Raw genomic sequence first — 42,330 nt, forward strand, 5'->3', positions numbered from 1 at the left:
AACGCCTCTCCCACAGGCATGGCCACGTTGCAACAAATGTGGGAGCGGGCTTGCCCCGCGAAGCGCCGCGCGGGCGGCGCTCGATCTCACAGGCGGTGAAAATCCCCCGCCAGGCACCTTCAGGCCCCAACTCACTTCCTCAGCGGGTCATCCCAAAAATGCCGCTCGGCCTCTTGCTGGATATCCGCCCTGCTCAACCCCAGGTCGTGCAAGGTCGCATCACTGAGGCGGGCCAGCTCCTGGCGCTGTCGGTACAGTTGCAGCCAGCGCGCCGGGCGCTGCACGGCCGCATGCCACAGGTGGTTCAGGGAAAAGGCAGGTTGCTGGATGCTGCTGACATGACCTTTCATCGTGAAGCCCTCCGTGTTGGATGGCTTCAGTCTCGCGCCGGGCTTAAGATCAATCCAACGAATGTTTCTGATGCGATGCATCTCGGAGATTGATGCAATGTCCCAGTACCAGAGCCTCGATGCGGACGTACTGCGCACCTTCGTCGCCATCGCCGAGCAAGGCGGCTTCACCCGCGCCGGCGAAGTGGTCAACCGCACCCAGTCGGCGGTGAGCATGCAGATGAAACGCCTGGAGGAGGACATTCTGCAACGCCAGCTGTTCGAGCGTGACGGCCGCCAGGTAAGGCTCACCGCCGAGGGCCAGGTGTTGCTGGGCTATGCCCGGCGCATCCTCAAACTACATGGAGAGGTGTTCAACACCCTGCGCATGCCGCACATGGTCGGGCTGGTGCGCATCGGCACGCCGGACGACTACGCCATGCGCTTTTTGCCGACCATTCTGTCGAGCTTTGCCCAGGCCTACCCGCTGGTCCAGGTGGAGGTGCATTGTGATTCGTCCAAACAGCTGATGCTGCGCCAGGACCTGGACCTGACCATCGTCACCCGCGAGCCGGGCAACGAGATTGGCCAGCTGCTGCGCCAGGAACGCCTGGTGTGGGCCGCCGCCGAAGGCTTTTGCCCGCAAGAGCAGCGGCCAATGCCTGTGGCGTTGTTCAACACTGATTGTTTCTGCCGCGCCTGGACGTGCAATGCGCTTGAGGCGCAGGGCATCGATTACCGCATTGCGTATACCAGCCCAAGCCTGGCGGCGATCTTTGCCATTGTCACGGCGGGGTTGGCGGTGACTGCACAGTTGCAAAGCCTGATTGGCGGGAATATCCGCATATTGGGTGAACAGGATGGGCTGCCGCAGCTGCCGGTGGCCAGTGTGATGCTGGTGCGCAGTACCCAGAACCCTTCGCCGATTACTGACTGCATGGCCGACTATATCGTTGAAGGGTTCAAGTAAGCCGGGGGCGCTTCGCACCCCATCGCCGGCAAGCCAGCTCCCACAGGGTGATCACAGGCCCGAGCATTGTGGGGTACCTGTGGGAGCTGGCTTGCCGGCGATGGGCTGCAAAGCAGCCCCAAATTCTCAAAGTTCGAACCCCAGCATCACCGCACACACCACCAAAAACACGCAGAACATCGCCCGCAACACCTTCTCCGGCAACGCATGGGCCAGCTTCACTCCCCAGCTGATGCTAAGCAGCCCACCGACAGCCAACGGAATCCCCACCCCCCAGTCAACACTCTGGTGCACCCCATACGTCACCAAGGTCACCAAGGTACTCGGCGCCGCCAGCGCCAGCGACAACCCCTGCGCCACCACTTGTGTAGTGCCGAACACACTGGTCAGGATCGGTGTGGCCACCACCGCGCCGCCCACCCCGAACAAGCCGCCCATGGTGCCGGCAAAACTGCCCAGCACGCCCAGCCACGGCCAGGCATAACGCAGCTCGGCACTGGGCGGCGACACCTTCATGAACATCCGCGCCACGTTCCACACCGCCAGGGCCACCAGAAAGCCGACAAAACCCAAACGCATTGAATGCGCATCCAGCCCTACCGCCCAGATCGAACCCAACCAGGCGAACAGGAAGCTGCACGCCGACAGCGGTAGCGCATGGCGCAACTCGATACGGTTGCGCTGGTGATAACGCCACAACGCCAGCAGCACGTTCGGCACCACCATCACCAGCGCCGTGCCCTGCGCCAGTTGCTGGTCCAGACCAAACAACACGCCCAACGCCGGAATCGCAATCAGCCCGCCACCAATACCGAACAAGCCCCCCATGGTGCCCAGGGCAGCACCCAGCACGATATACAACAACCACTCGATCATCAGGGCCTCATCCGCCTGTTTGCTTAATGCGAGCATGCTAACGATTGCAGGCTGGCAGGGAAACGCACAGCAGCGCACAATGGCTATGCGTTTTTCGCAAAAGCAAGGCAACCATGAGCCCCGATACCCTTACCGACCAGCTGAGCCTGTTCCTCGATGTGCTGGAGACCGGCAGCTTTTCTGCCGCCGCCCGTCGCCACCCACTGACTCCGTCCGCCGTGGCCCGGCGCATCGACAACCTGGAAAACGCCGTCGGCAGCCGCCTGTTCACCCGCAGCACCCACGCGGTGCGCGCCACTCCAGCGGGCAATGCATTTGCCGAACGGGCCAGGCGCATCATCGAGGAACTGCGCCTGGCCCGGGCCGAGGCGGTATCGCTGAGCAACGCACCGGAAGGGCTGATTCGCATCGACGCCCCGGCCGCGTTCGGCCGTCGCCACCTGGCCCCGGCCATCGCCGACTTCCTGGTGGCCTACCCGGGGCTGGACGTACAGCTGCGCCTGATCGACAGTTTCGTCGACCTGCATGGCAGCCACCTGGGCGAAGTCGACCTGGTGCTGCGCGCCGGGCCCTTGGCCGACACCCGCCTGGTCGCCACACCGCTGGCCTACATGGTGCGCATTGCCTGTGCCAGCCCGGCCTACCTGGCCAGCCGCGGCATGCCCACTTGCCCCAGCGAACTGCCCGGGCACGACGGCCTGGACTGGGACGGCCTGGCACCGCCGTTCGCCTGGCGCTTCAACGTGGCCGGGCAAACCCGCCTGTACCGCCCCGCGCGCATGCGCATGGCCGCCAACAATGCCGAAACCCTGCTGTTCGGCGCCCTCGCCGGCTTAGGGGTTGCCCACCTGCCCACCTGGCTGATCAGCGAATACCTGTTGCGCGGCGAACTGGTACCGTTGTTTTGCGACGCCGGCCTGCCCGCAGCCGAGTCCAGCGGCATTTACGCGTTACGCCTGGAACATGAAACGAACTCTCGCAGCCGTTTGCTGCTCGAATTCCTCAAGAGCCGCTTCAGCCCGGTGCCACCCTGGGACCTGGCCTTGCGCAGTGAACTGCGCGAGTAGTGCGCGCACTAATGATCAGCGAGCCAGAATTATCCATTATTACCTTCAAGGACCTGCATGAACGCCGACACCCAAGCCTCCTGTGACGAGCTGCTGCTGGACAACCAGGTCTGTTTCGCCCTGCACTCCACCTCGTTGCTGATGACCAAGGTCTACAAGCCGCTGTTGCAAGCATTAGGCCTGACCTACCCGCAGTACCTGGCCATGCTCGTGCTGTGGGAGCGTGACGGCCTGACCGTGGGCGAAATCAGCCAGCACCTGCTCACCGACCCCGGCTCGCTGACCCCGCTGCTCAAGCGCCTGGAAAGCGAAGGCCTGTTGCAACGCAACCGCAGCCGCGAAGACGAACGCGTGGTTATGGTGCAGCTGACCGACAAAGGCCGTGCCCTGCAGCAGCAAGCCAAAGAGGTGCCACAGTGCATTCTCAAGGCCAGCGGGCGAAGCCTTGAGCAGTTGCAGCAACTGCAGGCGGAGCTGCTGAACCTGCGCGAGAACCTGCAAAAAAACCTCTGACAGCTAAGCTGTGCCATGGCCGTTCGGATGAGCGGCGAAGATTTATCTTGCGCACTAACTAATTGCGCGCTAATTTAAATCCCACACCAACCCGCGCCATCCCAAACAGGAAGCGCACAGCACATTAGCGAGGCTCCAGATGCAAAAGGTCACTCCGCTGTACATCGCAGAAGCTACCTCCACCGGTGGGCGCGACGGCAAATCCCGCTCCAGCGACGGCAAGCTGGACGTCAAGCTGAGCACCCCCAAGGAACTGGGTGGCGCTGGCGGTGACGGCACCAACCCTGAGCAGATGTTCGCCGCCGGTTACTCGGCCTGCTTCATCGGCGCACTTAAATTCGTAGCCGGGCAAGAGAAGAAAGCCCTGCCGGCAGATGCCTCGATCACCGCGAAGGTGGGCATCGGCCAGATCCCGGGCGGTTTCGGCCTGGATATCGACTTGCACATCAACCTGCCCGGCCTGGCCCAGGCCGATGCCGAAGCACTGGTGGAAAAAGCGCACAAGGTCTGCCCGTACTCCAACGCCACCCGCGGCAATGTGGATGTACGCCTGCACGTGACGGTGTAAATCACAGGCACAAAAAACCCGGCCAAGGCCGGGTTTTTGCGTTTCACAAGAAGGATTACTTCTTGGAGCGGCCTTTGAAGCTGTTGTCGCGAGTGTCGATGTCGATCCACTCGTCGATCTGGATGAAGTCGGCAACCTGGATCTCGGTACCGTTCTTCAGTTTGGCAGGCTTCATGACCTTGCCCGAGGTGTCGCCGCGAGCAGCGTTCTCGGTGTAGACAACCTGACGGCTGATGGTGGTCGGCAGTTCAACCGATACCAGGCGGCCTTCGAAGAACACGGCTTCGCAGATGTCTTCCATGCCTTCTTCGATGTACGGCAGAACGGCGTCGATGTCTTCGGCGTTCAGTTCGTACATGGTGTAGTCGGTGGTGTCCATGAAGGTGTACGAGTCACCGCTGATGAACGACAGGGTCGCTTCTTTGCGATCCAGGATCACGTCGTCCAGCTTGTCGTCCGCACCGTATACGGTTTCGGTCTTGTAGCCGGTCAGCAGGTTCTTCAGCTTGGTCTTCATGATCGCGCTGTTACGGCCCGACTTGGTGAACTCAGCTTTTTGAACCAGCCACGGATCGTTGTCGATGCGCAGGACGGTACCGGGTTTCAGTTCTTTACCAGTTTTCATTACGAAGTATCCGAATCTGGATGGATTTATAAAAATCGAGGCCGCGTATCATAGCGAATTTCGGCAAAAGTGTACTAGCGCTGTGGCAAGGTCCGGCTGAGCGGCCTGTCGCGCCGCCCAAAGCCGGGCATGCTGCTGCAGTTCCGGCCAATGCCGGCGGGCCGCCCGCCAGGCCGGCGCCATGTCGCGATTCATGTTCCAGGCCCGCCACAGCCCGAGCAGGGCGGCATCGGCGCCGTCCGACAGGCCGCGTCGATAATGTGCGAGAAACGCTTCGAGCTTTTCCCAGTGGGCGTTCTCGTCCTGCACATAGATGTGCCACAGCATCGGCTGCCCGGCCCACTGCGCACGCACGAACGAGTCTTCGCCACGCACCGCGTTGAAATCGCAACTCCACAACAACCGGTCGTAGTCGTCCTGGCTGACGAAAGGTAGTACCTGCACGGTCAGCGCCCCGCGCTTGCGCACGCTGCCCACTGGCAGCGGTGCCTCGCCAAGCCACTGGCTGAGCCCGGCAACGACGCGCCCCTGCGGCACCAGCAGGTGGCAAGGTTGCTCGCCCGTGGCCAGGGCATCAAGCCAACTACCCAGCTGCGGATTTTCGTAGGCGAACAGCGAAACCAGCAACGCCCCCGCTTCGGGGTTTACCCCAAGCTGCTGCAAGAAGGCCTGCCGGCCCCCCTGCTGGAACGCGTCACGCCGCGCCAGCAGCGAGCCTTCACGCAGCAGGCCACCAGTCTTTTCGGTAAAGCCGGGGAAGAAAAACACCTTGCGCAGGCCATCGGGCTGCGGCGAAGGCAAACCATGGCAGCCTTCTACCCAGTCCTCGGCACTGAGGTATTCGAGGTTCAGCCAGCGTGGCGGCGTGGCGCAGGCACGCATGGCTTCTACGTACGGTGCCGGCAACTGGCAGGCGAACGCGCCAATCACCACATCGGCCGGCGCTACCGGCAACCAGGCCGCCGGCCACTGGCGCACCTCCACGCCCTGCTGCCTCTGCTGCGCGAGGGTGGCATCAGCCTCTGGGCACAGCGGCGTGAATGCGTTGAGGTCATCCACCCACAGGCGCACCGCCAAGCCATGTTCGGCCACCAACTGCCGGGCCAGGCGCCAGGTCACGCCGATATCACCGTAGTTATCGACGACACTGCAGAAGATGTCCCAGGTGGCTTTCATGTGCCCCTCCTGTGCGGGTGCAAAAACCGCGAATTTTGCGCATAAATTGTCGCTGACAAAAGCACCCGCGGGGAAAAATGCCCAGGCGCATGCGACAATGCACCCTGACCGACCCTGCCAGGAGGCTGCCATGCCCCGCCACCGTGAACTGAAGATCACCCTCAAGCCGTTGCCGTTGATCCTGTGCGTTGCCTTTGGCCTGTGGCTGGGCGCGGTGGCCATTGTAGCGAGTGCCTGGCTGGCGCTGTTGTTGTGGCCGCAGCAGGTGCAGCCGCTGGCCCAGGCCCTGCCCCCCAGCGTCTATCAGCCAGCACCGGCGCAGGCAGCAGCCCCGGCCAGGGATGCCCAAGCCGAGATGTTCGACCGCTACAAGGACATCCTGCACAAGCAGGAACAGCAACAGGCCGCCGAAGCTGCCCAGGGCAACCCGCGCAACCTCAACAACCCCAAGTGCCAGTTCTGGCTGCAGCAGAACCGCACGGCGCCCACCGATAAAAGCCAGGCCAACGTGCTGGAGTTCTGTTACTGACCATGGACAAGCCCCACTTGCTGGCGCAGATCGTCGCCACCCTCGCGCATGACCTGGACGTGCTGACCCGCGCGGCGCAAACCGCCTACGAGGCCGCCACCGCCGAAGAGAACATTGCCGAGAACAAGTACGACACCCTGGGCCTGGAAGCCTCGTACCTGGCCACCGGCCAGGCCCGGCGCAGTGCAGAGATTCGCCAGGCGCTGCTGATCTACCAGCAACTGCTGCTGCGTGATTATGACCCGGCGCGTGGGGTGCAGGTGAGCAACCTGGTATGCCTGGAAGATCAGGACGGCGGCCAGCGCCTGCTGTTCCTCGGGCCGGAAGCGGCAGGGCTGAAGATTGGCGAGGGCGACGGGTTGGTGACCGTGATTACCCCGCGCTCGCCACTGGGGCAGCAACTGATGGGCAAGAAGATCGATGATGAGGTGAGCCTGGGCGCACAGGTATTGTTCATTGTTGATGTTGTCTGAACTGGCCTCTTCGCGGGCAAGCCCGCTCCCACAGGAGCAGCGCTAACCTTGTGTCTTGTGTAGTCCCTGTGGGAGCGGGCTTGCCCGCGAAGAGGCCAGTTCAGGCAATACGAATCTAAAGGGCCTGCAAGGCATCGAACCGCCCCGCCAACCCCTGCTCGGCAAACTGCTCCACCACAAAATCGATAAACGCCCGGGTCTTGCCCGGCATCAGCTTGTGCTCGGCAAAGTACAGGCTGATATGCCCATCATCCACATACCAGTCCGGCAAAACCCGCTGCAACCGCCCGCTTTGCAGGTACGGCACGGCAAACGGCAGGCTCACCAGTGCAATCCCCAAGCCTTGCCCGGCCACCACACACGCCGCATCGGAGTCGCTCATGGTCATCGCCTGGCGCAGCTGCAACGGCCGCTGCGCCTGCCAGCGGCTGGTCAAAGGCCACGAACGCACCCGCCCCGTCTGCGGTGAGCGGATCAAGATGCCGTCGTGGCGTTGCAGCACCTCTGGGTCGGCAATCGGCGCGTGCCGCTGTAGATAGCCTGGCGCCGCCACCAGTACCCGGTGCGCCGGGGTCAGCTTGCGCGCCACCACGCCAGGCGGCAGTTCAAAACCACCGCCAATCGCGGCGTCGAAGCCTTGGCCGATCAGGTCCACCTGGCGGTTGTCAAAATGCCAGTCCGGGGTAATGGCCGGGTAGCGGCGCAAGAATTCGCCCAGCAACGGCAACACGTACAACCGCCCGAACACCGTGCCCATGCTCACCCGCAACAAACCGGCCGGCTGCCCCTCGGCACTGGCCAGGTTGGCCACCGCGTACTGGATGGTGCGGAAACTGTCGCTGACTTCACCCAGAAAACGCTGCCCCGCCTCAGTCAAGGTCAGCTTGCGGGTACTACGCTGGAACAACCGCACGCCCAGGCGCGCCTCCAACTGGGCAACGTGCTTGCCTACGGCGGCCGGGGTGATGCTCAGGCGCCTGGCGGCCTCGGCAAAGCTGCCGACCTCGGCACTGCGGATGAAGCATTCCAACGCGTTGAACGATTCCATCGCCATGATCAACAACCAAAGGTTTACTCTGCAGATAGTGATTGCCATCTTATCAGCAGGTAATCAAGCGCCGATACTGCGCCCATCCAAGGCATTTCGGCCTGGCTTCCAGCAGGAGATCAGCATGTCCAAGCAACTTACACTCGAAGGCAAAGTAGCCCTGGTTCAGGGCGGTTCCCGCGGCATCGGTGCAGCCATCGTGCGGCGCCTGGCCCGCGAAGGTGCGCAGGTGGCCTTCACCTATGTCAGCTCCGCAGGCCCGGCAGAAGAACTGGCCCGGGAAATTACCGAAAACGGCGGCAAGGCCCTGGCCCTGCGGGCTGACAGTGCCGATGCAGCGGCCGTGCAACTGGCGGTGGACGACGCCGTCAAAGCCTTCGGCAGGCTGGATATCCTGGTCAACAACGCCGGGGTACTGGCGGTGGCACCGGTAACCGAGTTCGACCTGGCCGACTTCGACCGCATGCTGGCGGTGAACGTGCGCAGCGTGTTCGTTGCCAGCCAGGCCGCAGCGCGCTACATGGGCCAGGGCGGGCGCATCATCAACATTGGCAGCACCAACGCCGAGCGCATGCCGTTTGCCGGTGGCGCGCCCTATGCCATGAGCAAGTCGGCGCTGGTTGGCCTGACCCGCGGCATGGCGCGTGACCTGGGGCCGCAGGGCATCACTGTGAACAACGTGCAGCCGGGGCCGGTGGACACCGACATGAATCCGGCCAGCGGCGAGTTCGCCGAAAGCCTGATCCCGATGATGGCGATTGGGCGGTATGGCGAGGCGGATGAGATTGCCAGCTTTGTGGCTTACCTGGCGGGGCCTGAAGCCGGGTATATCACCGGGGCAAGCCTGACTGTGGATGGTGGGTTTGCTGCCTGATTGAAAGGTTGCATGTGCCGGCCTCTTCGCGGGCTTGCCCGCTCCCACAAGGACCGCATCCAGCTTGAGCGCACTGCGGTCCCTGTGGGAGCGGGCAAGCCCGCGAAGAGGCCGGTACAGGCTCAAACCTTTTCAGGTTCCAGGCTCTGCTCCATCACCTCCAGAAATGCCCGGGCAGCCGGCGTAGGGCTGGCTGACCACACGGCATACAGGTGCCGCACCGGCGCATCCACCAGCCGCGCCACCGCCACACCTCCGATGCCCTGCGCCACCCGCTCTGGCACAAGGCCCACCGCCATGCCCCGCTGCACGAACTTCTCCACCAACCGCACATGCCCGATTTCAAACTGCACCCGACGCTGCAACCCCGCCGCCTGAAACGCCTCATCCGTCTGTCGCCGGGCCCCGGTACCTTCGGGAAAGTCCACCAGCACTTCGTCCGCCAGGTCGGCCAACGCCAACTGCGTATGGCCAGCAAGCCGATGCTCAACCGGCAACAACGCCACCAGTTCCTCCCTGGCCAGCAAGCGATGCTGCACACCTTGCACTACCTCGCCCTGCCACAGGCCTATAAAGCCCACATCCAGACGCCGCTCGATCACATCGGCGATCAGCAATTCGCTCTTGGCCGTGATCCAGCGCACATCCACTTCCGGGAAACGACCGTGGAACACTGCCAGCAGGTCGACCAGGTCCAACGCCGTGAGCGAGCTGATTTCACCAATCGCCAGTCGCCCGCGCACCTGCCCGCAAGCCGCCGCCACGTCATCGGCAATGCGCCGGGCCGCTTCCACCGCCGGCCGGGCGCTGAGCACGAAAGCCTCGCCGGCAGGGGTCAGGCGAACCCGTCGCGAACTACGCTCGAACAGGCTGACGCCCAGCTGCGACTCCAGCCGCGCCACCTGATGGCTAAGCGCCGACTGCACCACATGGCAGCGCTCGGCCGCGCGGGTAAAACTACCGGTGTCTGCAACGGAAAGGGCGTATTCGAGCTGCTTCAGGTTCATGCATCTATCTGCTTTCTAGATGGACAAGTTGAAAACTATACATTGGTGTCATGCCAGACACTTCCTGATAATCCTCCCACTTACCACTGCCCGCCATGAGAACCGCATGAACGCCCCCACCCTCAGCCGCGCCCTGATCCTGCTGATGGCCACCGCCACCGGCCTGGCCGTGGCCAGCAACTACTATGCCCAACCGCTGCTGCACAGCATCGCTGAACAGTTCGACCTGAGTACCGCCAGCGCCGGCAGCATCGTCATCGCCGCACAACTCAGTTATGGCGCCGGCCTATTGCTGCTGGCGCCGCTGGGCGATCTGTTCGAGCAGCGCCGGCTGATCACCGTGATGACCGCCATTGCCACCCTGGGCCTGGTCATCAGTGCCTGCGCGCCGAGCCTGCCCTGGCTGATCCTCGGCACGGCGCTTACCGGGCTGTTCTCGGTTGTGGCGCAGATCCTCGTGCCCATGGCCGCGTCCCTCAGCGAGCCGCATTTGCGTGGCCGCGCGGTGGGTACGCTGATGAGCGGCCTGTTGCTGGGCATCCTGCTGGCACGTACTGCCGCGGGCTTCATGGCCGAGCTGGGCGGCTGGCGCGCCATTTATGTGCTGGCCGCCGTGCTGATGGCGATCACTGCCGTGGCGCTGTACCGCAGCCTGCCGCAACACCACAGCCATGCCGGGCTGAAGTACCCGGCACTGATCGGCTCGGTGTTCCGCCTGTTCCTTGAAGAACCGGTGCTGCGCCTGCGCTCGCTGCTCGGCCTGCTGGCATTCAGCCTGTTCGCCCTGTTCTGGACACCCCTGGCCTTCCTGCTGTCCAACGGCCCGTATCACTATTCAGATGCAGTCATCGGCCTGTTCGGCCTCGCCGGGGCGGCCGGCGCGCTGTCGGCCAACTGGGCCGGGCGCCTGGCCGACCGCGGCAAGGGCCCACTGGGCACCACCGTAGGCCTGGTGGTGCTGTTGCTGTCGTGGGTACCGCTTGGGTTTGCCCAGCAGTCGCTGCTTGCCCTGCTGCTGGGCGTGCTCATGCTCGACCTGGCGGTGCAGCTGGTGCACGTGAGCAACCAGAATGCAGTGATTGCCCTGCGGCCCGAGGCACGCACGCGGCTGAATGCCGGTTACATCACCTGCTACTTCATTGGCGGGGCGCTGGGCTCGTTGCTTGGCACGCAGTTGTTCCAGCACCAGGGCTGGATGGGCATCGTGGTGGCAGGGCTGGTGATTGGCGGGCTGGCGTTACTGGCCTGGGTGCTCGCCAACCGCAAGGTGGCTTGACCGGCGCCAGCGCGACATCGCACCACACTACCCTCCGTCGCATGGTCGTTGACTTGCCTGCCCGGTCAGCGCTCAGTAGGCGCTGGACAATGCCCTTTCCCTGACAGGATGACTTTATGACAAGACTCACGGTGCAATCCGGCGATTTCTTGCAAGGTGAAGGCGAGTATCGCAACGGATCGCTCACACTCAAGACCCCGCGCAGCCCCTCCCCGGGCGAGCGCATTTCGCTGGCACGTATCAGCGACCTCAGGCTGGCCAGCCTGGAATCCAGCCGCAGCCTGGGCACCGCCCTGGGCTGGGGCGTAGCGGGTGCACTGGTGGCTGGCCCGGTGGGGTTGCTGGCGGGGCTGTGGCTGGGTGGCAAGGAGGAAGAAGCCACCTTCCTCGCCACGTTCAAGGATGGGCGCAAGCTCATGGCCATTACCGACGGCAAGACCTGGTCGAAGATCGATGACAGTTGGCGGCAGCACAAGCGGCCCGCCAACCGGGACTGAATATCGCGGGGCCCGGATCGTTTTATGCTCAAGGCGGCTGTTAAAATGCCGCCTTTTTCATGGCCTGTGCCGGCCCCTTCGCGGGCTTGCCCGCTCCCACAGGAACAGCGCTGCCCTTGAGTGTGGCGCGGTCCCTGTGGGAGCGGGCAAGCCCGCGAAGAGGCCGCCACAGGTGTCGCGCCCCAGGAGCCCCACCGCATGCCTGCGCATCACCCCCGCCTGCCCCTGAGCCTGCTCAGCCTGGGCCTGGCCCTGCATTGCCCGAACCTGCTTGCCGAAGACAGTGTGCTACTGACCCCGTTGCAGGTGTCCGACACCTACACCCACGACGGCTACCAGGCCCGCCAGGCCGCAGTGGGCGGTTTCCAGCCCGCGCCCTTGCTCGACACCCCCGCCTCGGTCAGCGTGTTCAGCCAGCAACTGCTGGAAGACCGCCAGGTACGCAAGCTCAGCGAAGTGCTGCAAAGTGACGCTTCCGTCGGCGAAAGCTATGCCCCCATCGGCTACTACGAAAACTTCAATGTACGCGGCTTCGAACTGAATGCCGCCAGCAGCTACCGCATCAACGGCCAGACCATCGCCGGTGAGCAGAACGTGGCCCTGGAGAACAAGCAACAGGTGGAACTGCTCAAGGGCCTGTCCGGCTTGCAGAGCGGCGTGTCGGAGCCGGGCGGCCTGATCAACTACGTGACCAAGCGCGCCGAGGATGTGCGCAGCGTCACGGTGTCGACCAACGAACAAGGCGAACGCTACCTGGCCACCGACCTGGGCGGCTGGTTCGGCAGCGAGAAACAGTTCGGCCTGCGCGCCAACCTGGCCCATGAAGACATCCGTTCGTACGTCGACCACGCCGACGGCAAGCGCGACTTTGCCTCGCTGGCCTTCGACTGGCAGATCAGCCCGGACGCCACCCTGCAACTGGATGCCGAATACCAGCACCGCGAACAGCGTTCGGTACCGGGTTACCAGCTATTGGGCGGTACCGAAGTGCCTCACGACATCGACCCGGACGATCGCCTGGCCTACCAACACTGGGCCAAACCGGTGCAGAACGACTCGCTGAACCTGGGTGGGCGCTTTGAGTACCGCTTCAATGAGGCCTGGACCGGCACCTTGAGCGCGTCGCGCAGCAAGGTGGTGATCGACGACTACAGCGCGTTCGCCTGGGGTTCGAGCGAAGGCGCGTTCTTTGGCAGCAATGGCGACTACGACATCTACGACTTCCGCAGCCCCGACGACACCCGCCGCACCGATGAGGCACAGGCCATGCTCAACGGGCGTTTCGATGCGCTGGGCGTGGGGCATGAACTGACCGTGGGCACCAGTGCGCAGCGGCGCACGCTGGATCAGCGCCCGTACTACAACGAGTGGCTGGGTACCGGCAACATCTACACCGGCGCCCCTGCCTTCGACCCGTCCGACAAACCCGTGGGCGCCAGCGAACGCCGGCTGGACAGCCGTCAGTACGGCCTGTTCGTCAACGACCGCATCAGCTTCAACGAGCAATGGCAGACCGTGCTGGGCGCGCGCGCAGTGCGCCTGGATGAAAAGACCTGGGACGAAACCGGTGTTGCCGGGCGCCATACCCGTCAATACGAGTTGCTGCCCAATGCGGCGCTTATCTACAAGCCGCAGCCGGACACCACCGTTTACGCCAGCTACGCCAAGGGCCTGTCTGCCGGCGGCACGGCCCCCTGGTTTGCCAGCAACGCCGCCGAGATCCTTGCGCCTACCACCTCCCACCAGTTGGAGCTGGGCGTCAAGCACGACTGGCAAGGCCTGAGCCTGAGCGCTGCGCTGTTCCAGATCCGCCAGGCCTACCAATACGCCCGCCCGGACGGGGCCGGCAATTTTACCTACGTGCAGCAAGGCCAACAGAAGAACACCGGTCTTGAGTTGGGTGCCAGCGGCTGGGTGACTTCGAAGCTGCAAGTGCAAGCCAGTGCTGCGGCCATTCGGGCGCGGGTACAAAACAGCGGTACTGATGCTTATGAAGGCCACCAGGCAATCAACGTCCCCAGGTTCCGGGCGGCGCTACACGCAGAGTACACGCTTCCACTGCCGGGCTTGGCACTGCTGGGCGGTGCGCGCTACAGCGCCAGCAAGTATGCGAGCCAGGCCGGGAACGTGGAGGTTGGCGGGTATACCGTGTTCGATGTGGGGAGCCGGTACCGTACGCGCATTGGCGGGTATGACACGGTGCTGCGGCTGACCGTGGATAACGTGTTCGACAAGCGCTACTGGCGTGATGTGGGGGATTACCTGGGGGATAACTACCTGTTCCAGGGCGCACCACGTACCGCTCGGCTGTCGGCTTCGATCAGCTTCTAGGCGTATTGCGGACACCTGTGGGAGCGGGCTTGCCCGCGAAGAAAGCGACGCGGTGTATGGCACCGGCTCTGCCGGTGTTCGCGGGCAAGCCCGCTCCCACAGGGATCGCGGCAGCCTTTGGGCATTGCCCCAATGGCCCAAATGCAAAAAGCCCCCGGCTTTTCAGCGCGGGGGCTCTTCGCAGAATGTGGCGGTGAAGAAGGGATTTGAACCCTTGATACGATTTCTCGTATACACACTTTCCAGGCGTGCTCCTTCGACCACTCGGACACTTCACCGTTTCTCTTCAAGCCGTGCGGCCCGTCGAGGTGCGCTAATTTAGTGAAAGCGCTTTCCTTTGGCAAGCATTTTTTTCAGTTTTTTCATGTATTTGCATTTGAGCCCCGGTGAACGCTGACCGACCAGTCAGCCTTGCTGCTTTACCTGGCCTCTGGCGCTGGGTAACGTCGTCGCCACGCCAACAAAAGGACTCTGCCATGAGCGAGCTGATTACCTACCACGCCGAAGACGGCATCGTTACCCTGACCCTGAACAACGGCAAGGTCAACGCCATCTCGCCGGACGTCATCACTGCCTTCAACGCCGCGCTCGACCGCGCCACTGAAGAACGTGCCGTGGTGATCATCACCGGGCAGCCGGGCATTCTGTCTGGCGGTTATGACCTCAAGGTGATGACCAGCGGCCCGAAAGAGGCCATCGGCCTGGTCACGGCCGGCTCCACCCTCGCCCGCCGCCTGCTGTCGCACCCGTTCCCGGTCGTGGTCGCCTGCCCGGGCAATGCCGTGGCCAAGGGTGCGTTCCTGCTGCTGTCGGCCGATTACCGCATTGGCGTTGAAGGGCCGTACAAGGTGTGCCTGAACGAAGTGCAGATCGGCATGACCATGCACCACGCCGGCATCGAACTGGCCCGCGACCGCCTGCGTCGCTCGGCTTTCCACCGCTCGGTGATCAATGCCGAGGTGTTCGACCCGGTTGCGGCCGTGGATGCCGGGTTCCTCGACAAGGTGGTGCCGGCAGAGCAGTTGCACGAAGCGGCACTGGAGGCAGCGCGGGGGTTGAAGAAGCTGAACATGCTGGCGCACAAGAATACCAAGCTGAAGGTGCGTAAAGCCTTGCTGGAGGCGCTGGACAACGCGATCGAGCTGGACCAGCACCATATGGGCTGACCTTGCCGGCCTCTTCGCGGGTAAACCCGCTCCCACAGGTGCAGCGCGATCCCTGTGGGAGCGGGCGAGCCCGCGAAAAGGCCAGCACAGGCTCACACTGAGGTTTGCCCCAACCAGTGCACACCCGTACACTGCCCGGCGACTGTCTGGTGTGAGTCGTACCATGCTTTATTCGTTGCGCATGCTTCTGCTGGCGCTGCACTTCCTTGTAGTTGGCGCCGTGGGCCTGCTCATTGGCCTGTGCCGCCCCTTCAACCCCGACAACAGCCGCCTGTTCGCCCACCTCTACAGCCGGCCGGCCACCTGGCTGATGCGCATCAAGGTCAAGGCCGAGGTCGGGCCGCTGTGGGACCAGCCACCCGGTTGCGTGATCATTGCCAACCACCAGTCCAACTTCGACCTGTTCGTATTGGGCCAGGTGGTACCACAACGCACCGTGGCCATCGGCAAGAAAAGCCTGGGCTGGGTCCCGCTGTTCGGCCAGCTGTTCTGGCTGGGCGGCAACGTGCTGATCGACCGCAAAAACGCTTACCAGGCGCGCAAGGCGCTGCACAAGACCACCCAGGTGCTGCAAGACGACACCTCGATCTGGATTTTCCCTGAAGGCACGCGAAACCCTGGCGAACAGTTGCTGGCCTTCAAGAAAGGCGCGTTTCACATGGCCATCGAGGCCGGCGTGCCGATCGTGCCGGTGTGCGTCAGCCGCTATGCCAGACGCATGAGCCTGAACAGCTGGCGCCAGCGCACGGTTGTCGTACGCTCGCTGCCGCCGATTGCCACCGCCGGCATGACCCAACAGGACATTCCGGCGCTGATCGAGCAGTGCCGGGAGCAGATGCAGCAGTGCATCGACCGCATGGAACACGAGCTGGCCTGATGCGGGTTGCTCTTGGGCCGGGTACGGCCCAAGCTGTAACCCGTGTTCAACCGGAATAAGCGGGCAACCATGGGGCGAGTCGTGGCATCGGCGGTGTACAGCGCCGGCAGAAAGGTCACCAACATCAGTATCGACGAAGGCAGCGAGTGGGCGCGCAAGCCGGGGCACTTCGTGTGGATCGGCCTGGAGGAGCCCAACGCCGAGGAACTGGCCAACCTGCAGTGCCAGTTCAACCTGCACGAACTGGCCATCGAAGACGCCCTGGAAAAGCACAGCCGGCCAAAGCTGGAAACGTTCGGCGACGCGCTGTTCATCGTCACCTACTCGCCGGTGCGTCACGAGGGCAAGCTGGAGTTCATCGAAACCCATATCTTCGCTGGCAACGGCTACATCATCACCTGCCGCAACGGCCACTCCAAGTCCTACGCCCTGGTGCGCCAACGCTGCGAGGCGCGGCCATTGCTGCTGGAGCACGGTGAGGACTTCGTGCTGTACGCCCTGCTCGACTTCGTGACCGAAAACTACCAACCGGTCAGCGAGGCCATTCATGGCGAGATCGAGGAACTGGAGCAAAGCGTGCTCGGCGGCTCGCTCCAGGAAGACGACATCCGCCGCCTGCACAGCCTGCGCCGCGACATCCTGCGCCTGCGCCGCTATGTAGCGCCCATGGTGGAAGTGAGCGAAGAGCTGCAGCGCCTGAGCTTCCCGTTCATCGACAAGAACATGCGCCCGTATTTCAGGGATGTGCAGATCCACGTGACGCGGCAGATGGAAGACCTGGCCAGCATCCGCGACATCGCCAGCCAGACCATCGAGATTGGCATGCTGCTGGAGTCATCACGCCAGAGCATCGTGCAGCGCAAGTTCGCAGCCTGGGCGGCGATCCTGGCATTCCCCACGGCGATTGCCGGGGTTTACGGGATGAACTTCCAGAATATGCCGGAGCTGAGCTGGCATTACGGGTATTTTGCGGTGCTGGGGGTGATTGCGGCGGGGTGTGCGGGGTTGTATGCCAGCTTCAAGAAGTCGGGCTGGCTTTAAGGGCCTCTTCGCGGGCACGCCCGCTCCCACAGTGGAGTACCTGTGGGAGCGGGCGTGCCCGCGAATGGCTGCAACACTTTATGCTGCGCTGTCGCTGGCCTTTGATGGCTGCTGGATAAAGCGCATCATCCATTCCCCCACCAGGTCGCCCTGATGCTCGGTGGCCAAACTGGCCACGGCCTTGTGATACACCTCATCCCCCAGAAACGCCTGGCGCGCATCAAGCAGCGCACGGGAATAGTCGTGCACGAACTCCGGGTGGCCCTGGAAGCACAGCACCTGGTCACGAATGTGGTACGCCGCATTCGGGCAGAAATCGCTGGAAGCAATCACCGTGGCCCCCTCCGGCAATTCGGTCACCTGGTCCTGATGGCTGATCAGCAACGTCAGCTCCGACACTTCCGGGTCCATCCACGGCGCATGCGCCGCCAGCGAATAACGGTGGATGCCCACGCCCCAGCCCTTGTCGGCACGTTCAGCCTTGCCACCCAGGGTCAACGCCAGCAGCTGGTGGCCGAAACACACCCCCAACAGCTTCTCGCCACGCTCGTACAGCTTCAACAAGTAAGCCTTGAGCGTTTGAATCCACGGATCACTACCGAACGAATCAGCCTTGCTGCCCGTCACAAGGTAGGCATCGAACACTTCAGAGTCGGCGGGGTAGTCGCCGTTCATCACGTTGTACACACAAAACTCGGCGGCGATCGGCTGACGCGAGAAGAGCTGCTCGAACATCCTGCCGTAGCCCTGGTACTGCGCGGTCAACTCCGGTCGCAGGACATCGGTTTCAAGGATGCAGATGCGTAACGACATAGGGATAGTCCTGAACGACATGGGTGGGAATCTGCTGTAGAGACTGACGCGAAAGGCACGTACAAGCAAGTAGGCTGCACTGACGAACGGTCACATTTCGTCGCCTGCCGCCTGGCACTTGCGCCACTGTCTAGACAGAGCATGCCAGCCGGCTGGCACATGGCCTTATAGCAAAACGAAATCATATACCCGAACAATTAGAACAAAGGGTTCTGAAACATGGATGACGCACACCCTACTGTTGGTTGTATATCCACTTTCAAGAGGCAGGCAGTTCAGGCACCGCACAGTGCCACTGCGATCGACCCGAAGCGCGACAAGGAAGCCAACGGGTATTCAGGAATAACAACAAGAAGGCGGTCCGCCATGTTCAGACAATCGAAAATTCGCCAAGCTGGGCTCATTCTCTTCGCTACGACTTTACTGCTGATCTTGCCGAACCTGACACGTTTGTTCGGCTGACAGTGGCGGTGGCGCCAACGGGCAGTGCACAGGTAACCTGCCAGCCTTGATGGTTGGAGATTGCCCATGCGCCACTGCCTGGCCCTGTTAGCGTTGTTCCTCAGCCTGCCACTGTCGGCGGCGCAACTGCACCTGGAGCTGGGCGCCGGCACGCGCCAGTGGAGCAGCGCCGAACTGCTCGGCCATCCGCAGGCCCGGGATATCAGCATCGACCAGGACGTTTCGTACAAGCGCCCCATGCATTATCGGGCAGTGCCGCTGGCCACGCTGCTGGAGGGTGTGAGTACCAGCGACCACTTGCAGGCGGTGGCGCTGGATGGCTTTGCCGCCGAGATGCCTGCTGCGCCACTGCTGCAACAAGGGCCAGCACAGGCCTGGCTGGCCGTGGAAGACCCGGCCAAGCCGTGGCCGCCACTGGCCCAGGGCAAGCCAAGTGCGGGTCCGTTCTACCTGGTATGGACCGCACCGCAGGCCAGCGGCATTCGCCCGGAGCAGTGGCCGTTCCAGATTTCCACCCTTCGCAAGCTGGCACCGGTCGAGCAGCGTTTTCCGGCGCTGCTACCCGACCCGAAGTTGCCGGCCGACAGCCCGGTGAGACAGGGTTTTGCCTTGTTCCAGCAAAACTGCCTGGCGTGCCACCGGCTCAATGGCGCGGGGGATGCGCAGGTAGGGCCGGATTTGAATGTGCCGCATAACCCGACCGAGTACTTCCAGCCGGCGTTTCTGCGCAAGCTGATTCGCGACCCGCAAAGCCTGCGGCAGTGGCCGCAGGCGAAGATGCCGGGGTTTGCTGAAAGTGTGTTGAGTGAGCAGGAGCTGGATGCGGTGTTGGCCTATCTGGGGCATATGGCTGGGCGCAGGCCTTGAGAGCAGTGTGTGCTTCTTCGCGGGCTCGCCCGCTCCCACATTATGATTATGGACTGCACAAGTTTTGAATCCTGTGCAGTACTCTGTGGGAGCGGGCGAGCCCGCGAAGAACAAAACACATGACGTTCAGGCTATTGGCCGTTCGTGCTTGACCCCCCACCCTTCTACCTCGCCGCCATACGGTGTCACCAGCTGCTCGAAAGCATCTTCAAAGTCGCCAATGCCCCCATACGTGGCATACATGACCTTGCTCAATTCCAGGTGCCAGGCACCGTCGCCCAGCTCCGTCACCTGGGCATTGAGCGATTCACCACGAAACTGCCCGGCCGCACGGCGGGCCCCTGCTTCGTCGGGGAATACGGCATAGAACTCGATGGGGTGGATCTGGGTGAAGTCGAAACCGCCTGCTTTCATCTGGCGCAGGACGCTGCTGCTGATATCGTCGTTCTGGCTGCTCATGAAACGTCCTCCTGAGTAAAGCAATGGATAGACTTTCCGTGCACTACGCACCTGCCGGCAGTCATTGGCCGGGCAGTTCGAGCTGATGCAAGACGCGAATTGAAGCGGTGCCGACCCGCAGAATAGGCAGGCACCTTCCACCAGCGTAGTGCCTGCAAAGGCACCACGCAAACGTGTGGGTCAGTGTGCTTCGTGAATGCTGGTGATGGTCACCCCGCTATGCTCCTTGAGCCAGCGGGCGGTAGGGGAAATGGTGCGGTCCTGGAAGTCGTTGAGGTCCAGCTCGTCCATCACCGGGAACAGGTGCGAACGGATGGCCCGCGCGGCGTCCTCTTCGCTGGGGCAGTGCTCGGCCCGCAACGTCATGGTGGACGGTTCGCCTTTCTGATCGGCAAAGATGACTTCCCACTCTTTCATTGAACGAACCCTCTCAATTCAAGAACACCAGTTGGGTGATGCCTGAATAACTGACCTTGGGTCTGGGAGAATGTTCAGTCGGTGGGGGCCTGCGAATCACAAACCTTGCCCCGCCCTGTGCCACCCCTCACAATGCAGGCCTTCATGGCTTCAACCCGCAGGAACCTGCATGAAACTCGACAAACCCGCCGCCATTGCCCGGCGCAACGAAGCACTGGCTCGCCCGGTGCTGACCAGCAGCAACACGCTGTTCGCCATCCTGGACAACAAACGCAACCTGTGGTGGTTCGAAGTGCCTGTGGCACTGCTGGGCAAGGGCCAGGCCGACTGGGTCAACCTGCTGCTGCACACACCAGAGAGCGATGAGTTGCAGCACCTGAAGGTGCCCACCAACTTCCTCAAGGCTCACCTGGAGCAGATGGAAGTGCGCAAGCCCGGCAAGCGCCGTTCCACCATCAGCCTGGCCCTCAGTGCCGACCGCGACTCGCTGCTGCGCGACACCCGTCCGGGTGGCGAGCAGCTGGATTTCCGCAACTTCGTGCAGGCCTGATCAGGCCTTCTCGATACGGTCGTCATGGATGACGATCAGGCCCTGCTTGAACAACCCGCCAATGGCCTTCTTGAAATTGCCCTTGCTGACGTTGAACAGCTTGCTGATCAGCGCAGGGTCGCTCTTGTCGCACACACCCAGCACTCCACCTTCAGCCTCCAGGCGCGCCATGATCTGCTCTTGCAGGCTGTCGGCCAGGGCCGCCCCCACCGGTTGCAGGCTCAGGGCGATCTTGCCGTCGTGGCGCACTTCCTTGATAAAGCCCTTTTCGTGCATGCCCGAACGCAGGAACTTGAACACCTCGTTCTTGTGAATCAGGCCCCAGTGGCGGTTGTTGATGATGGCCTTGAAGCCCATCGGCGTTTCGCCGGCCACCAGCAACTCGACCGGTTGCCCGGCTTTGTAGTCGGCCGGGGTAACGTCGAGATAGCGGTCCAGGCGTGAGGTGGCGGTGATGCGACGGGTGCGCTTGTCGAGGTAGACGTGCACCACGCAGTAATCACCGATCTTCAACTGCCGTGCTTCTTCCGAGTACGGCATCATCAGGTCCTTGGACAGGCCCCAGTCGAGGAAGATGCCCGCCCCGTTGATGTCCTTGACCTTGAGGCTGGCGAACTCGCCCACCTGCACCTTGGGCTTCTCGGTGGTGGCGATCAGTTGGTCTTCGCTGTCCAGGTAGATGAACACGTTCAGCCAGTCATCCACCTCGGTCTCGGCGTTTTTCGGGATGTAGCGCCCGGGCAGCAGGATCTCGCCATCGGCACCGCCGTCGAGGTAGAGGCCGAAGTCCACGTGCTTCACGATTTGCAAACTGTTGTAACGCCCAAGCAGAGCCATTTCTGATGTTCCTCAAGACAAGGGGGCTATTTTCCAGACAGACACGGGGTGGTGTCAAAGCTTCCGGACGGTTGCCCCTTTGTGATTGAGGTTGTGGGGCGCAGGATCAGAAATCGTAGCGCAGGTTGAGCATGGTGTTACGTGGGGCTCCGTAGTGGGCGTAGCTACCGGCCATACCTGCGTAGTACTTCTCATCAAACAGGTTGTTCACGTTGACCGTGGCCGACAAGTTGTCATTGATCTGATAGCGGGCCATCAGGCTGGCAACGGTGTAGTCGTCTTGCGTCACGCGCGTGTTCAAGCGTACATAAGACAGGGACGAACTCGAGTTCCAGTTTGCACCACCGCCAATGGTCAGCTTGTTCCAGTCACCCTGAAAGCGGTAAGTCGTCCACAGCCGGAAGGTGTCCATAGGAAGCTGAGTATTCTGACGGTTGCCATCGGAGTCTTCCGTGCGTGAATGGCTGTAGCCTGTCTGGATGTTCCAACCCGGCAGCACCTCACCAGACAGTTCAAGGTCAATACCCTTGGTTTCTGCACCATCAATAGCCCGGTAGGCCTGGGTATGTTTAGGTGTCTCGTTGGTGCCATCTTCGACTGCGAGGTTGTCACGCTGAATGAAGTAGACGGCCGCATTGGCATTCAAGCGACCCTCATAAAATTCTCCTTTCCAGCCCAGTTCGTAGTTTTTGCCAACTACAGGTTCGAGGGTCTGCCCGGAGACATCTTCCGAAGATTGTGGCTTGAAGATGTCGGTATAACTGGCATAGACAGACTGCTCAGCCGTCAGGTCGTAGACGATGCCGGCGTAAGGAGTAACAACGCCATTCTCGCGGATCTTGGTAGGCAGGGTCCGGGTGGTGCTGGTCAGCACATTCAGCGAATAATCGTAGTTGTACCTGGAAACACGGGCACCAAGAATGAAGTGCAAGTCGTCAGTGACGTTGAACCTGCCTGCCAGATAGTACCCGCTCTGCCGCGTAGCAACGTTGTAGTCCAGAAAAGGCACGTAACTGTCGTCAGCTGGCCTCGCCATCTGGTTGTTCCAGTTGTAATAGTCAATCGCCGTAGAAGGCGCGTCGGCTTCGTCGTGCTGGTTTTCGTAATCCTGGAAGTTGTAACCCATGATCAGTTCATGGCGCTGCCCCAGCAACTCAAATGGACCTTGAAGCGTGACATCGACACCTTTCTGGGTCTGAGTGGCCTTGGCCCTGGCCGGGATGATCGGTACTGCACCGGTTGCCTGATTGATGTAGGCAACGTTTGTTGTCGTACGCAAATAGGCGGAATCAGTATCGCGGTCCACATCCATGTAGTTGCCAGCGATCTTGAACTGCCAGTCGTTGGCCAGTTCCTGCTCAAGACCGAAGGTATAATTGGTGGTCTCTATTTCATCGTACATCCAGCGTGCGCCGGAGCTTTTTGAGCGAGAAAAATCAGTAGGCTGGCCGTTACTGAACAGCATGGGAACGCCCGGTCCCCCATCGGCCCTATACTTCTGGCGGTCAATGCTGAAGCGTCCAACGGTGGTGTCGCTCAGGTCTGCCTCAACCACGCCATAGACCAGATCACGCTTTTGGCTGTACCAGTCCATGAACGTGTCATTGTCCTGTTTTACCGCAACGAATCGGCCACGCACATTACCGCTGTCTGTCAGCGGCCCTGAAACATCTGCCTCGGCGCGGTAGTAATCCCAGGAGCCAACACCTGCCTGAATGTGAGACTTGAACTCACGGGTCGGGCGCTTGCGAATCAGGTTGACCACACCACTCGGATCGCCAGCGCCTGTCATCAGGCCGGTAGCGCCGCGAATGATTTCGACCCGATCATAAAGGGCCATGTCCAACAAGGTACTGGGCATATTGCGCGTCTGGTTCTCCTGCGTGGTGGTTACGCCATCAATCTGATAGGTATTGATCGCACTGCCACGGGAGTAGATGTTGAAACGCTCGCCGCCGTCCTGGGACATGGTGATGCCCGGCGTCTGGTTGAGCACATCGGTCATGCTCGCCAAGTGCTGGTCATCCATGCGCTGTCGCGTGATGACGGTTATCGTCTGCGGCGTTTCACGAATCGACAAATTCATCTTCGTCGCCGTACTGGTCGACCCAGTCGTATAAGACCCGGTGCCTTCCGTGGTAGCCCCCAAACCCGATGCATTGATGCTGGTCGCGCCCAGTTCAAGCGCCCCGTCCGTCGAGCGCGGCAACAGCACGTAGTTGCCATTGCTCGCGGCCATCACCTGCAACTCACTCCCCGCCAGCAACCGTGCGAAACCTTGCTCGACACTGTACGTCCCCTGCAACCCCGGGCTGCGCCTGCCTTGGGTCAATTCGGCCTCGAACGACAACACCACCCCGGCATCGCTGGCAAAGCGACTGAGCACTGCGCCCAGTGGCCCTGCGGCGATGGTGTAGCTGCGTGTGGCCTCTGCTGCGCTGGCCTGCCCGACGGTACTCAGGGGGACAATCACACCGGCTTGCACCAGCAAGGCAGCACTGAACATGGCAACAACGAGGGGTTTTCTGGGGTAAGCGTGGGGGGTAACGCGGCGATGCATGGTGGGCTCCTTCAAAGGGCTGTGTTGGCGGTTTGCAGGAGGGGTCGTGTGAAACTGGAAAACCGACAATGCAAACGAGAAATATTGTTAAAAATCATCTGCTGCCATTTGGGGCGCTTTGCGCCCCTTCGCGGGCTTGCCCGCTCCCACAGGTCCTGCGCCATTCTCGGGACAAGCACAATCCCTGTGGGAGCGGGCGAGCCCGCGAAGGGCTGCAAAGCAGCCCCAATTTTCAGGCCAAAGGCCGCACTCGCACCCAGAACCGCGTGCGGGTCTCGATCCGTACCGGCAGCGCCTGGGCAATCGCCTCCAGCGCACGCGCCGTATCGTCCAGCGGGAAGGCCCCAGAAATGCGCAGGTGCGCAACTTCCTTCGAACACTCGATAAAGCCCGGGCGATAGCGCTGCAACTCATCCAGCACCTGGCTCAGCGGCCAGTTATCGATCACCAGCCGGCCATTGACCCATTCGGCGCGGTTAGGGTCGAGCACCTGCGGCGCGGGCAGCGGCCCTGAACCAAAGCGCAGGCTCATGCCCGCCTCCACCCGCAACGGCTCGCCTTCTGGCCGGTTGCGCACCGCAACGGCATGTTCAAGTACGTCGAGTTCGGTCTGCCCGTCCAGTTGGCGAACAACAAAGCGTGTGCCCAACGCGCGCATCTCGCCCTGCTGGCTGCGCACCCTGAGTGGCCGTGCATCCTTGGCCGTGGTCACCATGATCTCCCCGGAGCGCAGGATGATCAGCCGCTGCTGGTAGTCATAGCGAATGTCCACGGCAGTGGCCGTGTTCAGCGTGAGCTGGGTGCCATCTTCCAACCGCAACTGGCGCCGTTCACCCGTAGCGGTACGCACATCGGCCAGCCAAAGCGGCGTCTGCCGGTAGCCAGTCCAGGCCAGGCCGGATACCCCAAGGCCCAGCACCAGCCCCTTGAGAACAGTGCGCCTGCCAGCCAGCGGCGGCTCCACCGCCAACGTCCGCTTTGCCACGGTCGCCGGCACGCTGCGCAGCTCGGCGTGAAACGCCTCCAGCCGCTGCCACGCCCACTGGTGCACCGGGTCGCCTTGATGCCACGCCTGCCAACGCAGGTACAGCGCCTGGTAGTCCGCCCCGGCACTCAAGCGGGCATGCCACTGCGCCGCATCACGCAGTGCCTGGCGTTGCTGCGCCGGGCTCACAGTTCGGCATCCAGCGCGAACAGCAGGCACTGCTCGGTGGCCTTGGCGATGTATTTGGTCACCGAACTGACAGACACACCCAGGCGCTCGGCAATTTCGGCGTAGCTCAGGCCTTCGAGGTGGGCAAGAAACAGCGCCTGGCGCACCTTGTGGTTCAGGCCATCGAGCATGGCATCAAGCTGCAACAGCGTTTCCAGCAGCACTACCCGGTGCTCCGGGGACGCCTCCACCAGTTCCGGCTCCAGGGCCATGGCTTCCAGGTAAGCCTGCTCCAACGACCGTCGACGCAGGTGATCAACCATCACCCGCTTGGCCACCGTCGCCAGGAAGTTGCGTGGCTCGCGCAAGGGATGGGCCACCGTGCTGGCGATCAGGCGCACGAAGGTGTCCTGGGTCAGGTCCGCCGCCCGCTCCCGGTCACCCAGGCGCCGGCGCAGCCAGCCTTGCAGCCAGCCGCTGTGGTCGCGGTACAGGCAGTGCATGTCATCGTGCGGCGCAGGCGGGACCTTGTACACGCAACCATCCTTGTAACGATGCGGATAAGAATTAGTCGCAATAATAGTGATATTGCCGATGGAAGGAAACCGCGATTGCAGCAATGCGATGGAACCCTGCGGCTACCCTTACCTCTACCGACTGGCCACCGTTGCAAGGAGCAGCACATGCCTGTACGCCTGCCCAAAGCCCTGCTCATCGCCATCGGCTTCGCCCTGGCGCTGGCCGCCTGCAGCCGCATCGACCTGGCCTACCGCAACCTCGACCGCCTGGTACCGTGGTCGCTGGGCGACTACCTGGACATGAACCGCGAGCAGAAAACCCTGCTCGACGACCGCCTGCGCGAGCACCTGGCCTGGCATTGCAAGACCCAGCTGCCCGGCTACCTCGACTGGCTGGACCGGGTACGTGGCATGGTCGCCGACGACCAGGTAACCGACCAGGCCCTGCAGCAACGTACCCGAGAGGCCCGCGAGGCGATTGGCCGGGTAGCCGAGGAAATTACCCCATCGGCCACCGAGCTGTTGCGCGGCATGAGCGACACCCAGGTAGCGGAAATGCGCGATGCTTTCCGCGACGACATCAGCGAAAGGCAGAAGAAGTATGTGGATACGCCGCTGGCCAAGCAGATCGCCCGCCGAACAGAGCGCATGGAGAAACGCCTGACGCCGTGGCTGGGCGAGCTTACGCAGGTGCAGAAACAGCGGGTACAAGCCTGGTCGCAGGCGCTGGGCGACCAGAACCGCGAATGGATTGCCAACCGTGCCCACTGGCAACAGCAATTGTTGCTGGCGATGAACCAGCGCAACGATGCCAGCTTCGAGCCGCGCCTGGCGACGCTTTTGCAGCGCAAGGAAAGCTTGTGGACGCCTGAATACCGCTCAGCGTTTCAAAATACCGAGCGGCAGGCGCGCAGCTTGCTGGTGGACCTGGTGCAACAGAGTACGCCGCAGCAGCGGCGGTTCTTGCAGGAAAGGCTGAGTAAAGTGCGCACCGACTTTAGTGAGATGAAGTGTTTGAAGGGGTGAATCTGTTTTTCAGGCCCGGCCTCTTCGCGGGCTCGCCCGCTCCCACAAGTACAGCGAAGTACCTGTGGGAGCGGGCGAGCCCGCGAAGAGGCCGGGCCTGAAAAACAGATTCACCGGGCCTTGCGCCGGTAGGGAAACACATCAATCACCTTCCCCTCCCGAATAGCCGCCTGCAGCCCCTTCCAGTAATCCGCGTCATACAACTCCCCATGCAAGCGGCTGAACAACCGCCGCTGGCCGATATCGGCAAACAGAAACGGTGGAAACTCTTCGGGGAACACATCATGCGGCCCGATCGAGTACCACGGCTCACCCGACATCTCGTCCTCCGGGTAACGCGGCGGCGGGATATGGCGGAAGTTAACCTCGGTCAGGAAGCTGATTTCGTCATAGTCATAGAACACCACCCGGCCATGGCGGGTAACGCCAAAGTTTTTCAGCAGCATGTCACCCGGGAAGATGTTCGCCGCCGCCAGCTGCTTGATGGCCAGGCCATAGTCTTCCAGCGCCTCTTGCACCTGGCCTTCGCTGGCATGCTCCAGGTAAAGGTTCAGCGGCGTCATGCGCCGCTCGGTCCAGCAGTGGCGGATGAGCACCTTGTCGCCCTCCAGCGCCACGGTCGACGGCGCTACCTCCAGCAGCTCGGCCAGGCACTGCGGCTCGAACTTGTCCCGCGGGAAGCGAAAATCGGCAAACTCCTGGGTATCGGCCAGGCGCCCCACCCGGTCGACGCTTTTCACCAGCCGGTACTTGTCGATCACCGTGGCGCGGTCGACGGTTTTCGATGGCGAGAAACGGTCCTTGATGATTTTGAACACCGTGTTGAAGCCCGGCAGGGTGAACACGCTCATGACCATGCCACGCACACCCGGCGCCATCACAAAGCGGTCGTCGCTGCCCGCCAGGTGGTTGATCAGCGCCCGGTAAAACTCCGATTTGCCATGCTTGTAGAAGCCAATGGAGGTATACAGCTCGGCAATGTGCTTGCCCGGCAAGATACGCTTGAGGAAATTGACGAACTCCGCCGGCACCGGCACATCGACCATGAAGTACGAGCGGGTGAAGGAGAAGATGATCGATACCTCGGCCTCGTCGGTAATCAGCGCATCGGCCTCTATGCCATGCCCTTCCCGGTGCAGCAGCGGGATCACCAGCGGCCACTGCTCATCGCTGTTGTACAGCCGGCCGACCAGGTAGGCGCCCTTGTTGCGGTACAGCACCGGCGAAAACAGCTCCACCGCCAGCGTCGGGTCCTTGCACACCCAGTCCGGCAGGCTGTCACGCAGTTGTTCCTCAAGGCGTGACACATCACTTTCAAGGTCGCCGTAGGCGAACGCGTAGTCGGCGAAGATCGCCCGTAGCAGGCCCTTGAGGTTGCCATCGGGGCGATAGGTGCTGGTTTGCGCAGCGCGCTGGTGGCTGCGAATCGATGGCCGGGTGGTGTGGATGAACATGCAGCCATCGCTGATCTGGTCATGGCTGAACAGGCTGCAGAACAATGAGTTGTACCAGGTTTCCGACAGCTCATCGTCCAGCCGTGGGTCGATCAGGCCTATGTAGGCACTTTTCACCAGAGGCCACTGGCCGACCTCCAGCAGCACCTCGTCATCGAACGCGTCACACAACCAGCCGTTAACCTCGCCGACCTTCTGTTCATAGAGGTTTATCCGCGCGGCGGCTGCGCGCTGGCACTCTTGCCAACGCGCCTGTTCGAAACGCTCGCGGGCGCCAAGGGTGATGCGGCGAAAATGCTCGCGGTAGTCGTCGAAGCCATCGAGGATCATCCGGGCGATCTCGCCGGCAGGCCAGTGCTGGGTCATGCGGGGCGCCTCGATGCTTGGTTGAGATACAGAGCTTAGTCGGCTTGTTCGAACTACGGTGCCTGTGACGGCCTCTTCGCGGGCACGCCCGCTCCCACAGGTAACCCACAATGCCTGAGCCTGTGGTGATCCTGTGGGAGCTGGCTTGCCGGCGATTGGGCCAGTACAGGATTACACCGCAAGAAAGCACAAGAACCACCCCGCCCCAGTAACGTACACTCGCGCCCTGCCTTGTACCCGGAGACCACCGTGAGCCCCATCGCCCTAGCCCGCCTGCTGACCCTTGCCGCCGTCTGGGGGGCGAGCTTCCTGTTCATGCGCATCATCGCCCCCGAGCTGGGCACGGTACCGACCGCCTTTTTCCGCGTGTCCATCGCCTGCCTGGGCCTGGTCGCCATCCTCGCCGCCGCCCGTGTGCGCTGGGATTTCCAGGGCAAGCTCGGCGCCTGCCTGGTACTGGGCATGATCAACTCCGGTATCCCCGCCACCTTCTATTCCGTCGCTGCCCAGGTATTACCTGCCGGCTACTCGGCCATCTTCAACGCCACCACGCCATTGATGGGCGTGCTGATCGGCATGCTGTTCTTCCGTGAGCCGATGACCCTGCCCAAGCTGTGCGGCATCTTCCTGGGCCTGTTTGGCGTCGGCATCCTCAGCGGCGCTGGCCCGGTGGCGCTGGACATGGCCCTGGTGCAAGGCGCTCTGGCCTGCCTGGCAGCCACCACTTGCTACGGCTTTGCCGGCTTTCTTGCCCGTCGCTGGATCAGTGGCCTGGACAGCCGCCTGTCGGCGCTGGGCAGCATGCTCGGCGCCACCTTGCTGCTTAGCCCGCTGTTCGCCTGGAGCGCGCTGAGCCAGCCGCCCGCCAGCTGGGGCGGCTGGCAGGTGTGGCTGTCGCTGCTGGGCCTGGGCCTGTTGTGCACGGCATTTGCGTACATTCTGTACTTCCGCCTGCTGGAGGAAATCGGCCCGGTCAAGGCCAGCACCGTCACCTTCCTGATCCCGGTATTCGGCGTATTGTGGGGGGCGTGGTTGCTGGACGAGCCGCTGTCGATGGCACACCTGTACGGCGGCTTGCTGATAGGCGTGGCACTGTGGCTGGTGCTGCGCCCGGCGCGCAACTGAAGCGGGGTACACGATGAGCAACCCGTACAAGAAAGTCCTGTTCCGCCTGGAACAGGACGAGACCGGCTACCCACCGGCCTCGGTCGAGGGCCTGTGGGCCAAGGCTGTGGAAGGCGGCTATGCCGTCGACAACATTCCCTTCCACGTCTACGGCATCGCGCCGGGCGACGTGATCGGCACCCGTGAAGAAGCCGGCGAGACCTGGTTCGCCGAACTGCGCCACAGCAGCGCCAGCTCGGTGTTCCGGGTGGTGGTCAAACCACCAGAAACGCTGGACCAGGTACGCGCAGCCTTGCAGGACTTCGGCTGCAACTGCGAAACCGAGCAGGCTGTGAAGATGCTGGCAGTCGAAGTGACGTCACAGCGCTCGCTCGATACCCTGCTCTACTACCTGCTCACCCAGCGCGAGGCCGGCCTGCTGGACTTCGAGGAAGGCGTGCTGCGCCACACCATCCCCGAAGAGTTCCGCTAAGGCCTACGCTTCGGCCAGGCGTGCAGCAGGCTTGCGGAACACGAACAACAAGCCCACCACGATCAGCCCCATGCCCAGCAGGCTGAGCGGTGCCAGGCGGTTACCAAAGATCAGCAAGTCCATCACCGCAGTCACTGCCGGCACCAGGTAGAACAGGCTGGTGACATTGACCAGATTGCCCTTGGCGATCAGCCGATACAGCAGCAACGTTGCCAGCAGCGAGACCACCAGGCCCATCCACAGCAGCGCGCCGACGAAGCCGCCCGTCCACTCGACCCGCAGCGGTTGCAAAGGCGCGAACAGCGCGCACATGGCAAAGCCTGCCAGGTACTGCAGCGGCAGCGTGCCCATGGGGTTGTCGGTGATGCGCTTCTGCAGGATCGAGCCGAAGGTCATGCTGGCCAGCGCCAGCAAGGCGAACAGCATCCCCGCCAACGACACCCCGCCCAGGTTGATGCCCTGGTACACCACCATGATCAAGCCACCCAACCCCAGCCCCAGGCCGAACAGCCGGCTCCAGGAGCGTTGCCGCTCCATCAGCACCACGGTCAGGATGGGTTGAACCCCCATCACCGTGGCCATCACGCCAGGGGTGACATGGGTATTGAGCGCCAGCAGGTAGAAGATCTGGTAGGCGCCGAGCAGCACACAGCCAGTACCCATGGCACGCAGTATGGCCCCCCGGCTGCGCGGCCAGCGCAGCCCCAGCAACGGGCCGATCAGCAGCAGGCCGGTCAGGGCCAGTGCCGAGCGCAACAACAGGAAGGCGAACGGGCAGGCATGCGCCAGGCCCAGCTTGGAGACGATAGCGCCGCTGCTCCACAGCAGGACGAACAGGCTGGTAGTGGCCGCCGAGGCCACGGAAGATTTGGAAAAAACAGACATGTATGCACCTGTATTCGGGCAAATAAGCCGAACGGTGGGCGTGAACTTCAGTAAGGGAAGTGGCCGACCGTGTTCAGTAGGTTGCGTGTGCGAAGGGATGCGGCCTAAAGCCGATCAGCCCAGCACGACCACGCAAGGAGGCGGAGCTACGCCGCCTACAACGCCACTGACAGGTGGTGGGTAGTGACTGATCATGGCCGGCTGCTGGCTGCCACGCACGACCATGCCCGCGACTGGCGCGATGGCAAAGCTTGTGGTGGAAAGGCTGGCTGGCATGAACAGGTCTTCGGGAAGAGAACAGTGGGTTGGACTATAGCCCGGTGCCACATGGCTGGCAACCACTGCCTAAGTCATTCTAGAAACGCGTACCCTGTGGGAGCGGGCAAGCCCGCGAACACCGGCGCAGCCGGTGCCATGCACCGCGTTGGATTCTTCGCGGGCACGCCCGCTCCCACAGTGATCGCGCCGGCCGCAAGAATTGCGCCCACACTGCCACTGGTTAATTTTCCACCACCCCGACTCGTCTGAATGCGAAACGCTGCACGCATTCTCCCGTTTCGAGGACCACCGATGAACGTATCCACCTGGCTCTACCGGCCGGCCCAGATCACCTGCCTGCTGCTGGTCAGCGCATACGCCCACGCCGCCAAGCCCGGCGATGTGTTCAAGGACTGCAAGGACTGCCCGGAAATGGTCGTGCTGCCCGCCGGCAGCTACGTAATGGGCGCCCCCGACGACGAAGTCGGCCGCCAGCCCGACGAAGGCCCGCTGCACACCGTGACCTTCGCCAAGCCCTTCGCCATGAGCCGCTATCAGGTGACCGCCGCCGAACTGGACGCCTACATCAAGGCCACCGGCACCGTCATCAAGAGCGGTGACGACCGCCCCGGCCGCTGGTGCGAGGCCAGCAAGCCCAGCTACAAGCAGGGCCCCCGCCAGCCCGCGGTATGCGTGGACTACGACGAAGTGCAGGCCTACACCCAGTGGCTGGCCAAGACCACCGGCAAGCCCTACCGCATGGTCAGCGAAGCCGAACGCGAGTACGCCGCCCGTGGCGGTTCGACCGGGCCGTTCCCCTTCCCCTTCGACGAGCCGGGCAAGTACGAAATCAGCAAGCACGCCAATACCTACGGCCCCAAGGACGGTTACGCCTTCACTGCCCCGGTCGGCAGCTATCCGCCCAACGCCTTTGGCATGTACGACATGCACGGCAACGTCTACGAATGGGTTGCCGACTGCTACCACGAAAGCTACGAAGGCGCCCCCAGCGACGGCAGCGCCTGGATCCAGGACCCCAAATGCATCCGCGCGCACATGCGTGGCAACGACTGGGGCGAACCGCCGATCTTCTCCCGTTCGGCCAACCGCAACGACCGCCTCAAGACCACCCGTGGTGACTTCCTCGGGTTTCGCGTAGCACGTGAATTGTGAAGTTGTGACGCGCTTAACGCAGCACTGCTGAAAAAAACAGCCAATAAGAATCGTTCCGGTTTTTTACAGGTGCTGCGTCCTATAGCTGACATTAAAAAAACCCATCTGCCAACGAGACCGCAATAGATGTCCAAGTCCTTGCCCGGCCCGCTCAACCCGCTTGCCAAAGCGTTACTGATCCGTCATTCCCTTCGCCCCCGGCACGCGTTGTCACGCGTTGGTCTGGGGCTGGCGCTGACCACTACGATGGTTGCGCAGGTACAGGCGCAGGAATGGACGCTGGATATTCCGGCACAGTCGATGAACTCGGCGTTGCAGGCGCTGGCCAGGCAGACGGATACGCAGTTGCTGTACAGCCCGGAAGACATCGGTGGCTTGCGCTCGTCGGCCCTGAAGGGCCGTCACGACCTGGCTACCTCGCTGCGCATCCTGCTCGGCGGCAGCGGGCTGCGTTATCAGATTGATGGCAACACCGTGACAGTAACGGCGGGCTCAGCCGCAAAGGACGGGCAGGTCGAGCTTTCGGCGACTAACGTCAATAGCGTCGGCCTCGACGCAACCACCGAAGGCACAGGCTCTTACACGACTGGCGTGACAAGCACCGCCACAAAAATGAACCTGTCGCTTCGAGAAACACCGCAGTCGATTACCGTTGTCACCCGTCAGCGCATGGATGACCAGCACCTGGGCGCTATTACCGACGTACTGAAACAGACGCCAGGTATCACCATCTCCCAGGATGGCGGGGAACGTTTCAACGTCTATTCACGTGGCAGCGCCATCGACACCTACCAGTTCGATGGCGTCAATACCAGCCAGGAAAACCAGACGCGCAACATGCCCAGCACCCTTCTGGACATGGCGTTGTACGATCGGGTAGAGATCGTCCGCGGCGCTACAGGCCTGATGACGGGAGCAGGCGAACCTGGCGGGGTAATCAACCTGATCCGTAAAAAGCCAACCCATGAGTTCAAGTCCTATATCAAGGGCAGCGTTGGCTCCTGGGACAATTACCGCAGCGAAGCCGATGTCTCTGGCCCGTTGACGGAAACCGGCAACGTGCGAGGACGCATGGTTGCAGCCAAGCAAGACAACCACACGTTCATGGACTGGTACGACCAGAAACGCGAACTCTTTTATGGCGTCGTCGAGGCCGATGTGACCGACACGACCCTGGTACGTTTTGGCGTCGACTACCAGAAATACCGCTCGACTGGCTCTCCTGGCGTTCCTTTGCTGTTCACCAATGGCAAGCAAACCGATTTCTCCCGTTCCACCAGCTCCGGCGCACGGTGGATGTACGATGATTTCGAGACCATGAACTACACTGCTACCCTGGAGCAGCAGTTGGTGAACGACTGGAAGCTGCGGGTAGTGGCCAACTACATGGATGTGGACCGAGACGCGGACTTGGGGTGGTATCGGAGCACCTCCGGTGTCGCTTACCTGAACGAGGCCACCGGTTCGGCAAGCGCCGAGCGGGCCAAGATTTCTGCCGACCAGACGCAAAAAGGCCTGGACGTGAATCTCGCTGGCACCTACGACCTGTTCGGTCGCAGCCATGATCTGGTCCTGGGCTACAACTACTCTGAGTACGAGAATGACCACCGCTCCCAGACGGGCGGGATCGCCACCTTCAACTTCTACACTTGGGACAACTACCTGGCACGTGACGGCTACCGTCCATCCCTGATTTTCAACATCAAGACACGCCAGAGCGGTTACTACGTGGCCAACCGCTTCAACCTCACCGATGACCTGCACCTGCTGCTCGGTGCCCGGGTTTCGCAGTACACCTACGACTCCGACCTGACATCCCTGATCGCCAACACCAATACGGTCAGCAAGATGCGTGAAACCGGCCAGGTAACGCCGTACGCAGGTGTGATCTATGACCTGACGCCTGAACAATCCGTGTACTTCAGCTACACCGACATCTTCAAGCCGCAAACTTCGATGGACAAGGATGGCAAAGTCCTCGAGCCGGTCGTCGGCAAGAACTACGAAGCTGGCTGGAAAGGCGAGTTCTTCCAGGGCCGGCTTAACACCAGCGCTGCCGTGTTCATGGTCGAGCGCGACAATTTTGCCGAACTCGATCCTGGCCAGCTCACCCCAACAGGCTCATCGGCCTATCGCGCAGTCGACGGGGCCAAGACCAAGGGCTTCGATCTTGAAGTCACAGGTGAGATCGCACCGGGCTGGAACGTGCAGACAGGCTACAGCCACGCCAAAACCAAGGATGCCGATGGGCAGCGTCTGACCACTCAATTGCCCATGGACACCTTCCGCCTGTGGACCACCTATCACCTCAAAGGCGATTGGGACAAGTTGACAGTGGGCGGTGGCGTGAACTGGGATTCGAGCAAATCGCTGACCTTTACCAACATTAACAATGCAAAAGCCAAGGATGACGACTTTGCCGTGGTCAACCTCATGGCTCGCTACCAGGTAACCGAGCACCTGGCGGCTACCGTCAACATCAACAACCTGTTTGACGAAAAATACTACTCGGGCATGGCCGGCAGCTACGGTCACTACGGTGCACCGCGTAATGCAACACTCGATGTCCGCTACGATTTCTGATCCAGCAAGCCCGAGTGAACAGCGCCCTTCATCGTGAAGGGCGTTTTTTTTTCGCCTATATCTGCCATCAAAAACCGCCCGGGGCAACAAGCCTGCCTATCTGAATAGCGGCAGGTGTGCGCCCGTTAGCCCGAGCAAAAAAAACCTGCGGTTTCATCCTTGACGAATGACACCGCAGGTTACTGTATCCAGGCAAAGCCCCTGGTTCAGGGGCATGCTCTGTCATTCACTTACCTTGTCTACCTCCTGCACCATTGCCACCAGGCCATCAATCACTTGCGGGTGTTTGAGGATGTCGTAATGCCCGGCGTCGATCGCCACGTTAACGACGCTACGGCGGGTCCAGAGCGGACTGACGGTGTCACCCGCCCACCAGCATGAGGCCTGCGCCGTGGTATTCGGCAAGCCGCTGACCTGCAAGGACAGCGCCTTCAATCGCATGGCGACAACGAACGTGTGGGCCAACTCGCCGCTGCTGATATCAGCATAGGCCGATTGCTCGCAATGTTTGTCGCGCCATTGTTGGACCAGTTGCTCCAAGGCAGCCGCCTCGGTATCGACAGGCACCACACCCGCTGGCAGCTGCTCCTTCGCAGTGCCCAGAACCACGCTCAGGAAGCCACGCAAGTCATTACCCCAGTCGCCTTCAGCCAGAACCACCTCTGGCTTGGGCATGAAGCTGTCAACCAAGCCTAGCGCCGCTACTTGCTGCCCTTGGTTTTCCAGTTCACGCGCAACCATCACCGCCAGTGTTCCACCCAGCGACCACCCCATCAGTCGGTACGGGCCTTCGGGCTGTTTCTGGCGAATGTACTGGGCGTAGTCAATGGCCATCGACTCCAGCGAATCATCTTCCCATTCACGGTCCAGCAGCATGCGGCATTGCAAACCGTAGACACTGCAATGGCCATCCAGGCGGCGAGCCAGCGGCTCGTAGTCGAATACCGTGCCGAAGCCTGCATGCAGGCAGAACAACGGTATGGCATCGGCCACTCGGCTGTTGAGCAGCAACAAAGGGTCCAGGTCATTGCCTGCAACAGTAAAGCCCGATAGCTCGCCAATAGTCGGTTTGGCCATGACATCGCGCAACTTCAACTCAATGGGCAGTTCTCCGTGCGCGCGTACCTTGGACAGCATCTTCAGCACCCGCAACGAGTCGCCACCAAGCTCGAAGAAGTTGTCCTCGACCCCAATCTGGTCAACCTCCAACACCTCCTGCCAGATACGCGCCAGTACACGCTCGATATCATTGCGTGGTGCAACGCGCTTGCGCTGCCCGGTAGCTTCGGGTGCTGGCAGTGCATTACGGTCAATCTTGCCATTTGGTGTAAGTGGCATCGACGCAAGCAGAACAATGTGCGCTGGCACCATGTAGTCGGGCAACTCGGCACGCAACGCATCACGCAAATCTGCCGGCATTACCGTCGCGCTTGCAGCCACCACATAGCCCACCAGCTGCTTGCCGTTGACGACCTCGCGGGCCACGACCACCGCGTCCCTGACATTCGAAAGGTTGCGCAGGCGCGCTTCAATCTCTCCCGGCTCGATACGGAACCCACGAACCTTCAACTGGTTGTCCAGCCGGCCGATGAAGTCAATGACCCCATTGGCACGACGGCGTACCCGGTCTCCCGTGCGATACAGGCGTGAGCCCGGGTTGAACGGGTCTGCGACAAAACGTTCAGCTGTCAGCGCCGGGCGCTGGTGGTAGCCTCGCGCCACACCCTCGCCACCGATGTAGAGCTCGCCGGCGACGCCGTCAGGCAACGGGTTCAGGTCCTGATCAAGTACATGCAGCGTACGCCGACCGACCCGTGAACCGATCGGTGCATAGACCGCTTCGCACGACTGCTGCGCCGATACCTTCCACAACAGGGGCGTGACTACCGTTTCTGTTGGCCCGTAGCCATTGGTCAGGTATTCAGGACGCAAAGTACGCTTGACCAGCTCAAACAGCGCATCAGGCACAGCGTCACCGCCAAAGCAGTAGATGCGTACCGGTGGTGCAAGCTGCTTCGATGCTTCGGCAAACTCTGCCAGCTGCTGCAGATAAGCCGGCGGGAAGCAGGCAATATCGATGCGCTGCGCATGCAGCACCTGCCAGGTTTCTTCAGCCGTCCACAAACGGTTGTCGCGCACCACCAGACAGCCACCGCTCGACAAGGTCGAAAGCCAGCGTTCCTGAGCACCGTCGAATGCAAACGACATGAACAGCAGCTCGCGGGTTTTTGTATCCATCTCATACAACTGGGCGATGGCCTGGCAATGCATGCTTATCTGCCCATGGCTTACGGCCACACCCTTTGGCTTGCCGGTAGAGCCGGAGGTATAGATGAGGTAGGCCAGGTTGTTGTCATGCACCTGCACCTGCGGCGCACTGTCAGGTAGCTCAAGCCCTTCCAGCAGGTCGAGTTCAACACAGCTTCGAACCTGGGCAAAGCGCTCACGCAAGCCACTGCTGGTGACTAGCAGATGCATGGCGGAGTCTTCGACAATCCACTGCAGACGGTCCTGCGGATAGTCGATATCCAGCGGCACGTACGCCGCGCCGGTCTTCATCACGGCGAGGAATGCCACGATCACGTCCACTGACCGTTCCAGGGCGATGCCGACCGTGACTTCCGGGCGTGCGCCCAAGGCTGTCAGATGATGCGCCAGTCGGTTAGCACGAAGATCCAGCTCGGCGTAGGTCAGCACCTGCTCAGCGCAACTCACGGCCAATGCTTGCGGACGCTCGATGGCATGCCGCGCGATTTGCCCGGCAAGATGCACCATGCTGCCTTCGCCGGCCGACAGCCGATTACGCTCGACCACCTGCTGCACCTGGGCCGAAGTGAGCATGCCAAGGCTGCCGATGGCGGCCAGGGGATTGTCCAGCATGGCCGTGAGCAAAGACTCGAAGCTGCCGCGTATGGCATCGGTGGCCGCTTGGGTGAAGCGGCTTCGCAGGTAGAGGAACTCCACCGACAAGGTCTCGCTCAGGTGTACGGCCAGGTCCATGGCGAAGTTGGTCACATCACGGTTGCTGACTTCACCGAACCGCAGGGTGCCATCAGCGCTTTCGCGCAAACGCTCATCCACGGGGTAGTTTTCGAAGACCACGATACTGTCGAACAACGGCTGCCCCGGTTGCCCGGCCCAGCGTTGTACATCCGCCAGCGCTGCATGTTCATGGTCGCGCAGTTCCAGGTTGTAGGCCTGCAACTGTTGCAACCAGTCAGACACCACTACGTCCGGTTGTGGGGCCTGAACCACGGGCAGGGTGTTGATGAACAGGCCCAGCATTTCATCAGAGCCCACCAGTCCCGCAGGCCGCCCCGCAACCGTTGCGCCAAAGCAGACGCTGGACTGCCCGGTGTAGCGTTGCAGCAAGAGCAGCCATGTAGCCTGGATAAGGGTGTTCGGGGTTACCCGCAAACGCTGTGCCTGTTGACGCAGGCGCGAGGTCTTCTCGGCATCCCAATGCAGGTACAACGCATCGTGACCTTCAAGTTTGCTGTCGGCATACGGGGCAACCATACCGGCCAACAGGGTCGGGCTTTCGAGTTCGCGAAGCTTGCCCGACCAGAACGCCTGCAATGCAGCCTGCGGCTGGCGGGCGAGCCAGCGAATGTACTCTGCAAAGCGCGTGACCGGCACACTCGGCCCTTGACCGTGGTAACACTGCAGAACCTCACCCAGCAGGCGCGAGTTGCTCCAGCCGTCCATGAGGATATGGTGTCGCGTCCATATCAGATGCAAACGCTCATCGTCGAGCCTGACCAATGTCAGTCTCATCAATGGCGCACTCATCAGATCGAAACCTTGCGCCGTGTCATCCGCTGCCCAGGCTTGCAGATCTTCTGTGCTCACCTCACGCCCCCGCCAGTCCAGGACCCGCGTTGGCAATTCGGCCTGGCGGTGCACCACCTGAAGTGGCTCGCCCAGCATCGGTGAAAGCCAGAACCCGGTGCGCAAAATGTCATGACGGGCTATCACTTGATTCCAGGCCGTAATGAAGCGATCAATCTCGAGCCCGGCCACTTCCACCGAGGTCTGATTGATATATAGCCCGCTCTCCGATCCCTGCAGGGTATAGAACAGCATCCCTTGCTGCATCGGCGACAACGGATAGATATCAGCGACCTGTTGAACAGGTACTGGCAAGCTGTCCAGTTGTGACTGGTTCAGGCCAGCGAGCGGGAAGTCCGAAGGTGTGACGCCGGTGTGCTGTTGAAGGCAGCAATGCTCGATCAATGCGTTGAGTTCGGTCACATAGTCATCGGCCAAGCGCTGCAGTGTTGCCTGCTCGAACCGATCCCGGCTGAAGCTCCAGTTCAACTTGAGCTCACCGCCGTATACCTGGCCATTTATCGTGAGCATGCTTGCCAGTGGCGCGGACTCATCCTGAGTTGCACCTGGATATTCCTTGGCCGGCACGAACAGACCAGAGGATGCATCGAAGCTACCATCGAACTGGCCAAGGTAATTGAACACAACTTCGCCATGCGGTAGCTGCGCCAACGTATTGCGTGCCTGCTCATCACCCAGGTAACGCAGCAGCCCATAACCCATGCCCTTGTCCGGCACCGCCCGAAGTTGCTCCTTGATCGCCTTGATCGAATCCGCCATACCATGCTGTGGCTGCAGCTTTACCGGGTACATGCTGGTGAACCAACCCACCGTCCGGCTGAGGTCGATACCTTCGAACAAGTCTTCACGACCATGACCTTCGAGGCGTACCAGCAGCTGCGGATGTGCAGTCCAGCGGCAGACCACTCGGGCCAGTGCAGTCAGCAACAGGTCATTGATCTGGGTGCGGTAGGCCGCAGGAGCAACCTGAAGCAGTTGGCGTGTGCGCTCACGGTCCAGACGGCTGCTGACCGAGGCAGCGTGTTTCTGCAAATTGCCGCCTCGCGGGTTGTCGCACGGCAGCGCATCGCTCGTACCTTGCAACTGCGCCTGCCAGTAGTCCATTTGCGAGACTAGCTGCGGGCTCGCCGCGTAGTCCCGCAATTGCTGCCCCCAAGCTTTGAACGAACTGGTCTTCTCCGGCAGGTTCAGCGGTTGGCCGTCCCGCAGCGCCTGGTAAACCTGTTGCAGATCTGCTAGCAGTACGCGCCACGAGACACCGTCAACGACCAGGTGGTGGACCACCAGCAGCAGGCGTTGCCCACCGCCGGCCAGGTCGATGAGCACTGCGCGCAAGAGTGGACCCTGCTCAAGGTTCAGGCTGCGCTGCGCCTGCTCGGTCACCAGCGACAATTGGCTGGCATCCGTTACCGAGCGCGTCCACAGCAATGCTTGGGGAGCGTCCTTGAACGCCGCACGCCAGCCGCTTTCGCCTTGGTCGAAACTCAAGCGCAATGCATCGTGATGTTCCACCAACGCGGACAATGCGGCACTCAAGGTTTCGCTATGCAGTACGTCACTCGGCTGCAACAGTACAGACTGGTTCCAGTGCTGACGCTGAGGGATGTCTTCGCCAAAGAACCACTGTTGGATCGGAGTCAATGGCATGCTGCCAGAAACCTTCCCTTGATCGATAGCACTACGCACGTTGCATCGAGCGATCGCCGCCAACCTTTGGACCGTCTGGTTCTCGAACAACTCTTTGGGTGTGAACTGAATGTCCTGCAGACGTGCACGACTTACAACCTGCAACGAAATGATCGAATCGCCACCCAGCTCGAAGAAGTTGTCGGTCAGCCCAACCCTCTCCAGCTTCAGCACATCCGCCCAGATCGCCGCGATCTGCTGCTCCAGCTCGCTTTGCGGGGCGATGTACTTGCCCTGCAACTGGCTGGCATCCGGCTGCGGCAGGGCCTTGCGGTCCAGCTTTCCGTTTGGCGTCACTGGCAGCTTGTCGAGCAACAGCAGGTGCGCAGGCACCATGTAGTCCGGCAGGCCGGCCTTGAGGGCTTCGCGCAGACTTTCGCGCAGTGCGCCTTCGTCCTGCGTGTTGTCGACAGGCACCACGTAGCCCACCAACTGCTTGCCGCTCGGCCCGTCCTGCGCCAGCACCACCGCTTCCTGCACGCTCGGCAGCTCCAGCAGGCGCGCCTCGATCTCGCCCAGTTCGATGCGCAAACCGCGGATCTTCACCTGGTGATCGATACGACCGGCGTAATCGATCACGCCGTCGGCGCGGTAACGCGCCAGATCGCCAGTGCGGTACAGGCGACCGCCATTGGTGCTGAACGGGTCCGGCACGAAGCGTTCAGCCGTCAGCGCTGGGCGCTGGTGGTAGCCGCGAGCCAGGCCGACACCCCCGAGGTACAGCTCGCCGGCACTGCCGCGCACGGCCGGTTGCAGGCTGCCTTCCAGGATGTGCGTCTTCAGGTTGTCAATCGGCTGGCCGATCGGCACGCTGATGCTTTCGTCCGGCTGGCAGGTCCAGTGGGTCACGTCGATGGCCGCCTCGGTCGGGCCGTACAGGTTGTACAGGCCCGCTGCCGGCAGGCGTTGCAGGGTCTGACGCGCCAGCTCGGCCGGCAGCGCCTCACCGCTGCACACCACGCGCTTGAGGCTGGTGCAGCTCTCGACCGCTTCGTGGGTCATGAACGCCTGCAACATCGACGGCACGAAGTGCAGCGTGCTGATGCCATGCTGGGTAATGGTTTCCACCAGCAATTGCGGGTCGCGATGGGCGCCGGGCTGGGCCACGACCAAACGCGCGCCGGTCATCAGCGGCCAGAAGAACTCCCACACCGACACGTCGAAGCTGAACGGGGTTTTCTGCAACACGCTGTCGCTGGCGTCCAGGCCGTAGGCCTTCTGCATCCACCACAGGCGGTTGACCAAGGCCTGGTGGCTGTTGCCGGCGCCTTTCGGGCGACCGGTGGAGCCGGAGGTGTAGATCACGTAGGCCAGGTTCAGCGGTGCCACGTCGATGTTCGGGTTGGCGTCGCTGAAACCGCTGAGGTCTTCGACATCCAGGTCCAGGCTGCGCAGGCCGGCCGGGATCGGCAGGGTTTCACGCAGGTGCGACTGGGTCAGCAGCAAGGCGATGCCGCTGTCTTCGAACATGTAGCTCAGGCGGTCCTGCGGGTATTCCGGGTCCAGCGGCACATAGGCGCCACCTGCCTTGACGATACCCAGCAGGCCAATGACCATTTCCAGGCTGCGCT

General features: G+C 62.0%; 37 protein-coding genes and 1 tRNA gene. 20 read left to right on the plus strand and 18 right to left on the minus strand.

What is annotated here, in order from left to right:
• Nucleotides 1–131: 131 nt before the first annotated feature.
• Nucleotides 132–350 (minus strand): DUF1127 domain-containing protein, encoded by a 219-nt coding sequence (locus ACIQUI_RS26965; protein ID WP_403203869.1) that lies wholly within the window; start codon nt 348–350, stop codon nt 132–134.
• Between the two features lie 97 nt (nt 351–447).
• On the opposite strand from ACIQUI_RS26965, the gene ACIQUI_RS26970 reads away from it, so the two are divergent.
• Nucleotides 448–1,299: a LysR substrate-binding domain-containing protein gene (locus tag ACIQUI_RS26970; protein WP_403203871.1), complete on the plus strand. Its 852-nt coding sequence runs from the start codon at nt 448–450 to the stop codon at nt 1,297–1,299.
• Nucleotides 1,300–1,425: 126 nt separating this feature from the next.
• Here the strand turns inward: ACIQUI_RS26970 and ACIQUI_RS26975 are convergent, their stop codons facing one another.
• Entirely contained in the window at nt 1,426–2,175 is a 750-nt protein-coding gene (locus tag ACIQUI_RS26975; RefSeq protein ID WP_403203932.1) for a sulfite exporter TauE/SafE family protein, read from the minus strand.
• Nucleotides 2,176–2,288: 113 nt separating this feature from the next.
• On the opposite strand from ACIQUI_RS26975, the gene ACIQUI_RS26980 reads away from it, so the two are divergent.
• The 3 genes from ACIQUI_RS26980 (at nt 2,289) to ACIQUI_RS26990 (ending at nt 4,323) form a co-directional block, all read left to right on the plus strand.
• Nucleotides 2,289–3,242, plus strand: a complete 954-nt coding sequence (locus ACIQUI_RS26980) for a LysR family transcriptional regulator (protein ID WP_403203873.1) — start codon at nt 2,289–2,291, stop codon at nt 3,240–3,242.
• 57 nt (nt 3,243–3,299) lie between these two features.
• Nucleotides 3,300–3,755, plus strand: a complete 456-nt coding sequence (locus ACIQUI_RS26985; RefSeq protein WP_391126695.1) for a transcriptional regulator, SarA/Rot family — start codon at nt 3,300–3,302, stop codon at nt 3,753–3,755.
• Between the two features lie 139 nt (nt 3,756–3,894).
• Nucleotides 3,895–4,323: an organic hydroperoxide resistance protein gene (locus ACIQUI_RS26990; RefSeq protein WP_403203876.1), complete on the plus strand. Its 429-nt coding sequence runs from the start codon at nt 3,895–3,897 to the stop codon at nt 4,321–4,323.
• Nucleotides 4,324–4,378: 55 nt separating this feature from the next.
• Here the strand turns inward: ACIQUI_RS26990 and efp are convergent, their stop codons facing one another.
• Together efp and earP are read right to left on the minus strand one after the other, a co-directional pair.
• A complete protein-coding gene (efp, locus tag ACIQUI_RS26995; protein WP_012271109.1) occupies nt 4,379–4,948 on the minus strand; it encodes an elongation factor P in 570 nt (189 codons plus the stop codon).
• Nucleotides 4,949–4,996: 48 nt separating this feature from the next.
• Nucleotides 4,997–6,124 carry an elongation factor P maturation arginine rhamnosyltransferase EarP gene (gene earP / locus ACIQUI_RS27000; RefSeq protein WP_403203878.1) on the minus strand — a complete coding sequence of 376 codons (1,128 nt, stop codon included), beginning with the start codon at nt 6,122–6,124 and terminating at the stop codon, nt 4,997–4,999.
• Nucleotides 6,125–6,254: 130 nt separating this feature from the next.
• Between earP and ACIQUI_RS27005 the strand changes: the two genes are divergently transcribed.
• Together ACIQUI_RS27005 and ACIQUI_RS27010 are read left to right on the plus strand one after the other, a co-directional pair.
• A complete protein-coding gene (locus tag ACIQUI_RS27005; protein ID WP_403203880.1) occupies nt 6,255–6,653 on the plus strand; it encodes a hypothetical protein in 399 nt (132 codons plus the stop codon).
• Nucleotides 6,654–6,655: 2 nt separating this feature from the next.
• Nucleotides 6,656–7,126, plus strand: coding sequence for a transcription elongation factor GreAB (locus ACIQUI_RS27010; RefSeq protein ID WP_403203882.1), 471 nt, complete (start codon nt 6,656–6,658; stop codon nt 7,124–7,126).
• A gap of 115 nt (nt 7,127–7,241) precedes the next feature.
• Here ACIQUI_RS27010 and ACIQUI_RS27015 read toward each other — a convergent pair whose 3' ends face one another.
• Nucleotides 7,242–8,180, minus strand: a complete 939-nt coding sequence (locus ACIQUI_RS27015) for a LysR family transcriptional regulator (RefSeq protein ID WP_403203886.1) — start codon at nt 8,178–8,180, stop codon at nt 7,242–7,244.
• A 118-nt stretch (nt 8,181–8,298) separates the two neighbouring features.
• On the opposite strand from ACIQUI_RS27015, the gene ACIQUI_RS27020 reads away from it, so the two are divergent.
• Nucleotides 8,299–9,048, plus strand: a complete 750-nt coding sequence (locus tag ACIQUI_RS27020) for an SDR family oxidoreductase (RefSeq protein ID WP_391126716.1) — start codon at nt 8,299–8,301, stop codon at nt 9,046–9,048.
• Nucleotides 9,049–9,170: 122 nt separating this feature from the next.
• Here ACIQUI_RS27020 and ACIQUI_RS27025 read toward each other — a convergent pair whose 3' ends face one another.
• Complete coding sequence (locus ACIQUI_RS27025) at nt 9,171–10,055, minus strand: LysR family transcriptional regulator (RefSeq protein ID WP_403203888.1); 885 nt, start codon at nt 10,053–10,055, stop codon at nt 9,171–9,173.
• Between the two features lie 106 nt (nt 10,056–10,161).
• Between ACIQUI_RS27025 and ACIQUI_RS27030 the strand changes: the two genes are divergently transcribed.
• From ACIQUI_RS27030 to ACIQUI_RS27040, 3 genes are all read left to right on the plus strand, one after another.
• Nucleotides 10,162–11,331, plus strand: coding sequence for an MFS transporter (locus ACIQUI_RS27030; RefSeq protein ID WP_403203890.1), 1,170 nt, complete (start codon nt 10,162–10,164; stop codon nt 11,329–11,331).
• Nucleotides 11,332–11,447: 116 nt separating this feature from the next.
• Complete coding sequence (locus ACIQUI_RS27035) at nt 11,448–11,828, plus strand: hypothetical protein (protein WP_403203892.1); 381 nt, start codon at nt 11,448–11,450, stop codon at nt 11,826–11,828.
• Nucleotides 11,829–12,026: 198 nt separating this feature from the next.
• A complete protein-coding gene (locus tag ACIQUI_RS27040; protein WP_403203894.1) occupies nt 12,027–14,159 on the plus strand; it encodes a TonB-dependent siderophore receptor in 2,133 nt (710 codons plus the stop codon).
• Between the two features lie 188 nt (nt 14,160–14,347).
• Here the strand turns inward: ACIQUI_RS27040 and ACIQUI_RS27045 are convergent.
• Nucleotides 14,348–14,437, minus strand: a tRNA-Ser gene (locus ACIQUI_RS27045).
• Nucleotides 14,438–14,635: 198 nt separating this feature from the next.
• Between ACIQUI_RS27045 and ACIQUI_RS27050 the strand changes: the two genes are divergently transcribed.
• The 3 genes from ACIQUI_RS27050 (at nt 14,636) to ACIQUI_RS27060 (ending at nt 17,243) form a co-directional block, all read left to right on the plus strand.
• Entirely contained in the window at nt 14,636–15,325 is a 690-nt protein-coding gene (locus ACIQUI_RS27050) for a crotonase/enoyl-CoA hydratase family protein (RefSeq protein WP_403203896.1), read from the plus strand.
• A gap of 163 nt (nt 15,326–15,488) precedes the next feature.
• The gene (locus ACIQUI_RS27055) at nt 15,489–16,202 is read left to right on the plus strand and encodes a lysophospholipid acyltransferase family protein (protein WP_403203898.1); all 714 of its coding nucleotides are present in this window, start codon (nt 15,489–15,491) and stop codon (nt 16,200–16,202) included.
• A 69-nt stretch (nt 16,203–16,271) separates the two neighbouring features.
• Nucleotides 16,272–17,243 (plus strand): magnesium and cobalt transport protein CorA, encoded by a 972-nt coding sequence (locus ACIQUI_RS27060; protein WP_403203900.1) that lies wholly within the window; start codon nt 16,272–16,274, stop codon nt 17,241–17,243.
• A gap of 78 nt (nt 17,244–17,321) precedes the next feature.
• On the opposite strand, the gene ACIQUI_RS27065 is transcribed toward ACIQUI_RS27060, so the two are convergent.
• The gene (locus tag ACIQUI_RS27065) at nt 17,322–18,056 is read right to left on the minus strand and encodes an amidotransferase (RefSeq protein ID WP_403203902.1); all 735 of its coding nucleotides are present in this window, start codon (nt 18,054–18,056) and stop codon (nt 17,322–17,324) included.
• 528 nt (nt 18,057–18,584) lie between these two features.
• Between ACIQUI_RS27065 and ACIQUI_RS27070 the strand changes: the two genes are divergently transcribed.
• Nucleotides 18,585–19,385, plus strand: a complete 801-nt coding sequence (locus ACIQUI_RS27070; protein WP_403203905.1) for a c-type cytochrome — start codon at nt 18,585–18,587, stop codon at nt 19,383–19,385.
• Nucleotides 19,386–19,511: 126 nt separating this feature from the next.
• Here ACIQUI_RS27070 and ACIQUI_RS27075 read toward each other — a convergent pair whose 3' ends face one another.
• A complete protein-coding gene (locus tag ACIQUI_RS27075) occupies nt 19,512–19,844 on the minus strand; it encodes a ribonuclease E inhibitor RraB (protein ID WP_391126742.1) in 333 nt (110 codons plus the stop codon).
• Nucleotides 19,845–20,024: 180 nt separating this feature from the next.
• Entirely contained in the window at nt 20,025–20,261 is a 237-nt protein-coding gene (locus ACIQUI_RS27080; protein WP_391126745.1) for a hypothetical protein, read from the minus strand.
• A gap of 169 nt (nt 20,262–20,430) precedes the next feature.
• On the opposite strand from ACIQUI_RS27080, the gene ACIQUI_RS27085 reads away from it, so the two are divergent.
• Complete coding sequence (locus ACIQUI_RS27085; RefSeq protein ID WP_003254641.1) at nt 20,431–20,811, plus strand: hypothetical protein; 381 nt, start codon at nt 20,431–20,433, stop codon at nt 20,809–20,811.
• Here ACIQUI_RS27085 and ACIQUI_RS27090 read toward each other — a convergent pair whose 3' ends face one another.
• From ACIQUI_RS27090 to ACIQUI_RS27105, 4 genes are all read right to left on the minus strand, one after another.
• Nucleotides 20,812–21,648, minus strand: coding sequence for a S1-like domain-containing RNA-binding protein (locus ACIQUI_RS27090; protein ID WP_391126748.1), 837 nt, complete (start codon nt 21,646–21,648; stop codon nt 20,812–20,814). It lies immediately after the preceding gene.
• 106 nt (nt 21,649–21,754) lie between these two features.
• Nucleotides 21,755–24,208 (minus strand): TonB-dependent siderophore receptor, encoded by a 2,454-nt coding sequence (locus ACIQUI_RS27095; RefSeq protein WP_403203908.1) that lies wholly within the window; start codon nt 24,206–24,208, stop codon nt 21,755–21,757.
• A 232-nt stretch (nt 24,209–24,440) separates the two neighbouring features.
• The gene (locus ACIQUI_RS27100) at nt 24,441–25,382 is read right to left on the minus strand and encodes a FecR domain-containing protein (RefSeq protein ID WP_403203910.1); all 942 of its coding nucleotides are present in this window, start codon (nt 25,380–25,382) and stop codon (nt 24,441–24,443) included.
• Entirely contained in the window at nt 25,379–25,897 is a 519-nt protein-coding gene (locus ACIQUI_RS27105; RefSeq protein ID WP_403203912.1) for a sigma-70 family RNA polymerase sigma factor, read from the minus strand. Before ACIQUI_RS27105 ends, ACIQUI_RS27100 begins: the two co-directional genes overlap by 4 nt.
• Nucleotides 25,898–26,044: 147 nt before the next feature.
• Between ACIQUI_RS27105 and ACIQUI_RS27110 the strand changes: the two genes are divergently transcribed.
• Nucleotides 26,045–26,905 carry a DUF6279 family lipoprotein gene (locus tag ACIQUI_RS27110; protein ID WP_403203914.1) on the plus strand — a complete coding sequence of 287 codons (861 nt, stop codon included), beginning with the start codon at nt 26,045–26,047 and terminating at the stop codon, nt 26,903–26,905.
• A 110-nt stretch (nt 26,906–27,015) separates the two neighbouring features.
• Here ACIQUI_RS27110 and aceK read toward each other — a convergent pair whose 3' ends face one another.
• Complete coding sequence (aceK, locus tag ACIQUI_RS27115) at nt 27,016–28,725, minus strand: bifunctional isocitrate dehydrogenase kinase/phosphatase (RefSeq protein WP_403203916.1); 1,710 nt, start codon at nt 28,723–28,725, stop codon at nt 27,016–27,018.
• Nucleotides 28,726–28,974: 249 nt separating this feature from the next.
• On the opposite strand from aceK, the gene ACIQUI_RS27120 reads away from it, so the two are divergent.
• Together ACIQUI_RS27120 and ACIQUI_RS27125 are read left to right on the plus strand one after the other, a co-directional pair.
• A complete protein-coding gene (locus tag ACIQUI_RS27120; protein WP_403203918.1) occupies nt 28,975–29,850 on the plus strand; it encodes a DMT family transporter in 876 nt (291 codons plus the stop codon).
• A gap of 13 nt (nt 29,851–29,863) precedes the next feature.
• Nucleotides 29,864–30,322 carry a DUF4265 domain-containing protein gene (locus tag ACIQUI_RS27125; RefSeq protein ID WP_403203920.1) on the plus strand — a complete coding sequence of 153 codons (459 nt, stop codon included), beginning with the start codon at nt 29,864–29,866 and terminating at the stop codon, nt 30,320–30,322.
• Nucleotides 30,323–30,325: 3 nt separating this feature from the next.
• On the opposite strand, the gene ACIQUI_RS27130 is transcribed toward ACIQUI_RS27125, so the two are convergent.
• Together ACIQUI_RS27130 and ACIQUI_RS27135 are read right to left on the minus strand one after the other, a co-directional pair.
• Nucleotides 30,326–31,207, minus strand: coding sequence for a DMT family transporter (locus ACIQUI_RS27130; RefSeq protein ID WP_403203922.1), 882 nt, complete (start codon nt 31,205–31,207; stop codon nt 30,326–30,328).
• A 114-nt stretch (nt 31,208–31,321) separates the two neighbouring features.
• Nucleotides 31,322–31,483, minus strand: a complete 162-nt coding sequence (locus tag ACIQUI_RS27135) for a hypothetical protein (RefSeq protein ID WP_403203924.1) — start codon at nt 31,481–31,483, stop codon at nt 31,322–31,324.
• 294 nt (nt 31,484–31,777) lie between these two features.
• Between ACIQUI_RS27135 and ACIQUI_RS27140 the strand changes: the two genes are divergently transcribed.
• Both ACIQUI_RS27140 and ACIQUI_RS27145 read left to right on the plus strand, forming a co-directional pair.
• On the plus strand, nt 31,778–32,638 hold the full coding sequence (locus ACIQUI_RS27140; RefSeq protein WP_403203926.1) for a formylglycine-generating enzyme family protein: 861 nt from the start codon (nt 31,778–31,780) through the stop codon (nt 32,636–32,638).
• Between the two features lie 126 nt (nt 32,639–32,764).
• The gene (locus ACIQUI_RS27145) at nt 32,765–35,221 is read left to right on the plus strand and encodes a TonB-dependent siderophore receptor (protein WP_403203928.1); all 2,457 of its coding nucleotides are present in this window, start codon (nt 32,765–32,767) and stop codon (nt 35,219–35,221) included.
• 222 nt (nt 35,222–35,443) lie between these two features.
• On the opposite strand, the gene ACIQUI_RS27150 is transcribed toward ACIQUI_RS27145, so the two are convergent.
• Nucleotides 35,444–42,330: amino acid adenylation domain-containing protein (locus ACIQUI_RS27150; protein WP_403203930.1), on the minus strand; the 6,887-nt coding region annotated here is incomplete at its 5' end.

Source organism: Pseudomonas sp. NPDC090592 (assembly GCF_044769185.1).
Classification (GTDB): domain Bacteria; phylum Pseudomonadota; class Gammaproteobacteria; order Pseudomonadales; family Pseudomonadaceae; genus Aquipseudomonas.

What these genes read in the sequence shown, in the direction of transcription:
- ACIQUI_RS26970 (WP_403203871.1), top strand. Translation starts at nt 448, where the DNA reads ATGTCCCAGTACCAGAGCCTCGATGCGGACGTACTGCGCACCTTCGTC.
- ACIQUI_RS27085 (WP_003254641.1), top strand. Translation starts at nt 20,431, where the DNA reads ATGAAACTCGACAAACCCGCCGCCATTGCCCGGCGCAACGAAGCACTG.
- ACIQUI_RS27030 (WP_403203890.1), top strand. Translation starts at nt 10,162, where the DNA reads ATGAACGCCCCCACCCTCAGCCGCGCCCTGATCCTGCTGATGGCCACC.
- ACIQUI_RS27140 (WP_403203926.1), top strand. Translation starts at nt 31,778, where the DNA reads ATGAACGTATCCACCTGGCTCTACCGGCCGGCCCAGATCACCTGCCTG.
- ACIQUI_RS27015 (WP_403203886.1), bottom strand. Translation starts at nt 8,180, where the DNA reads ATGGCGATGGAATCGTTCAACGCGTTGGAATGCTTCATCCGCAGTGCC.
- ACIQUI_RS27070 (WP_403203905.1), top strand. Translation starts at nt 18,585, where the DNA reads ATGCGCCACTGCCTGGCCCTGTTAGCGTTGTTCCTCAGCCTGCCACTG.
- ACIQUI_RS27145 (WP_403203928.1), top strand. Translation starts at nt 32,765, where the DNA reads ATGTCCAAGTCCTTGCCCGGCCCGCTCAACCCGCTTGCCAAAGCGTTA.
- ACIQUI_RS27130 (WP_403203922.1), bottom strand. Translation starts at nt 31,207, where the DNA reads ATGTCTGTTTTTTCCAAATCTTCCGTGGCCTCGGCGGCCACTACCAGC.
- ACIQUI_RS27010 (WP_403203882.1), top strand. Translation starts at nt 6,656, where the DNA reads ATGGACAAGCCCCACTTGCTGGCGCAGATCGTCGCCACCCTCGCGCAT.
- ACIQUI_RS26980 (WP_403203873.1), top strand. Translation starts at nt 2,289, where the DNA reads ATGAGCCCCGATACCCTTACCGACCAGCTGAGCCTGTTCCTCGATGTG.
- ACIQUI_RS26985 (WP_391126695.1), top strand. Translation starts at nt 3,300, where the DNA reads ATGAACGCCGACACCCAAGCCTCCTGTGACGAGCTGCTGCTGGACAAC.
- ACIQUI_RS27125 (WP_403203920.1), top strand. Translation starts at nt 29,864, where the DNA reads ATGAGCAACCCGTACAAGAAAGTCCTGTTCCGCCTGGAACAGGACGAG.
- earP (WP_403203878.1), bottom strand. Translation starts at nt 6,124, where the DNA reads ATGAAAGCCACCTGGGACATCTTCTGCAGTGTCGTCGATAACTACGGT.
- ACIQUI_RS26990 (WP_403203876.1), top strand. Translation starts at nt 3,895, where the DNA reads ATGCAAAAGGTCACTCCGCTGTACATCGCAGAAGCTACCTCCACCGGT.
- ACIQUI_RS27080 (WP_391126745.1), bottom strand. Translation starts at nt 20,261, where the DNA reads ATGAAAGAGTGGGAAGTCATCTTTGCCGATCAGAAAGGCGAACCGTCC.
- ACIQUI_RS27005 (WP_403203880.1), top strand. Translation starts at nt 6,255, where the DNA reads ATGCCCCGCCACCGTGAACTGAAGATCACCCTCAAGCCGTTGCCGTTG.
- ACIQUI_RS27060 (WP_403203900.1), top strand. Translation starts at nt 16,272, where the DNA reads ATGGGGCGAGTCGTGGCATCGGCGGTGTACAGCGCCGGCAGAAAGGTC.
- ACIQUI_RS27075 (WP_391126742.1), bottom strand. Translation starts at nt 19,844, where the DNA reads ATGAGCAGCCAGAACGACGATATCAGCAGCAGCGTCCTGCGCCAGATG.
- ACIQUI_RS27110 (WP_403203914.1), top strand. Translation starts at nt 26,045, where the DNA reads ATGCCTGTACGCCTGCCCAAAGCCCTGCTCATCGCCATCGGCTTCGCC.
- ACIQUI_RS27020 (WP_391126716.1), top strand. Translation starts at nt 8,299, where the DNA reads ATGTCCAAGCAACTTACACTCGAAGGCAAAGTAGCCCTGGTTCAGGGC.
- ACIQUI_RS27135 (WP_403203924.1), bottom strand. Translation starts at nt 31,483, where the DNA reads ATGCCAGCCAGCCTTTCCACCACAAGCTTTGCCATCGCGCCAGTCGCG.
- ACIQUI_RS27040 (WP_403203894.1), top strand. Translation starts at nt 12,027, where the DNA reads ATGCCTGCGCATCACCCCCGCCTGCCCCTGAGCCTGCTCAGCCTGGGC.
- ACIQUI_RS27095 (WP_403203908.1), bottom strand. Translation starts at nt 24,208, where the DNA reads ATGCATCGCCGCGTTACCCCCCACGCTTACCCCAGAAAACCCCTCGTT.
- ACIQUI_RS27035 (WP_403203892.1), top strand. Translation starts at nt 11,448, where the DNA reads ATGACAAGACTCACGGTGCAATCCGGCGATTTCTTGCAAGGTGAAGGC.
- aceK (WP_403203916.1), bottom strand. Translation starts at nt 28,725, where the DNA reads ATGACCCAGCACTGGCCTGCCGGCGAGATCGCCCGGATGATCCTCGAT.
- ACIQUI_RS27065 (WP_403203902.1), bottom strand. Translation starts at nt 18,056, where the DNA reads ATGTCGTTACGCATCTGCATCCTTGAAACCGATGTCCTGCGACCGGAG.
- ACIQUI_RS27090 (WP_391126748.1), bottom strand. Translation starts at nt 21,648, where the DNA reads ATGGCTCTGCTTGGGCGTTACAACAGTTTGCAAATCGTGAAGCACGTG.
- ACIQUI_RS27050 (WP_403203896.1), top strand. Translation starts at nt 14,636, where the DNA reads ATGAGCGAGCTGATTACCTACCACGCCGAAGACGGCATCGTTACCCTG.
- efp (WP_012271109.1), bottom strand. Translation starts at nt 4,948, where the DNA reads ATGAAAACTGGTAAAGAACTGAAACCCGGTACCGTCCTGCGCATCGAC.
- ACIQUI_RS26965 (WP_403203869.1), bottom strand. Translation starts at nt 350, where the DNA reads ATGAAAGGTCATGTCAGCAGCATCCAGCAACCTGCCTTTTCCCTGAAC.
- ACIQUI_RS27055 (WP_403203898.1), top strand. Translation starts at nt 15,489, where the DNA reads ATGCTTTATTCGTTGCGCATGCTTCTGCTGGCGCTGCACTTCCTTGTA.
- ACIQUI_RS26975 (WP_403203932.1), bottom strand. Translation starts at nt 2,175, where the DNA reads ATGATCGAGTGGTTGTTGTATATCGTGCTGGGTGCTGCCCTGGGCACC.
- ACIQUI_RS27025 (WP_403203888.1), bottom strand. Translation starts at nt 10,055, where the DNA reads ATGAACCTGAAGCAGCTCGAATACGCCCTTTCCGTTGCAGACACCGGT.